Origin of the sequence: Tenacibaculum skagerrakense, assembly GCF_004345825.1 — a bacterium.
GTDB classification, from domain to species: Bacteria; Bacteroidota; Bacteroidia; order Flavobacteriales; family Flavobacteriaceae; genus Polaribacter; species Polaribacter skagerrakensis.
The window spans coordinates 1-57,671 of the sequence record NZ_SLXM01000004.1 but is presented as its reverse complement, the minus strand read 5'-3'; the positions used below and the strand labels follow the sequence as shown (position 1 = coordinate 57,671).

Annotated in this window: 47 protein-coding genes and 1 tRNA gene (1 of these 48 running past the window's edge); 27 read left to right on the top strand and 21 right to left on the bottom strand. The window is 32.0% G+C overall.

The window, feature by feature from the left end:
* From EV195_RS07900 to EV195_RS07885, 4 genes are all read right to left on the bottom strand, one after another.
* Window positions 1-1,407, bottom strand: partial view of a T9SS type A sorting domain-containing protein gene (locus EV195_RS07900; RefSeq protein WP_132794405.1) — the 5' portion only. The gene continues 387 nt to the left of window position 1, outside the view; only the first 1,407 of its 1,794 coding nucleotides appear in the window; the start codon lies at window positions 1,405-1,407; its stop codon lies off the left edge, out of view.
* A 100-nt stretch (window positions 1,408-1,507) separates the two neighbouring features.
* Window positions 1,508-1,984 carry an ABC transporter ATPase gene (locus tag EV195_RS07895; protein WP_132794404.1) on the bottom strand — a complete coding sequence of 159 codons (477 nt, stop codon included), beginning with the start codon at window positions 1,982-1,984 and terminating at the stop codon, window positions 1,508-1,510.
* Window positions 1,985-2,060: 76 nt separating this feature from the next.
* Complete coding sequence (locus EV195_RS07890; protein ID WP_132794403.1) at window positions 2,061-2,654, bottom strand: thioredoxin family protein; 594 nt, start codon at window positions 2,652-2,654, stop codon at window positions 2,061-2,063.
* Between the two features lie 59 nt (window positions 2,655-2,713).
* A complete protein-coding gene (locus EV195_RS07885) occupies window positions 2,714-3,670 on the bottom strand; it encodes an NAD-dependent epimerase/dehydratase family protein (protein WP_132794402.1) in 957 nt (318 codons plus the stop codon).
* A 225-nt stretch (window positions 3,671-3,895) separates the two neighbouring features.
* Here EV195_RS07885 and EV195_RS07880 point away from each other — a divergent pair, with 225 nt between their 5' ends.
* Both EV195_RS07880 and EV195_RS07875 read left to right on the top strand, forming a co-directional pair.
* Complete coding sequence (locus tag EV195_RS07880; RefSeq protein WP_132794401.1) at window positions 3,896-4,378, top strand: hypothetical protein; 483 nt, start codon at window positions 3,896-3,898, stop codon at window positions 4,376-4,378.
* 140 nt (window positions 4,379-4,518) lie between these two features.
* Entirely contained in the window at window positions 4,519-7,932 is a 3,414-nt protein-coding gene (locus EV195_RS07875; protein WP_132794400.1) for a T9SS type A sorting domain-containing protein, read from the top strand.
* Window positions 7,933-7,977: 45 nt separating this feature from the next.
* Here EV195_RS07875 and EV195_RS07870 read toward each other — a convergent pair whose 3' ends face one another.
* The 5 genes from EV195_RS07870 to EV195_RS07850 all read right to left on the bottom strand — a co-directional run bounded on the left by EV195_RS07870 (window position 7,978) and on the right by EV195_RS07850 (window position 15,173).
* Window positions 7,978-8,451: a regulatory protein RecX gene (locus EV195_RS07870; protein WP_132794399.1), complete on the bottom strand. Its 474-nt coding sequence runs from the start codon at window positions 8,449-8,451 to the stop codon at window positions 7,978-7,980.
* Window positions 8,452-8,520: 69 nt separating this feature from the next.
* Window positions 8,521-12,039: an efflux RND transporter permease subunit gene (locus EV195_RS07865; protein WP_132794398.1), complete on the bottom strand. Its 3,519-nt coding sequence runs from the start codon at window positions 12,037-12,039 to the stop codon at window positions 8,521-8,523.
* An 18-nt stretch (window positions 12,040-12,057) separates the two neighbouring features.
* The gene (locus EV195_RS07860) at window positions 12,058-13,227 is read right to left on the bottom strand and encodes an efflux RND transporter periplasmic adaptor subunit (protein ID WP_132794397.1); all 1,170 of its coding nucleotides are present in this window, start codon (window positions 13,225-13,227) and stop codon (window positions 12,058-12,060) included.
* Window positions 13,228-13,234: 7 nt separating this feature from the next.
* Window positions 13,235-14,560, bottom strand: coding sequence for a TolC family protein (locus EV195_RS07855; RefSeq protein ID WP_132794396.1), 1,326 nt, complete (start codon window positions 14,558-14,560; stop codon window positions 13,235-13,237).
* A gap of 4 nt (window positions 14,561-14,564) precedes the next feature.
* Window positions 14,565-15,173, bottom strand: a complete 609-nt coding sequence (locus EV195_RS07850; protein ID WP_132794395.1) for a TetR/AcrR family transcriptional regulator — start codon at window positions 15,171-15,173, stop codon at window positions 14,565-14,567.
* Window positions 15,174-15,299: 126 nt separating this feature from the next.
* Between EV195_RS07850 and EV195_RS07845 the strand changes: the two genes are divergently transcribed.
* The 12 genes from EV195_RS07845 to EV195_RS07790 all read left to right on the top strand — a co-directional run bounded on the left by EV195_RS07845 (window position 15,300) and on the right by EV195_RS07790 (window position 24,656).
* Entirely contained in the window at window positions 15,300-16,271 is a 972-nt protein-coding gene (locus EV195_RS07845; RefSeq protein ID WP_132794394.1) for a polyprenyl synthetase family protein, read from the top strand.
* 52 nt (window positions 16,272-16,323) lie between these two features.
* Window positions 16,324-16,397: transfer RNA gene (locus EV195_RS07840), tRNA-Ile, on the top strand.
* Window positions 16,398-16,582: 185 nt separating this feature from the next.
* Window positions 16,583-18,187 (top strand): vitamin K epoxide reductase family protein, encoded by a 1,605-nt coding sequence (locus EV195_RS07835; protein ID WP_132794393.1) that lies wholly within the window; start codon window positions 16,583-16,585, stop codon window positions 18,185-18,187.
* 323 nt (window positions 18,188-18,510) lie between these two features.
* Window positions 18,511-20,697 (top strand): peptidase domain-containing ABC transporter, encoded by a 2,187-nt coding sequence (locus EV195_RS07830; RefSeq protein WP_132794392.1) that lies wholly within the window; start codon window positions 18,511-18,513, stop codon window positions 20,695-20,697.
* A gap of 58 nt (window positions 20,698-20,755) precedes the next feature.
* Window positions 20,756-20,962 carry a hypothetical protein gene (locus EV195_RS07825; protein ID WP_132794391.1) on the top strand — a complete coding sequence of 69 codons (207 nt, stop codon included), beginning with the start codon at window positions 20,756-20,758 and terminating at the stop codon, window positions 20,960-20,962.
* A 124-nt stretch (window positions 20,963-21,086) separates the two neighbouring features.
* Window positions 21,087-21,299, top strand: coding sequence for a hypothetical protein (locus EV195_RS07820; protein WP_132794390.1), 213 nt, complete (start codon window positions 21,087-21,089; stop codon window positions 21,297-21,299).
* 11 nt (window positions 21,300-21,310) lie between these two features.
* Window positions 21,311-21,535: a hypothetical protein gene (locus EV195_RS07815; RefSeq protein WP_132794389.1), complete on the top strand. Its 225-nt coding sequence runs from the start codon at window positions 21,311-21,313 to the stop codon at window positions 21,533-21,535.
* 253 nt (window positions 21,536-21,788) lie between these two features.
* Complete coding sequence (locus EV195_RS07810) at window positions 21,789-22,022, top strand: hypothetical protein (RefSeq protein WP_132794388.1); 234 nt, start codon at window positions 21,789-21,791, stop codon at window positions 22,020-22,022.
* 67 nt (window positions 22,023-22,089) lie between these two features.
* A complete protein-coding gene (locus EV195_RS07805) occupies window positions 22,090-23,379 on the top strand; it encodes an HlyD family secretion protein (protein ID WP_132794387.1) in 1,290 nt (429 codons plus the stop codon).
* Window positions 23,380-23,456: 77 nt separating this feature from the next.
* Window positions 23,457-23,702: a hypothetical protein gene (locus tag EV195_RS07800; protein ID WP_132794386.1), complete on the top strand. Its 246-nt coding sequence runs from the start codon at window positions 23,457-23,459 to the stop codon at window positions 23,700-23,702.
* A gap of 483 nt (window positions 23,703-24,185) precedes the next feature.
* Complete coding sequence (locus EV195_RS07795; protein WP_132794385.1) at window positions 24,186-24,377, top strand: hypothetical protein; 192 nt, start codon at window positions 24,186-24,188, stop codon at window positions 24,375-24,377.
* Window positions 24,378-24,467: 90 nt separating this feature from the next.
* Window positions 24,468-24,656 carry a hypothetical protein gene (locus tag EV195_RS07790; protein WP_132794384.1) on the top strand — a complete coding sequence of 63 codons (189 nt, stop codon included), beginning with the start codon at window positions 24,468-24,470 and terminating at the stop codon, window positions 24,654-24,656.
* 65 nt (window positions 24,657-24,721) lie between these two features.
* Here EV195_RS07790 and EV195_RS07785 read toward each other — a convergent pair whose 3' ends face one another.
* Together EV195_RS07785 and EV195_RS07780 are read right to left on the bottom strand one after the other, a co-directional pair.
* A complete protein-coding gene (locus tag EV195_RS07785; RefSeq protein WP_132794383.1) occupies window positions 24,722-28,561 on the bottom strand; it encodes a M48 family metallopeptidase in 3,840 nt (1,279 codons plus the stop codon).
* 120 nt (window positions 28,562-28,681) lie between these two features.
* Window positions 28,682-29,269, bottom strand: coding sequence for a riboflavin synthase (locus tag EV195_RS07780; RefSeq protein ID WP_132794382.1), 588 nt, complete (start codon window positions 29,267-29,269; stop codon window positions 28,682-28,684).
* 55 nt (window positions 29,270-29,324) lie between these two features.
* On the opposite strand from EV195_RS07780, the gene pdxA reads away from it, so the two are divergent.
* From pdxA to EV195_RS07735, 9 genes are all read left to right on the top strand, one after another.
* The gene (gene pdxA, locus EV195_RS07775; RefSeq protein ID WP_132794381.1) at window positions 29,325-30,359 is read left to right on the top strand and encodes a 4-hydroxythreonine-4-phosphate dehydrogenase PdxA; all 1,035 of its coding nucleotides are present in this window, start codon (window positions 29,325-29,327) and stop codon (window positions 30,357-30,359) included.
* 63 nt (window positions 30,360-30,422) lie between these two features.
* Window positions 30,423-30,974, top strand: coding sequence for a YceD family protein (locus EV195_RS07770; protein WP_132794380.1), 552 nt, complete (start codon window positions 30,423-30,425; stop codon window positions 30,972-30,974).
* Window position 30,975: 1 nt separating this feature from the next.
* Entirely contained in the window at window positions 30,976-31,170 is a 195-nt protein-coding gene (gene rpmF, locus EV195_RS07765; RefSeq protein WP_132794379.1) for a 50S ribosomal protein L32, read from the top strand.
* Window positions 31,171-31,300: 130 nt separating this feature from the next.
* Complete coding sequence (locus EV195_RS07760) at window positions 31,301-32,296, top strand: beta-ketoacyl-ACP synthase III (protein ID WP_132794378.1); 996 nt, start codon at window positions 31,301-31,303, stop codon at window positions 32,294-32,296.
* A 23-nt stretch (window positions 32,297-32,319) separates the two neighbouring features.
* Window positions 32,320-32,811 carry an acetyl-CoA carboxylase biotin carboxyl carrier protein gene (accB, locus tag EV195_RS07755; protein WP_132794377.1) on the top strand — a complete coding sequence of 164 codons (492 nt, stop codon included), beginning with the start codon at window positions 32,320-32,322 and terminating at the stop codon, window positions 32,809-32,811.
* Window positions 32,812-32,858: 47 nt separating this feature from the next.
* Entirely contained in the window at window positions 32,859-34,196 is a 1,338-nt protein-coding gene (gene accC, locus EV195_RS07750) for an acetyl-CoA carboxylase biotin carboxylase subunit (protein ID WP_132794376.1), read from the top strand.
* A gap of 71 nt (window positions 34,197-34,267) precedes the next feature.
* Window positions 34,268-35,509 (top strand): 3-deoxy-D-manno-octulosonic acid transferase, encoded by a 1,242-nt coding sequence (locus EV195_RS07745; protein WP_132794375.1) that lies wholly within the window; start codon window positions 34,268-34,270, stop codon window positions 35,507-35,509.
* Window positions 35,509-36,069: a YeeE/YedE family protein gene (locus EV195_RS07740; RefSeq protein ID WP_132794374.1), complete on the top strand. Its 561-nt coding sequence runs from the start codon at window positions 35,509-35,511 to the stop codon at window positions 36,067-36,069. The genes EV195_RS07745 and EV195_RS07740 overlap by 1 nt, the downstream gene beginning before the upstream one ends.
* Before the next feature lies 1 nt (window position 36,070).
* Complete coding sequence (locus EV195_RS07735; protein ID WP_132794373.1) at window positions 36,071-36,484, top strand: DUF6691 family protein; 414 nt, start codon at window positions 36,071-36,073, stop codon at window positions 36,482-36,484.
* On the opposite strand, the gene EV195_RS07730 is transcribed toward EV195_RS07735, so the two are convergent.
* The 4 genes from EV195_RS07730 to EV195_RS07715 all read right to left on the bottom strand — a co-directional run bounded on the left by EV195_RS07730 (window position 36,481) and on the right by EV195_RS07715 (window position 39,565).
* Window positions 36,481-37,086 carry a DUF4230 domain-containing protein gene (locus EV195_RS07730; protein ID WP_132794372.1) on the bottom strand — a complete coding sequence of 202 codons (606 nt, stop codon included), beginning with the start codon at window positions 37,084-37,086 and terminating at the stop codon, window positions 36,481-36,483. The genes EV195_RS07735 and EV195_RS07730 overlap by 4 nt on opposite strands.
* Window positions 37,087-37,129: 43 nt before the next feature.
* Complete coding sequence (locus EV195_RS07725; RefSeq protein WP_132794371.1) at window positions 37,130-37,714, bottom strand: lipoprotein signal peptidase; 585 nt, start codon at window positions 37,712-37,714, stop codon at window positions 37,130-37,132.
* Between the two features lie 155 nt (window positions 37,715-37,869).
* Window positions 37,870-38,586, bottom strand: a complete 717-nt coding sequence (locus tag EV195_RS07720) for a LytR/AlgR family response regulator transcription factor (RefSeq protein ID WP_132794370.1) — start codon at window positions 38,584-38,586, stop codon at window positions 37,870-37,872.
* Between the two features lies 1 nt (window position 38,587).
* Window positions 38,588-39,565, bottom strand: a complete 978-nt coding sequence (locus EV195_RS07715) for a sensor histidine kinase (protein ID WP_132794369.1) — start codon at window positions 39,563-39,565, stop codon at window positions 38,588-38,590.
* A gap of 219 nt (window positions 39,566-39,784) precedes the next feature.
* On the opposite strand from EV195_RS07715, the gene EV195_RS07710 reads away from it, so the two are divergent.
* From EV195_RS07710 to EV195_RS07700, 4 genes are read left to right on the top strand one after another with little or no spacing between them, the layout of a single operon-like run.
* Entirely contained in the window at window positions 39,785-41,089 is a 1,305-nt protein-coding gene (locus EV195_RS07710; protein ID WP_132794368.1) for a serine hydrolase domain-containing protein, read from the top strand.
* A 6-nt stretch (window positions 41,090-41,095) separates the two neighbouring features.
* Complete coding sequence (locus EV195_RS07705; RefSeq protein WP_132794367.1) at window positions 41,096-41,959, top strand: ABC transporter ATP-binding protein; 864 nt, start codon at window positions 41,096-41,098, stop codon at window positions 41,957-41,959.
* Window positions 41,960-41,961: 2 nt separating this feature from the next.
* Window positions 41,962-42,084, top strand: a complete 123-nt coding sequence (locus tag EV195_RS16895) for a hypothetical protein (protein WP_262708529.1) — start codon at window positions 41,962-41,964, stop codon at window positions 42,082-42,084.
* An 11-nt stretch (window positions 42,085-42,095) separates the two neighbouring features.
* The gene (locus tag EV195_RS07700; protein ID WP_243693092.1) at window positions 42,096-43,643 is read left to right on the top strand and encodes an ABC transporter permease; all 1,548 of its coding nucleotides are present in this window, start codon (window positions 42,096-42,098) and stop codon (window positions 43,641-43,643) included.
* A 90-nt stretch (window positions 43,644-43,733) separates the two neighbouring features.
* Here EV195_RS07700 and EV195_RS07695 read toward each other — a convergent pair whose 3' ends face one another.
* The 6 genes from EV195_RS07695 to EV195_RS07670 all read right to left on the bottom strand — a co-directional run.
* Entirely contained in the window at window positions 43,734-45,629 is a 1,896-nt protein-coding gene (locus EV195_RS07695) for a M61 family metallopeptidase (RefSeq protein WP_132794365.1), read from the bottom strand.
* A gap of 181 nt (window positions 45,630-45,810) precedes the next feature.
* Entirely contained in the window at window positions 45,811-46,191 is a 381-nt protein-coding gene (locus EV195_RS07690; protein WP_132794364.1) for a TraR/DksA family transcriptional regulator, read from the bottom strand.
* A gap of 4 nt (window positions 46,192-46,195) precedes the next feature.
* Entirely contained in the window at window positions 46,196-49,603 is a 3,408-nt protein-coding gene (ileS, locus tag EV195_RS07685; protein WP_132794363.1) for an isoleucine--tRNA ligase, read from the bottom strand.
* A gap of 119 nt (window positions 49,604-49,722) precedes the next feature.
* Window positions 49,723-51,864: an OmpA family protein gene (locus EV195_RS07680; RefSeq protein WP_132794362.1), complete on the bottom strand. Its 2,142-nt coding sequence runs from the start codon at window positions 51,862-51,864 to the stop codon at window positions 49,723-49,725.
* 18 nt (window positions 51,865-51,882) lie between these two features.
* Window positions 51,883-52,821 (bottom strand): PorP/SprF family type IX secretion system membrane protein, encoded by a 939-nt coding sequence (locus EV195_RS07675; RefSeq protein WP_262708528.1) that lies wholly within the window; start codon window positions 52,819-52,821, stop codon window positions 51,883-51,885.
* Between the two features lie 26 nt (window positions 52,822-52,847).
* Window positions 52,848-57,671: Ig-like domain-containing protein (locus tag EV195_RS07670; RefSeq protein WP_132794360.1), on the bottom strand; the 4,824-nt coding region annotated here is incomplete at its 5' end.

Here is a 57,671-nt window from a genome sequence, read left to right as displayed (position 1 = left end):
TCTTTCATTAGTATCTACATCAATCCATTGATAGGCATCTGCATTTTTATAAGTTGCTTCTAAGCTACCTGAAACCTGATTTACAGAATTATCAATATCAATTTTTTCAACTGTAACCTCAACAGCATCAGTAATACATCCATTCGCGTCTTTTACCAAAATAGAATATATTCCTTGATCTAAATCTAAAAAGCTATTCGATTCTTTATAATCGCCTCCATTGAGACTATAAAAATATCCTGTAAAACCACCAGTAGCTTCAATCTCAATTTTTCCGCTAGCTAATGTTCCTGTAGCAATTACATTAATATTATTTATTGATAAAGGTGTTGCTGCTGACTTCTCAACGGAAATAGCACTTAAAAAAGGGAAATACACATCGCCTTCAGTTGTAAACCTAGCTTCAATAGTATTTTGATTATTAGCAATTAGTGCATTATTCTCGTTATTCACTTCAAATAAATCTGCATCAAAACCTAATGTGTTTGTACTTGCAGGAACTCTACTGGTAAAATGCGAATCATTTTGTGTTATTGAACTATTAAATAAATTATTTTCAACATTTATACCATTAGAAATATTGGTATAAGCGCCGTTAGTTCCTTTAATTTGAAAACGATCACCAGTAACAGACTGGTCTCCTTCAAGTGCAGCAACAAACGCTTTAACTTTAACATCTCCTGTTGAAATTGAATTTACATTTGAAAACAAAACATCTGTATTGCTTGTTCCATCAATTGTAGAAAACCCATCAAATAATGAAATGTGCTTTTCCGATTCATTAGAGTTTTCGTAGACAATTACCAATACCCATCCAGCAGCTGAGCCTAAACCAAACGAATCTAAACCAACAGTTCCTCGAATATTTGCCGCAGTATATTCTCCATTCGAATCAGACAATGTACTCATAATTGAAGTCATGTCTTTATAGCAAACATAAGGCCGCTGAGTTGCAATACCATTATCATAAAGTATTTCATCACTAGAAATATCCAAATACTCCTGTCCTGGTAATTTGAATTTTATACTTGAATAATTACCAGCTCTTGGTTCTTCTCCCTCCCAAGTTTCATAAGGATATAAAGCTGACCAATATAACCCAGCATAAACAATTTTTGAACAACTTGGTAAGCTTAATGTAGCACTAGATGAAGAAAAAGTAGTGGCATCGTTATCAACATCTATGTATTGCATATTTAATTGATTATTTCCTTCATTTCCAGAGTAAGGATCATTGGCAGTAAAACTAGCATCCTGTCGATTTACAATGTTATTGGATAGAAATGTAATATCTCCTCTAACAGTTGTTTTATCGGATGATAATCGTTGTTTAAATGCCACTTCTTGTGCATCTAAACTAAATAAAGTAGTTAATAAAGTAATTAATGAGAGTGTAGTTTTTTTCATAAGTAAATATTTTCCTTAAAATAGCATATTTACCTTGAAAACTTATTGATTTTTAACATTACGAATCTAAGAAAACGATAAGGTTTTTAATTTCAATATATTATAAAAATCGATTATACCAGCTTTCGATAATAGGGACTTCCCAGAAGTGCTCTAAATCGTATTTCGTTTGAACTAAATTATCAAAGACTATCGTTTTTTCATTAACTGATTTGTTTTTCAGCAACTTTTTAAACTCTTTCACATCTTTGTATTGAATAAACTCTCCTTGTTTAAAGCAGACATTCATTTTATCAAGTAGTTCTACCTCGTATTCTAATTGCAGTTTAAGTATAAAAGCAACTTGCTCATCAAGATGTTTGTTGGTAATTTTCACATCTTCTTCTACTCCAAAAACTATAAACCGTTCATGCAATAATTGAAAAGACACATCACCTTCTATAGACTCGCTCCATGAAGTCGTAAAAGAGGTTATTTTTTCTTTAATTGGTGCTAATTCTTGAGGATAAAACTTTCTGCTACAAGGATAAATCCAAACTTTAGCATCATCAGACAATTGTTGAAAATCTACTACCATTTGGCAAATATAGATAAACAAAAAACCACCCAGCATAATACCAAGTGGTTTTTATAAAATTACCTTTATTTTAAATTTAATTAGACAATAAAGAAATTAAATCTTCTTGAACATTAATCCCTTTATCTTTATTATACCATCGTTGTAAATCTTCTTTAATTTTAGCATCTACCATTCCATTCTGTTCTTTATAATCTGTAATCATTTTAGTAGCAACAGAAGGTCTTGGCCCCCAAGTAAACAAAACATTTTTGTTTTCATCTAGCGCAATCAACTTAGGAATAGATCTCCCTCCATTTGTTAAAAAAACATCCATCAGCTCAAGATTTTCATCTCTTAAAACCAATTTTAAGTCGACGTTTTCGTTTTCTTCTGCTATTTTATTTAGAACAGGTAAATTTTGTGCAGCATCACCACACCAACCCTCAGTTAATACTAACCAGGTTTGAGGTTGACTTATTTTTTTTACATTCTCAATAGTTTCTTCAGTTAATTTAGATGTTTTATCTAAACGCTTCATTCTCCTATCGTTTAATAAACTGTAATTGTATAAGGCTTCTGATTGATTTGGTCCAGTAGACTTTTGCTCTCTTAACAAATCACTTACTAAATCTCTATATTCTGTATAGGAAATTCCTTTTTTTAAACTGCTATCTATAACTTCTTTCATGTTTACTTTACATTTCACAACATATAAGACGAAAAAGAATGTAGTAACTTACAGCAGATTTACATGCTAATCATACTTGATTGTATATTCTTAAGCATCTCTTTTGTCATAGACTCTAAATCAAATTCATGCGACCAATTCCAATCTTCTCTAGCTTTAGAATCATCTATAATTTGAGGCCAACTATTAGCAATATCTTGTCTAAAATCAGGTTTGTAGCTAACTTCAAAATTTTCAATATGCTTTTTAATTTCAGCAGTAATTTGCTCTGGAGTAAAACTAATTGCAGCTAAATTATATGAAGTTCTTACTTTTATGTCTTCAGATTTAGCTTCCATAATATTAATGGTAGCATCAATAGCATCTTTCATATACATCATAGGAAGCATTGTGTTTTCTTCTAAAAAACATTCATACTTTCCTTCTTCAACTGCTTTAAAATAAATATCTACAGCATAGTCGGTAGTACCGCCGCCTGGCTTTGTTTTCCAACTTATTATTCCCGGATAACGTAAACTTCTTACATCTACTCCAAACTTATTGTGGTAATAATTACACCAATGCTCTCCTGCTAGTTTACTCATTCCATACACCGTAGTAGGATTCATTATTGTATCTTGAGGTGTATTAACTTTCGGAGAAGATGGACCAAAAACTGCTATTGAACTAGGCCAATAAATTGTATCTATAAGTTTTTCTTTAGCTAATTCAAGAATAATTAGCAAAGAATTCATGTTTAAATCCCATGCTTTCTGCGGATGTTTCTCTGCTGTAGCAGATAACATTGCTGCCATTAAATACACTTGAGATACATTATGCTTTTGAATTACTTTTACAATTGTATCTCTATCAGTTGCATCAATAATTTCAAAAGGACCTTCTTTTACAAATGTATCTTCACCATATCTTATATCAGAAGCTATTACCTTATCTCTTCCATGAATTTCTCTTAAACTTTGAGATAATTCTGTTCCTATTTGCCCACAAGCTCCTAATATTAAAATAGTTTCTGCCATTTTTAAAAGTATATTTTCAGACTGTCGCAAAGTTAATAATTTTAGGATTTCGCAAAATTGTTTTATTATTTTTTAACTATTGTCAAAAATCCCATCCAACTAACTGATTGTTAACCTTTAACTTTATGTTTAGGAACTTAGCAGATAAAAGATGTATTTTTGCTATGTATTACAAGGTTTATGATTCGACAAATTTTTATCTTTTTTGTTCTTAGTATTTTTCTTTTGAGTTGTAAAAAAACAATTCAAAATACAGATTCTGTTCCTAAAAAAACAGAAATGCAAGTTCCTGTAAAACGTAGAAGTATTGATTCCCTTTCTAACCTATCTAAAAGCAACGTAAAAGACTGGAAAGAATACGAAAACTTACATACATATCTTCAACAGTTTAACAATACTAGTCCTAATGAAGCGCTAAATATGGCTGTTGAATTGAATGATTACATTAAAGCACTCAAGGACAGTTTAAAAATAGATGATTTGAAAACAAACTCTCTTTATGCTCGCTATAATGTGCTAAATAATGAGTCGCTAAGACTGAAAGACATGACCTTGATACCTGCCATTCAACCTGAACAAGTAAATGCGCAAGTTGATAAAATTTTGCTTGTGTTTAATAGTTATACTCAAAAAGTAAATACCATCTACAGTAAGAAGAAGTTTGATGAGGAGATTGATTTAGATGCTATTTTTGACAAAAACCTTTAGTTTAAATTTAATTTATTTTTCTTAAATATGTTAAAATCTTAATTTTATTCTAAATTTTAACACTATAAAATTAGGGTATAACTACTTTAGATTGTTTTACTTTCCGAAATTTCATTATTTTTGACAAAATTTAACAGCGTATGAAACACGTATACATAATCCTATTATTATTTGTTTTCACTTATTCTCATGGACAATTCAAGAAAAATGCTCCATGGGATAACAGCAATGTTCAAAGAAGAGGTACAAAACCTACATTAAAAGAAATGGCTGATTATGCAGAAAACTATTTTAATTCTATAGACAAATTTAAAAAAGGAAGCGGTTTAAAACCGTTTAAAAGATGGGAATACAACTGGTCTCATTATTTAAATGATGATGGCACTTTTGCTTCTAAAGAAAAACTATGGGAAGCATGGCATCAAAAAAATGCTTTAAATCAAAAATCTGTAAATAATCTTACAGACGTTAGTGACTGGAAGCCATTAGGCCCTTATGACAGCTCTACAATTTTTAGCTCAACAAAAAGAAACGGTCAAGGTAGAGTTAATGCAGTTGCAGTAGATCCTAATAATTCTAATACTTATTATGTTGGTTCACCTGCTGGAGGAATATGGAAATCTAGAGATGCAGGTTTAAACTGGAATCCTCTAACTGATTATTTACCTCAAATTGGAGTTTCTGGAATAGCAATAGATCCTAATAATTCAAATATCATCTATATTGCTACTGGAGATGACGATGCTGGAGATTCGTATTCTGTTGGAGTATGGAAAAGTACAGATGGAGGTACAACCTGGAACAATACAGGAACAATACCAGGTAATCCTGATAGTATGAATGAGATTTACATTAATCCAAACAACACCAATACTGTTTTAGTAGCAACTAGTACTGGAGTTCAAAAAACTACAGACGGAGGTGTAACATGGGTAACTAAACTTTCTGGAGACATTATAGACTTAAAAATGAAACCAGGAGATCCAAATACGTGGTATGCAGTTTCATCAAACACATTTTATAAGTCTACAGATGGTGGAGAAAACTTTAACTCTATTTTTTTACCTGGCTTAAGCGGTTCTAGAAGATTAACTATGGATGTTACAATAGCCAATCCAAATTATGTATATGTTGTAAGTGCTGGAAGTGGTTATGCCTTTAATGGTATTTATAAATCAACTGATAGTGGAAGTTCTTTTACTAAAACATCAGAGACAGACGATATTTTTGGCAGCACTCAGGCTTGGTTTGATTTAGCTTTAACAGTATCTGATCAAAATGCCGATATTGTGTATGTTGGAGTTTTAGATATTTGGAAATCAACTAATGGAGGTGATAATTTCACCAAAATTAATGATTGGAGACAAGTAAATGGTCAATCTTACACTCACGCTGATATCCACTTTTTACGTTTTTTAGACGGTAAGTTTTTTGCAGGTACTGATGGTGGTGTATATGTATCTACTAATGAGGGTGGGATTTTTACAGATTTAACTAAAAATATAGCCATTAGTCAATTTTACAGAATCTCGATTTCTCAAAAAAACCTAAATGTAATAGCTGGAGGACTTCAAGACAATGGTGGTTTTGGATTTGACAGTGAAAAATGGAGACATTATCAAGATGGGGATGGAATGGAAGGAATTGTTAACCCTATCAACTCAAATACTTTTTACGGTTTTTCTCAATATGGAGGAGGTCTGAGTATTACCAATGATCAAGGAAGAACTAGAACTACTAGAGTTGCTGCACCAACTGCAGAAACAGGTCCAAATGATTCAGGAGGAAACTGGATTACTCCAATGGCAATCAATGAGGAAGGGGAACTTTACGCAGGATATAGTCAAATATATCGACTTGATGGAAACAGTAGTTGGACTAAAATTTCTAACCATTTATTTGGCGGTGATTTAAATAGGTTAGTAATAAATTCTAAGAATAGTGATATCATGTATGCTGCTCGTGGTAACGCACTTTATAGAAGTGCCGACAGAGCACAAACTTTTATTAAAGTAAACTTTTCACAAGGAACCATAGTTGGACTTGATACCGATCCTAATGACCTAGAAAGTCTTTGGGTTGCTACTTCTAATAATGTATATAAAATCACAAATATTACGCAATCATTCCCTACAATTACATCTATAGGAACTAATATTCCTTCTGAAAGTTTAACAGTATTACAGCATCATGAACGAAGTGGTAAAAACACTTTGTACATTGGAACTACATTGGGAGTCTATTTTATTAATGATGATTTAACTGAATGGCAAACCTTCGACACCAACTTACCTAATACTCAGATTAGAGATTTGGAAATCAATGAGGAAGACTCAAGGCTTTATGCTGCCACATATGGTCGAGGAGTTTTTTATACAGATATCCCAGCAGAATTGCCTCAAAATGAAGTGCGTTTACTAGCAATAGAAAATGCTAAAAACGGGTTATCATGTGGAACTGATTTTATAGCCCAGATAAAAGTTAAAAATCAAGGTGTACAAGCTATAAGTAATTTAACATTTAATTACAATTTAGATGGAGGAGCAAACCAAGTTTATAACTGGACTGGAAACATACCTTCTGAAACAGAAATGATTATAAACTTACCTTCTATTACTACTACTCTTGGAGGCCATACCTTAAGTACTGAAGTTGTGCTAACCGATGACACTTATAATACTAATAATGAAATTGAAGTTGAGTTTTCAATAAATGAAAGCAATAATACTCCTACTGATGTTAATAGTTTTGAAAATATTTCTGATGAATTATTACTTGAAACTTCAAGTGGAACTGAAATGTGGAAGATAATAAATAGAAGAAAAGGGTTGATAAATATACCATCTGGAGTTAAGGCTTATGCTACAGCATCAGAAGATTACCCTATAAACACTATAGGATATTTATACACTAATTGTTATGATCTCTCTCAAATAACTAACCCTACATTAAAATTTGATATGGGATTTGATATTGAACAAGATTGGGACTATTTAGTTGTTGAATATACTGTTAACTCAGGAAAAGACTGGGAAATATTAGGTTCTTCTTCTGATCCTAACTGGTATAATAGCGATTCAACTTTAAATGGGTTACCAGGTAAACAATGGACTGGTGAAGGTGAGGATGTTAATTTAGGAGATGGCTTAACAAATGCCACAACCAAAGAATATAGTCATGATTTATCAGCTATAGCTAGTGAAACAAACGTAATTTTTAGATTTAAGTTTGTTTCTGACGCTGGAGTAGTAGAGGAAGGCGCTGTTGTTGATAATTTGGTTATATCAGGTGTCTTATCAACCGAAGATGAGATATTCTTAAGTGGAATTTCTGTATATCCTAACCCTTCTCAAAGTATCTTTAATATTAATAGAAATACTTCTGATGAATTAACAGTAAAAGTTTTTGATATCACTGGAAAACAAGTATTCTCAAAAAAGAACACTACTGAAACTAGTTTTGAAATTGATATGAGTGGTCATTCTAGAGGAATCTATATTATGAATATGGTATCTAATGGTAAAACTGCTACTAAAAAACTTATCTTAAAATAGTTTAATATCTCTGCAAATTAAAAAGCTCGTACTTAGTACGAGCTTTTAATTTATATAAGACTCTATTGCTTCATAAATCAAATTAGGTTCATAACCTCGATAAGTTAAATATGCATAGAGTTTTTTCTTTCTTTCGTAAATATTTGTAGTTTTAATTAATTCATTTTTCTTTTCAGTTAAGCTATACAAGTTACTTGTATACACCTCTTCATCTATTTCTTTTAATGCAGTTTTAATATTATACTCTGAAATTTGTCGATACTTAAGCTCTCTTACTATTCGTAATCTTCCCCATTTTTTTATGCGATACTTACCTCTTGCAAAACTTTTAGAAAATCGTTCTTCATTTATGAAATTGTGCTCAAAAAGATGCAATAAAATAGCTTCTTTAGCTTGCGGAATTAGCTTGTATTCCCTTAGTTTATCTTCTACTTCTTTATGACAACGATCTTGGTACACACAATAACGTTCCAATTTTCGTTTTACTTCTTCAATAGTATAAACTTCTTTTTTATTCATATCCCAAAAAAACGAAAAGAGTTAGAAGTAAACAACTCCTAACTCTTTTCTATTAACAAATTATATAAATTAACTGGTTACACCTGTAATTTCATCTAAAGTATCTTCAGGAATTTCCGAAGTACTTTGGTTTCTTATCCACATTTTTAATTTAGTAATTAAATAGAATAAGATAGGTACTACTATAAGTGTTAAGAAGGTTGCTACTATTAATCCGTAAATTACTGTCCACGCTAATGGCCCCCAGAAAATAACATTATCTCCTCCTACATAAATGTGCGGATTCAATTCTGATACTAAGGTATAAAAGTTAATATTTAGACCCGTTGCTAACGGAATTAAACCTAAAATGGTAGTAATTGCTGTTAACAATACTGGACGTAAACGTGCTTTTCCTCCTTTAATAATACTCTCTTTTAAATCACTAATAGAAACATATTCATCCTCTTCTAAACCTAAGTCAACTTTTTTTCTATCTATAAGTAATTGTGTATAATCTAAGAGTACTACCCCATTATTTACCACAATTCCGGCTAGCGAAATAATTCCCATCATCGTCATCATAATAACAAAAGGAGCTCCTGTTAACATTATTCCGGAAAAAACACCAATTAAGCTTAAAAAGATTGCTAGCATGATAATTGTTGGTTTGGACAATGAATTAAACTGATAAATCAAAATTAAAAAAATCAACCCTAAACCAGACATAAAAGCTCCTCCAAGAAAATTTTGTTGCTTCTTTTGTTCTTCAATTTGACCTGTGTAATCAACATCAATTGTTTCTGGCATGTCATTATACAGTTTCATCTCTTCTTTTATCTTTTTTACTATTGCCTCTGCATCAGTAAAACCTGGAGCTAATGCCGAATAAACTGTTACAACTCTTTCTCCTCCTTTATGTTTAATAGCACTAAATCCAGATGTGTTTTTTTGATTAGCTACTGCGGAAACTGGAATAGATTTAACCTGACCACTAGCCATATCTCTAAATGTAATCGTCTGATTGAAAATAACGCTTGTATTATATCTATTCTCTTTATTAAAGCGAACATAAATATCATAGTCATCTCCATCTTCTTTATAAATTCCTGCTTTAGCTCCAAAAATTGAATTACGTAATTGTTGTCCAACTTGAGAGGCAGAAACTCCTAACTCTCCAGCTTTTTTTCTATCTACGTTTACCAACATGGTTGGCTTCGCCTTATTAACATCTATTTTTAATTCTGCAATTCCAGGAATCGATTTTGTATTGATAAAATCACGCATTTTCTCTGCAGCATCAATCATTTCCGCATAATCCTTTCCTTCTAATTCAATATTAATTGGATATCCAGCTGGTGGACCTACAGGATCTTTTTCAACAGAAATTGACAATCCAGGATACACTCCTTTTAAATCTTCTGTGATGGCTTTTTTTAGCATTTTACTATCTGCTCCCTTACGATATTTATACTCTCTCATGGAAGCAACTATTTTTCCTCTATGTGGCATTTCAGCTGTTGAACCTCCATCTGTTTGAGGATTTCCTGAACCAGCTCCTACTTGAGTAATAGAACTTTCTACTAAGAAGTTGTAATCGCCATCTAAATATTTCGGAGAATTAATAATTTTATTAACTCGCTCCTCCATATCTTTCATGATCGCATTAGTTTTCTCAATATCTGTACCTTGAGGGTATTCAACATAAACTACCACTTGGTTTGGAGTGTTGTCTGGAAAGAACTCCGTTTTTACTGAACCAGACTTCATTAAAGTACCAAAAATATTAAACACAATAAACAGTGTTATAACAGTACCTCCCGTAATTATATAAGGTCTCCATCCAATTAATGATGCACTTATCATCTTTTCATAAAAACGCTCCCATCTGGGTAATACCACTCTCTGAAATTTATTGGCAGCTGGACGCATAACGAATCTATAAATCCAGAAGTTAGCCGCTGCAAATAATAATAAAGTACCTAATGGTCTAAACGAGCCTCCAAATAACACAACTAACAATCCTAAAACTCCTAAGACTACTGTCAATCTAATAATCTTTTGTAGTGGCATGCTTTTATCTTCAGTACTCATAAATTGAGATACTAAAACAGAGTTAAAGAAAATTGCTACAAATAATGAAGACCCTAAAACTACTGACAAAGTAATTGGAAAATAAATCATGAACTGCCCCATTACACCAGGCCACATACCTAATGGAACGAACGCTGCCACTGTAGTTGCAGTAGAAATAATAATTGGTAATGCAATTTCTCCAATACCTTTTTTTGCAGCTTCTAATCTTGACATTCCTTCTTCATCCATCAAACGATAAACATTTTCAACAACTACGATTCCGTTATCTACTAGCATACCTAATCCCATAATTAATCCAAATAGAATCATGGTATTCATTGTATATCCCATCATGTTTAATATCATTAGCGACATAAACATTGACATTGGAATTGCAAATCCTACGAATAAGGCATTTTTTAATCCTAAGAAGAACATTAATACAGTAACAACTAAAATAACTCCAAAGATGATATTGTTTACTAAGTCATCTACTTGACCAACGGTTTTTGAAGATTGATCATTGGCTAATGTAATTTTTAAATTGCTTGGTAACGCTTTTGACTCTTGAGCTTCTTTAACAATTTCTCTAATCTTATCAGTAGCTTCAACCATATTTTCTCCAGAACGCTTTTTTACATCAAGCATTACTACCGATTCACCGTTTTCACGAGCGTAAGTAGTTTTATCTTTGTCTTTAAAGCTTACACTTGCTATATCTTTTAAATAGATAGCATTTCCTCTTTCAGACTTCACAACAAAGCTCTCCAATTCAGAAGGTTTTTCAATTTCTCCTAAAACTCGAATTGTTCTTCTTTGTCCACTTGAAATAATATTACCAGCTGAAACAGTAGCATTCCCATTTCCGATAGCTTGCATTACATCATTAAAACTTACTTGCGCAGCCATCATTTTGTAGATATCAACTGCTACTTCAACTTCCTTCTCCTCTGCTCCACGAATATCAGCTTTCTTAATCTCTTTTAAATCTTCAATATCATCTTGAAGATATTCAGCATATTCTTTTAACTGTTCAACTGTATAATCTCCCGAAATATTAATATTTAAAATCGGCGTTTCTTCGGCAATGTTTAGCTCAAATACATTCGGCTCTACTTTAGCACCATTAAAGGTTGGCCAGTCTTCACCCGAAACCTCTTCGTCAATCTCATCTTTTACTAATTGCTTTGCCTGTTCTACCGTTACTTTCTCAGTAAATTCAACAGTAATCATTGAAACATTCTCTTGAGATGTAGACGTAATTTTAGTGACACCACTAACGGTATTTAACTTTTCTTCTAATGGATCTGTGATTAATTTTTCAATATCTTCCGCAGTGTTTCCTGGGTAAATTGAATTCACATATATTTTAGTTTCTTTTATTTCTGGGAAATTTTCTCTTGGCATGCTTAAAAAAGCTGAGATTCCAGAGAACAATATGATTACCATTAATACGTAAATAGTAGTTTTATTGTTAATTGCCCAAGAAGATAAACCAAACTCTTTATCTACTTTTTTCTGTTGGTCTGTCATCAGATTATTTTTTGATTGTTAGTTGGCTACTTTTAAAATCTTAACTACTTGTTTATCCTTAACGCTTCTAGCTCCTTCATTAATAATCTCCATTCCGTTTTCTAAACCTTTAAGAACTTCAACAACATCTCCTTGTGTTTTTCCGGTTTCTATAATTACTTGTTTAGCAACAGATTTGTCATTATCATTCTCAACAATATATACATATTGCTCTCCTTTAGAATTTTCTGAGATAATACTTTGCGGAATTAAAATAGCCGTTGGATTTGTGTAATCGTTAATTCTTAATTTAGCTGTTAAATTTGGTTTGATTGCTCTGTCTTCATTCGGAACACCGATTTCTACTTTGAATGTTCTGTTTGCCGGATTGATAAAGTTACCTGCTTGACGAACCTTTGAGTGTACTTCTTTTGCTAAAATTGGAAACTCGATTTCTACTTCTTTTCCGCTTACCACAGAGCTGATATACGTTTCTGGAACATCAGTTTCAATGTACATATCTCCAAGATTTACTATTCTAAAAACTTCAGCTCCTGGCCCTGGAGCAACTACCGTTCCTTGCTCTTTAATTACATCATCTACTATTCCTGTGAATGGAGCTTTGATAGTATATTTTGCTATGTTTTTACGCAAATTGGTTACAGCATTCTTTTGAGCTTCATAATTGGTTTTAGCCTGTAAATATTGAATTTCAGACCCAATTCTTTGATCCCATAAACGTTTTTGACGTTCAAAAGTAGTTTTAGCCAATGCTTCATTAGCTTCTAATTGTGCTAATTGGTTTGACAACCCTCCGTCATCTATTCGAGCTAAAGGTTGTCCTTTTACTACTTTTTGTCCTTCTTTTACAAAAACATTTACCAATTGCCCTGGGACTTCTGGATACACTAATACATTCTTTTTAGTTTGAACACTTCCTTGTAATTCTAAGTAGTGAACAAATTCTTTAGCATTTGCTTTTATCGTTGTAATTAAAGGTACTTTCTTGTTAGTGTCTAGTTTAGCAATAGCAGCGTCTAATTGTTTTATTTGAGCTGCAATATCTTGTGATTGTGTACTTAACTCATCCTTTTTTGCTCTAATCTGAGTAAGGTCGTTTGAAGCTAATACAGTATCAACAGATTGTTCTTTACTTCCGCATGAAAATAAAAAAGCAGAAGTTACGGTTAATATGAATATCTTTCTCATTAGTTGATTATTTAACTGGTACATTTAATGCGTTATCTAAATTGGCTTTACTAGATATAATATTTAGCATAGCCTGTAAGTAATTATTTTGTTGTGTATATAATTGGTTTCGTGTTTCTAATAGTTCAAAACTTGTAGTTACCCCTTCGTCAAACTTTATGGTTTGTTTTTTCTCAATTCGTTCTGCTAGGGCTAAGTTCTTTTTAGCAGTACTATAGTTTTCAATACTTAATTGATATTGACTTCTAGCTTGTTTGATTTGAAGATTTAATTTTTGTTTTGTTTCTTCTAATCTAATGTCTGAAGATTCTAAAGCAATTTCTGCTTGTTTAGTCTTTGCAGTTCTACCCAAACTACTGAATATTGGCACATTTATCCCTAACCCAAAAACTGAAGTAGAAATCCATTGTTGAGATGAATCGAAAAAAGTAAAATCTTCTGCATTGGCTAATCGAGAGTAATTGATAAATGCATTAACGCTAGGCAATGCTTTACTTTTCTCTAATTTTAGAAGTAGACGATTACTTTCTCTGTTGTTTTCTGCAATTCTATAATCGATATGATTATCTAAATCAAAACTTTGAGTTAACAATTCTAAATCTGAGTTAACTAATACTAAATCTTCTAACGTTTCCGTCAAGGTAAGCTTTGTATCAACTGGATTTCCTAAAGCAACATTTAAATATTCATACGCTATCTCAACCATTCTTTTTGCATTACGAATATTACTAATAATATTTCCTTCAGAAATTTCAAAACGCTCAACATCTTCTTGCTCTGCCAATCCATTTTGATAGCCTAATCTTGCCCCTTTCAGTAATCGATCATTTACTTTTTTATTCCTTTCTAAAATTCGAACACTCTCTTCAGCTACTAGAACATTTCCATAAGCATTAATCACAGCCTCTCGTGTAGCTAGTTCTGTTTTTTCTTTCGCTTGTTCAGAAATTTTCAAATACGTCTTTGCAGATTGTAATCCTACTAAATAAGAACCATCAAATAACAATTGACTCAATGTTACTGTCCCAGTAATATTATGCTGAGCATTGAAATCAATATTTCCATCCTGATCAAAATCTACTCCAGGAAATTGTCGTTTTAAATTATTCTGATAGTTTAGACTTCCGTTAATTTGTGGTAAACCTGCAGCAGTAGTTTCCCACTTTTTTTTCTTAGCAGCCTCAATATCATTTAAAGCTGTTCTGTTATCGTAATTGTTTTTTATGGCAAAAAAAACAGCTTCTCTTAACGACAAGCTCATCTCATTTTTCTCTTGAGCGTTTATTCCACTCGTAAAAAACAAGACAAATACACCCAAAATGTATTTTTTCATTTGGTTAGTTTTCATTAATTATTTTTAATTGTTTTTCTAGTTCTTCTATTCCTTTTTCGGTAGCAATTGCTCTAATATGATATTCTAATACCTTATATTCTACTTTTACTAATTCTTGTACATCTTGGCTATACACATCCGATTCAAACAGACCAAAAATCAATGTAAAATAAAAGTTAGTAGTTAAATCAAGATCTATATCTTCTCTATACAAACCTTGAGATATACCTTTTTTTAGATTGTCACTATTACAATCTTTAAACATACATACTTCACGATGCATTAATTTGTTATAAATTTCTGGATAGTATTTTCTTAATTGATGCATTGGAGAATCTTTTGCGTTTTTAAACATTTCTTTAAAAATTGCTTTAATCGCAAATTCCTCCTCAATGGCATTGTATTTTTTCTCCTTAATAAAATCTATAGTTTGTTCTATAGACTCATGAATTGTAGCACAAGATGCATCTACTAACGAAACTTTATTAGAAAAGTACTTGTACAATGTTTTCTTAGACACACCTAACTCATTAGAAATATCATCCATTGTAACACTCTTAAAACCTAAGTTTAAGAATAATTCTCCAGCTTTGTTTATAATTTTATCTCTCATAATTCTGTGCAAATGTAGTTCAGGAAACTTTAGAAACCAAAAAAGTTTCCTAAGTTTTAATGATTTTTTAACATTAAGATTATTTAGTTTCTCTAATTGGCTTATTTTTGCATAAAAACTTAACATTTGGACTTAACTAAATATTATCAGTCATTTATTTCTTATCTAGAACAGCAAGACTTTAATAGAGAACCTAAAAATTTATATACTCCTGTAGACTATATTTTACAGCTTGGAGGAAAACGATTACGTCCTTTATTAACGCTTATTGCATGTGATGTTGTTTCGGGTTCTTTTGATAAAGCACTTCCTGCAGCTATGGCTGTGGAAACATTTCACAACTTTACTTTAGTACATGATGATATAATGGACGAAGCTCCTTTACGAAGAGGAAAAGCAACTGTTCATGAAAAATGGGATGTTAATACAGGAATTCTTTCAGGTGACGCTATGCTTATTTTAGCTTATCAGTATTTTGAAAATTATGAGCCTGTTGTTTTTCAGAAACTAGCAAAATTGTTCAGCAAAACTGCTCTTGAAGTATGTGACGGACAACAATTAGATGTTGATTTTGAAACTAGAAACGACGTTACGATTCCGGAGTATATTAAAATGATTACTTTGAAGACTTCGGTGTTAGTCGCTGCAGCATTAAAAATGGGTGCTATTGTAGCAGAAGCTAATGATGAAACAGCTATTGCATTATATAACTTTGGATTAAACTTAGGTATTGCTTTTCAACTTCAGGATGACTACCTAGATACTTTTGGAAATCCAGAAACATTTGGTAAACAAATTGGTGGAGACATCATTGAAAACAAGAAGACGTATTTATACTTGAAATGTTTAGAAATAGCTAACAAGGAAGATCAAGAGAAATTACAATTCTTTTATAATCAGAAGTTAGAAGATAATTCTATTAAAATTATTGAAGTTACTCGCATATTTGAACAAAATGATATTCCTACTTTAATTCAAAATTTAATTGAGGAATACACTCAAAAATCTTTTGAAGATTTAAAACAGCTAAACATATCTGAATCAGCAAAAGAAAGCCTAATTAGCTTTGGTAAAAATTTAATGACTAGAAAAGTATAAAAAAAGACTTTCGGATTTCAAAAAATAGTTTATTTTTGCAATCCATTTTACTGGTCCTATAGCTCAGTTGGTTAGAGCACCTGACTCATAATCAGGGGGTCCATGGTTCGAGCCCATGTGGGACCACCTTTAAAGCTTCACTTTTTGTGAAGCTTTTTTGTTTTTAGATTCTTTTACAATTTCTGTTAAAAAACAGAATAAATACTACTAATCATAGTTTTGATTTTGTAAATTATACACTTTTACTTTAAAAGTATAACCAAAAAAGTTATATTTGGAGTAATTAGAATCAACCAAAATATTGTCCTCCGATGAAGAATCCACTATTTATGATAGTGCAGAGGCTGCTATCAAAAAATAAAATTGCACATGATAAGAAAGAACTTGCCTTTCAAATAAAAAGTCACCCTTCTTATCCAAGTTTACACGCAATTACTGGTGTATTAGACCATTTTAATATTGAAAATGTTGCAGCTGAAGTACCTACAGACATTCAAACACTACATCAATTACCTGAAAGCTTTATAGCTCAAGTAAATACTGATGAAGGAACCGATTTAGTAACGGTTATAAAAGTTAAAAACAAGCCTCAATATTCTATTTATTCTAACTCTAGTAAAGACACTATAGTAACTGAATCAGAGTTTATACAAAAATTTACAGGGATTATTGTTGCTGTTGAGAAAACAGAAAATGAAACAGCTGGTAAAGAAGCTAATTCTGTAGTAGATTATATACTTCTTTTTGCTTTATTAGGCATAACTGGGTTTTTAACATTTGATAAAATTGGAGCTTTAAATCTAGCGCATCTTTTATTATCAGTTTTTGGAATTATTGCTAGTTATAGCATCTTGAATCAAGAATTAGGCGAAAGCACAGTTATTGGAGACGCTTTTTGTTCTGGAAACAGTGAAAAAAAAGATTGTGATGCTGTTTTAAATTCTAAAGGCGCTGAAATTTTTAAAGGACATAAGTTAAGTGACTTGAGTATCATTTATTTTATTGGATTAACAGTGGCTTCTTTAAGTTTAAGTAATTTCTATCCTGTTTATCTTATAAGTTTAGCAGCTTTACCGATTACCTTATATTCGATATATTATCAATATCAAGTTGTTAAATCTTGGTGTACCTTATGCCTATCAATAGTTGGTATTTTATGGCTTCAAGCAAGTTTAGTTTTCTTTGAAACAACAGAAATCAATTCTTTAATAAATTTAGCAACAAAAGATATTGTTATTACTGCTTTGAGTTTTATAGGAACTTACACTTCGTGGAGATACTTGAAACCATTAATTAGAAATGTAATTGATTTAAGAAAAGAGAAAATTGAAGCTGTAAAATTCAAACGAAACTTTAATTTATTCAATACTTTACTTCAGAAATCTCCTAAATTAAATACAACAATAGAAAAGTCTGGCGAAATAGTGTTAGGTAATAAAAAATCGCCTGTAGAAATTACAGTTATTACAAATCCTTTTTGTGGTCATTGTAAGCCAGTTCATAAATTAGTTGATCAAATTATTGAACGCTACCATGATAACGTTAAAGTTATTGTTCGTTTCAATGTTCCTGTTGACCATCCTGATAGCGACGGCGTAATTGTAGCTAATAGACTAATTGAACTTTATAATGAGCAAGGTGAGAAAGTATGTATGGAAGCAATGAGTGAGATTTATGGAAGCATTGAATATAATGACTGGCTTTCTAAGTGGAAAAAGAGTAATGATTTTTCTAAATATTTAGAAGTATTACAAAACGAAAAAAGTTGGTGTAATGAAAACGGTATTAATTTCACTCCTGAGATTTTAATCAATGGAAAATCTTTCCCTAAAGAATATAGTAGAACCGATTTAAGCTTTTTTATTGAAGACTTAGAAGAAAACTATAGTAACATTCCTCAACATAATGAACTATAAAAAACAAGCAAAGTCGAATAAACGACTTTGCTCTTTAGAACAATATTCTCTCGCGAAGAATAGACACACTCATCGAGTGTTCCAAAATGTTCGCCGCAAATGTAGTTTTAAAATTTTAAATATTATGAAAAATAAATTTTAACTTAATATAGCTTTCAATAAAAGCTACCAAATCATAAACAAGTTAAAGTTATTTTATACTATTTCTATATTGCGAATCATCTATTAATGAAAGGTAAAGCCTACATCATTAATAGTATTAAACCAAATAATATTAACCAAAGCTGGAAGACAATGTTTACCAGTAATTTTAACTGTATTTTTTGAGAAAATTTCCACATTATACACAAACAGAAGCTAAAGATTGCGGACCGACATGTATTAAAATTATTGCCAAACATTATGGTAAAACTATTAATACACAACAATTAAGAAGTCTTAGTGAAACTACTCGTGAAGGTAGTAGCTTACTAGGTTTAAGTGAAGCAGTAGAGTCTATTGGTTTTAAATCGTTAGGAATAAAGTTAGCTTTTGAAAAATTTATTGAAGCTCCTTTGCCTTGTATTGTTCACTGGAATAAAAACCACTATGTAGTGGTTTATAAAATTAAAAAAGACACAGTATATGTATCAGATCCAGCTCACGGCTTAATAACTTTTACCAAGGAAGAATTTATAAAACATTGGATTGGTAATAATGCAGACGAAACAACTGAAGAAGGTATAGCGCTATTAATTGAACCTACTCCAAAATTTTATTCTGAAGAATTTGAAAAGGATGAAAAATTTGGTTTCTCATTTATTTTCAAGTATGTCTTTAAATACAAGAAGTTTATAATTCAATTAGTTATTGGACTTCTAGCGGGTAGTGTTTTACAGCTTATCTTGCCTTTCTTAACACAAAGTGTGGTTGATGTAGGTATTGAAAATCAAGATATCAACTTTGTATATCTTATTTTATTTGCACAGCTTTTCCTCTTTTTAGGAAAAGCATCTTTAGAAATTATTAGAAGTTGGATATTACTACATTTGAGTACTCGTATTAATATTTCTTTAATTTCCGATTTCTTCATTAAGTTAATGAAGTTGCCAATTTCTTATTTTGATGTAAGGATGACAGGTGATTTATTACAACGAATTAATGATCATAAGCGAATTGAAAGAATTCTTACAACCTCTTCTCTTTCTGTCTTATTTTCTTTCGTAAACCTTATTATTTTTAGTTTGGTTCTTTGTTTTTATAGCCTTCAAATTTTTGGAGTTTTTGTACTTGGAAGCGTACTTTATTTTTCTTGGGTATTGTTCTTCTTTAAAAAACGTAAAGAACTAGATTACAAAAGATTCTCTGAAGTTAGCCAAGAACAAAGCAAGGTTATTGAGTTAATTAACGGTATGCAAGAAATTAAACTTCACAACGCCGAAAGAAGAATGCGTTGGAATTGGGAATATGTTCAAGCTCGTTTATTTAAAGTTGCCACAAAAAGCTTAGCATTAGAGCAAACTCAGAGTGTAGGGTCTAATTTAATTAATGAATTAAAAAATATGTTTATCACCATCCTTTCCGCAAAGTTGGTTATTGATGGTGAAATTACATTGGGGATGATGATGGCTATCAGTTATATAGTCGGTCAATTAAACGGACCTATCACCCAACTTATCAATTTCATGAGAGATTTACAAGATGCACAAATCTCGCTAGATAGATTAGGTGAAATTCATAATATGGAAGATGAAGAAAATCCAGACGATGAAAAAGTTACCAATATACCTACTAGTAATGCAATTCAATTAAATAATATTTCATATAGATATACTGGCGGATTAGAGCCCGTAATTAAAAATTTAACTCTAGAAATACCTGCTAATAAAACTACTGCAATTGTTGGAGTTAGTGGAAGTGGAAAAACTACGTTAATGAAACTATTACTTGGTTTCTATCAAGTAGATGAAGGTGAAATAAAAGTCGGAAACTTTAACTTTAAAAACATTTCTCAAAAAGAATGGAGAAGAAACTGTGGTGTTGTAATGCAAGAAGGATACATTTTTAACGATACCATTGCAAAAAACATTGCTGTTGGAGAGGATTTTGTTGACAAGAAAAAATTAGCTCATGCCATAGATGTAGCTAATATCTCTGATTATATAGATGGTTTACCTCTAGGTTTTAATACTAAAATTGGTAGTGAAGGAAGCGGATTAAGTACTGGTCAAAAACAGCGTATGTTAATTGCTAGATCCGTTTATAAAAATCCTAAATTTTTATTTTTTGACGAAGCTACTTCTGCTTTAGATGCAAACAACGAAAAAGTAATTATGGAAAAGCTTAATACCTTTTTTGCTGATAAAACAGCTGTTGTAATTGCGCACAGACTTAGTACTGTAAAAAACGCACACCAAATTGTAGTATTAGATAAAGGTAAAATTGTAGAAAAAGGAAGTCATCAGGAATTAATTAAGTTAAAAGGAAACTATTATAATCTAGTCAAAAACCAATTGGAACTAGGAAGTTAAACTTTTTGGCTCAGAATAAAATTAGAGAATATAACAATCATTTAAATCATAAAAAAATATGAAAAAATCAATTTTAAATTTAGGAACACCGCTAACTAAAGAAACACAAAAAAATGTTTTTGGAGGTATTAGAGAAATCGATCCTCTTAAACCTTTTCCATGTGAATTACCAGTATTAGCTCCACCACCTCCAGGTTGTGATTGGGTAAGAACTGGACCTTGTACTTACAAGTTAGTTTGTGACACTATCGATGCTTTAGTATAAAATACATCATTAAGTCTTGCAGTTTATAACTGTATTAAAAATATTCTTTCGCGAAGATCAGACACAAACCTTGAGTGTCTTTAAATGTTCAAGGGTTTAAACTCATTTTAAATCATTTATGATTATGAAAAAATCAATTTTAAACCTAGGAAAACAGCTAACCAAAGTTGACCAAAAAACAATCAGCGGCGGTTTACTGAAACCAATTAAATTTAAATGTATTGTAAATTATGGAGATCCAAGATGTTGCACTCCATCAGAATGTGGAGAAACTGGTGGTATTTGGCATCCAGGAGCAACAGGATATGGAACTTCAGAAAATTGTGCTTGTTTTTAATCTTTTGAATTATGAAAAAATCAATTTTAAATTTAGGTAACGCTCTGAATAAAGCTGAGCAAAAAAACATCAAAGGAGGACAAGTTTTTAGAGGGCCTTGTTTTGAATGGTGTGCTGATCCATACTTACAAGAATTATACTGGAAACCATTATACTGTAGTTGTAATTCTGGCGGATCTGGTGGTGGAAATAACAATCCTCCAGGAGGTGGAGGTGGACCAGTTGACCCAGTTTAACAGAATAAAAATTTAGAGGTAAAAGTCTCTCATAAAATATCAAATAAATGATGAAAAAATCAATTTTGAGATTAGGAAAAAACCTAAGTAAAGACCAGCAACAAACAATAAAAGGTGGTTATATACCTACCTTATATCAATTTTGTTGTACTAGAACGCAAGGATTTTGGATCAGTCAATATCCTTTTTTAGGAAACGATCCATATTATACTTGTACCAGTGATGTTTGTTCAAATAGAATAGAATTTTAATTATGAAAAAGTCAATTTTAAATATTGGTTCTATTTTAAACAAAAAAGAACAGAAATTAATTAAAGGAGGACGCGGTGTAGGTTTCTCTGATGGTGATTGTGATCAACAAACACAATCTCAAATAGCATGTTCAGCACAAAATAATAATTGTGATTTAGATGCTGTATGTAATGAAACAACAGGTCGTTGTGATTGTGACACAAGCGCTGGTTGGAATCCAGGATGGCCTTTTTAATTTTATAAAACAATAATTAATAGAGAGAGATTATTTTCAATCTCTCTCTTTATACTTTTTTAGTTCAATGCCACAAGACATTCAAGACATAGAGATTAGAAGTGAAGAGGTACAGGAAATTTTAACCAAAGTACCAAGTTGGATGATTCGATATGGAAACACCTTAGTTTTTATATTGATTTTAATGTTGTTATTTATTTCTTGGTTTATAAAATACCCTGATGTTATTTCCTCTCAGGTGATGGTAACTACTTCTACTCCACCCGAGAAATTATTCGCCAAATCCACAGGGCAATTTGAAGTATTTCTAGCTAGCGAAGGGTCGGAAGTTAAAAAAGATGAAGTTTTAGCAGTTATAGAAAACACAGCTTCATATAAAGATGTCTTGTTATTAAAAAGTATTGTAGATACCATTCATATTTATGATAATAATTTTTCCTTTCCAATGGATAACTTGCCACCATTAATGTTAGGAGACATTACTTCTAGTTTTTCACAATTTGAAAATGATTATTCAGAATATGTTTTAAATGAAAAATTAGCACCATTTAAATCTGAAACTTTTGCCAATAAAATGTCAGTTATTGAAGCAAAAAGAAGATTACAAACCTCGCTATCACAAAGAGAACTGAATAAAAAAGAATTGGATTTTAGAAAAAATGATTTAGACGTTAGCAGAAAGATGTTTGAACAAGGAGTAATTTCTGCAAAAGAAAAAAGACAAAAAGAAGTAGAATACCTGCAAGCGCAACGTGCATATGAAAGTAATGAAACTTCTATTTCTCAAATGAGAGAGTTAATAAATAACTCCAAAAGAAACTACGAAGGAACTTCTATTAAGAAAACTCAAAACGATATTCGTCTCAAAAAGAAGGCAATACAATCTTTTTTATACTTAAAAAAGGCTATTAAAGATTGGGAGAAGCAGTTTGCTTTAACTTCTTCTATAGATGGAAAAGTCTCTTTTTTATCTTTTTGGAATAAAAATCAAACCGTTAAAACAGGAGATTTAATATTTACTATAATCCCTGAAAATAGTGAGTACTTCATAGGGAAAATTAAAGCACCTGTTGCAAACTCAGGAAAAATTAAGAATGGTCAATCTGTTCATATTAAATTATTAAATTACCCACCAGATGAGTTCGGTAAATTAAATGGAACTGTTAAATCTATTTCTTTGATTGCAGACCAAGAAGGAAATTATTTAATAGATGTTGAGTTGCCAAAAAAACTCATAACTACCTATGGAAAAGAAATCGAATTCAAACAAGAAATGACAGGAACGGCTGATATCATTACTGAAGATTTAAGACTTATTGAAAGGTTCTTTTATCAGCTTAAAAACGTTCTAAAATAATATATCGCGAAGAATAGACAGAAACCTTGAATGTCTCAAAATGATCAAGGGTTTAATGAACATTAAATCTTTTTACCATGAAAAAATCAATTTTAAAATTAGGAACTGCTTTAAGTAAAGCTGAACTACAAAACATCAACGGTCAAATTGGTGGATGTGATATTGCTCCTCCAGGTTGTCCTTGTATTGTACCTCCAAATCACCCTTGTTTAAGTGGTGGTGGCAACGGTGGTGGAAACACAGGTGTTTGCTTCACTCCTTTCGGGTCTTATACCATCTCGTGTGATAGCACATGCAACGATGGAACGCAACCTATTTGTTAGGCTACAATTTAAAAATGACTTTCATATAAAGTCATAAAACAAGATATTGTAATTAAGCCTCAATCTTTACGAAGATTGATAGTTATCACATTGCATAAAAACAACACAACTAGTTACAATTACTAGTTGCAATGAATTCTTATTTCATAAACTTAACCTTTTCACGAAGAGTAGGCTAAACCCTTGAACATCTTGAAAATGACCGAAAATTTAATCAATTAAATCTTTTGAATTATGAAAAAATCAATTTTAAACTTAGGAAAGAAACTAAACAATTTTGAACAAAAGCAAATCAATGGTGGTTGGCATAGCTGCTACACATCTAGCCAGTGTTCAGGTCGTTATGACTGCTGTAGCGGAGGACGTTGCATAAATACATCCCACGCCATACTAGAACCATATTGCTCTTAGAACAAATTATCGCGAAGAATAGACATACTCCTTGAATGTCTCTAAATGTTCAAGGATTTAAATCTTTTTATTATGAAAAAAACAATTTTAAAATTAGGAAAACAATTAAACAAAGCTGATCAGAGAAAAGTAAATGGTGGTGTTACTGTAGCATACTGTAATGATGGAGGAAGAGCATTAATAGCATGCATTGGTGGACAGCTTTTAGGATATTGCAAAGGTCCGCAAGGAATTTACACTATTTTCTTAGGACCTTGTTTTTAACATGAACTTAAAAATTATCGCGAAGAATAGACATACTCCTTGAGTGTCTTAAAATGTTCAAGGATTTAATTATTTTTAAATCTTTTTATTATGAAAAAAACAATTTTAAAATTAGGAAAAACGTTAAACAAAATTGAACAAAAACAAATTAACGGAGGAGCAAATTGCCCGACTTATCCAGCAAGTAGATGTTTAGCATGTGGAGGACATCCTTTATCAAACGGTTGTTGCTTAGGTACAGAACAAACTCATCAATGCCTTAGAGGTGTAATTGAATAGTGAGTGAAATATTCAAAAAAACAGCCGTCTTTATGACGGCTGTTTAAATTTTCATTATTAATTTCTTATAAATCAAAAAAAGGTTTTTCAGTAACAAAAAGTCCTCCTTTTATAGTATTTTTCCATTGAGTTGGAATCTTTCCATCTAAAATAACACTTGCTAAAACATACACATGAGCTCTCCATTTTGTTGTTAGTTCTGCAATATGAACATCTACTTTAGAAAATTGTTTCTTTTTAATTAATGATAACAAACTAGTAAAAAAAGCTTTATCAATTTTTAATGGTTCAAGTATTGGTAAAATATCCTCATAATCTTTTCCTTCTTTTATATTTAAACCCAAAACAGGCCAAACTGAATTTAAATTTAGAGCTTCTACTTTGATAGCATTCATAACGTCTTGTCTAAATTTTTTATCAACACCAGAAGAGGCAGCTACCAACGCTCCTATATAACTCAAATCATTTTCGTGTCTTTTTGCTAATTTATATGCATCCTTTACCTTACCTTCCCCTAAAAGATAATAGATATAATCAGGACTATTACTTCCCCCTTCTACATTACCAATCTCTAGTGTTTCGTAATATTTTACATCTTCATCTTTAACAATTGATTTAAAATTATTACCACTTTCTAGATTTAAAATTCTTCTTATTCTTTCTGCATCTAATGCTATTAAATTCCTTACCACAGGATTACGGTTTGACGCTATTTCATAAGCATCATAAGCCTCCTTAAATTTATTATTTCTTGCATATATATAGCCTGCAGCATACGCTAACCAATTATGATTCTTCCACTTTTTATATCCTTCTAAAAACTTTTCATCCTGATCTTTTCCATCTTCCATACATCGTATCGCTAAATAATAAAAATCAGGATTTTCTGGATTTTCTTGAGACAACATAATATGATTATTACAAATTTCATTATGAGATTGTTCATCAACTAAATCTTGAAGTACTCGCATACTGATAAATTCATTCGGCTTTTCTTTTAATCTAGTTTCTAATAGTTGTAGTCCATTTTTTAAACCTTGCAAAGAATAAAGCCAATTAACAATTTGCTTACTATTTCCATCATCCCATTTAACATGACTTTTGATTAAATTACTAACTTGAGTTGTATCTGTTAAAATACTCAATAAGTTTTGTGGACTTTCATTACTATATGCTTTTACAACATCTCTTTTTTCAACTCTTGTTGATGAGGACATTGAAATTTCTGTAGGAGCTTCTGTAAAAAGATAATCTGCTTTTACAGGAAAAATCTTTTTACCTTCTAATATTTCAGTTTCAACACCTCTATTTCCAGAATAAGAAGACACACTGTAATAAACAGGGTATTTTACTATAACAGCTGCATTTGCAACATTATAAACATGAGCAGAATGCTCGTTCATTGTAAAATGTAAACTATCAATTAATGATCCTTCTTTATTCCTAGTTTTAATTAGATAATCCTCTCCATAGTTCAATTGCACCTTTTCGCTGTAATTAGGATCCAATTCATATTCAGTTTCGCCAACGACAACATTAACTACTGTTTGCAGACCGTTATATATATGAAATGGCAACTTTTGAGAACTATTTCCATAAAAAATAGCAGCGAAGACAATTCCTCCTGAAATTCCAAATTTTGCTATAGAAGGTATTATTCCATCTCCCGTTACAAAACGATCCCAAGCACCTAGTTTAGTTTGTAATTTTCGTTCTTTTCCAGGAGTTAAAATATCATATGAATCTGGAAATCCTTTAATAAAAGCATTAGTTTTTCCCTTAATACTGTTTGTGTAAGCCTCCTTAATATATTTCTCAGTTTCTAATAACAACTCTAACGACTCATTCCTTAATTTGATTAAGTTTTCTAATGCTAATGAAGCCCAACTACCAACAACATTTACCCAATCATTAATATTTTCTTTATAAGGTGGAGGTAATTTAAATTCCTCATAAAGAGAGCTATAACTTTCAATATTCATATTATTTAAAAGTGTGCTATCTAAAGAAAGTTCCTCTGAGTGTTTATATACTCTTCTTAATGTCATGTGATACGTATTTGCAATAACCAAAATATCAGCTAGTTCTTCAGAAGAAACATTTCCATCTGCTAAAGCAATTGCCATAACATTATTATACTTTCTAGACACATCTTTCAAGTTAGCTAAAGCGTGTTCACTGTAATGAACTAACTTCACCAATCTTTCATGATACGCTGCCCAACTATTATCAACTTTTAAAGCAGCTTTCTGGAACACAGATCTACATATTATATCATGTAATTTTAGTCGGTTTCGGACTTCAGAAATCTCCTCTTCTAAATCTTTAAGAATTGTAGGAATATTTTTTCTCTTAACCTGATTTCCTCTATGCCATATTCTTCTTTTTTCTAAGGTTAAAGACTCATCCTTACTAACCTCAAGAGCTACTTTTTCTTCCTGTAATTCCTGTAAAAGTTGAATATCATCACTTAAACTCTTTGGATAAATCTCATCAAAAACCTTTGGTATATCATTATCTTTAATCTCTTCTGAAAACAATTCTTCGTGAGATTCAAAATTTTGAAAGGCATATCTATTTAAGAAATTTGAATTATAAATAGGCTCTAGGAAAGTCCATTCGAAATATGATTTGTTTTGAAATTTTAAAGCTTCTTCTTCACTAATTTCCGTAGCTTCCAACTTAGCGGTATTTATCAATCGTTTGGTTAATTCTTCTCTATAACCTTTTGGATTAGAAAACAACTCCCATGAAGACCTATTGTCAATTACTTCAAGAATATAATTCTTTTTGGCATTATTCTCTCTATCAATATCAGCAGGGTGTGTAGACCACATTTTTGGTGGATTGTATTTTGTATTTGCAAATATTCGATTAGCCTCTGGACATTCTTCAGGAACTTGAGGTGATTTACCGTATGACGTATCATTTAAAATAACCGACATTTTCTCGATATAATTTGTCTGTAGTGTATACATATCTTTAACAGCTTTCTTTTCAACCAATAAAGCATTCATACAATCCAACGCATTATCATGCGCTTCATCTGCAACCTGTAATTTATACAAAGCATGAATTAAAGCATCACTTCCCGTTAAAGACACCGCTACTATATCTGCTTGAAATTCCATTTCTCTAGACAAGGCTCTTTCCGCAACGACAACAACAGTAAAACAAATCTCAATAAACGATCTTACCGACCAAACTAAAATTGATAAAATCCAACCAATCCATGCTATACGAATATCAAACCTAGATAATCCTGCTAAGAATGAATCGAAAGCATCTCTTTTACCAACAATTCGAGCAGCAATTTGTTGAACAACATAAACATATCTACCCAATAACATTGATCGTTGGGCAAAATGACCAAATTCATGAGCTAAAACGGCTTTTAGTTCACCTAAACTCAAAACATTTACAACTCCCAATCCTATTTCTAAGTTTTTTTTAGAAGGAAATATCAAATTGATTAATGATATATCATACGAAACACTAGCATTTACTCTATCAGTTAAAAAAACTTTATTTGGTCTTGGAGCTCCAGCTTCATCTGCTAATTGGTGTAAATAATCAAATAATACTGGTTCCTCCTTTTCCGTTAAATAGCGTTGAATCGGATCTTCTCTTCTTTTAGTTAAAAAGAATAAAGATTTTGCCATAAATAATGACAAAAACCCAAATCCAAAAGCTAGAAGGTAATTAAAAAAATGTCCATCAAAATTATGAGCATCAAGTGCTAAATCATAAGCTAACCTTCCAAACCAAATAGTTAGTAACAAATACAATCCTATGAAGGATAGCAATCCGAATATTGAAAGCCAAACATGTTTTTTAAAAGATTGTGTAGGTTTAGTGTAGTCTTTAGGCACCTCAGCAGAGATCCTTTTATATAAGCTTTTCATAGTTAATTATTTTGTGAGCGTAAATATAATAGAATTATCTAACTGATTATGAATCAAGAAAACAAAAAAACAGCTACCTCGAGAAAGAGATAGCTGTAAAAAACTCTAATATGTTTTTATTTATTTAAAGTTTGTAAGTCTGGCAACATACTTACCAATTACATCAAATTCTAAATTAACTTTTGTACCCACTTTAAAGTTTTTAAAAACAGTATGTTCTAATGTGTAGGGAATAATGGCAACGCTAAACTTATTCTCTTTAGAATTTACCACAGTTAAACTTACTCCATTTACCGTTATTGAACCTTTCTCAATAGTAACGTTATTATTGTTTGAATGATATTCAAAAGTAAAAAATGTACTTCCTTCCTCATCTTTAATACCAACACAAACTCCCGTTTCATCTACATGTCCCTGAACAATATGTCCATCTAATCTATCTCCTAATTTCATGGCCCTCTCAAGATTTATTTCATCACCTACTTGTAAGTCACCAATATTAGTTTTGTCTATTGTTTCCTTGATGGCAGTAACAACATATTCATCACCACTAATTTCAACTACTGTTAAACAAACTCCATTATGCGCTACACTCTGATCAATCTTTAATTCATTAGTAATAGCACTCTTTATGGTAAAATGTATGTTCTCTAAATCCTTTTCTATGTTAGAAACTATTCCGATAGTTTCAATGATACCTGTAAACATTGCTTAAATTTAGTTACTTTTGTTTGCATCAAAAATACGACATCAAAAGTCTAATATGGAAAAAACAAATAAAATTATTGTAGGTATTTCATTAGGTGACGCTAATGGAATTGGTATAGAAATCGTATTAAAAACATTTTTAGATAAAAGAATGTTTGATTTTTGCACACCTGTTTTATTTGGTTCCAACAAAGTAATTTCTTTTCATAAAAAAGCATTGAACTTAAATAGCAATGTTCACGGCATTCATTCTTTAGATAAGATTGTACATGGAAAGTTGAATTTAATTAACATCAGTAAAGAAGAATTCAAAATTGAGTTAGGTAAAGCTACAGCAGATGGCGGTAAGTTTGCATTAAAATCTTTATCAAGTGCATTAGAAGCGCTGAAAAAAAATGAAATTGATGTTTTGTTAACTGCTCCTATCAATAAAGACAATATTCAATCAAAAGAATTTGATTTTCCAGGTCATACTGAATATTTAGAAGAAAATCTTGAAGGAAAGAGCTTGATGATTTTAATGACGGATGAATTAAGAATTGGGTTGATAACAGGACATATCCCTGTGGCTAATATTGCTGAAGCTATAACTCCTGAATTGATTGCTAAAAAAGTAGCGATTATGGAGCATTCTTTACGACAAGATTTTAATATCAGTAAACCAAAAATTGCTGTTTTAGGGTTGAATCCTCATTGTGGTGATAAAGGCGTTATAGGAAAAGAAGATGATGAAATAATAAAACCTACCATAGAAAAAATTAAAGAAACAGGTAAGCTAGTTTTTGGTCCATATGCCGCTGATGGATTTTTTGGTTCTAAAACGTATAAGCAATTTGATGGAGTTTTAGCCATGTATCATGATCAAGGTTTGGCTCCTTTTAAAGCTTTATCTTTTGGGAACGGTGTTAATTTTACTGCCGGACTCAACAAAATTAGAACATCTCCAGATCATGGAACTGGGTTCGATATTGCTGGTAAAAACGTAGCAAACATCACTTCTTTTGAAGAAGCTTTGTTCTCTGCAATAAAGATTTTTAGAAACCGAAATGAATTTATTGAATTAGAGTCAAATAGATTACAATCAAAATAATATTTATTTATTCGGTATTAAAAAACATTTTATTATATTTGCGCCCTCAATTTGACATTGTAAATGAAAGGATTAAAAGAATATAGTATTTCTTTTGTTGGTTTAAAAGACGGAAGCCATGAATTTCAATATCAGATAGATAATAAGTTCTTTGAAGAATTTCAGTACACTGAATTTAATAAAGTTAACATTAGTGCGAAAATAGACTTTATTAAGAAAAGTACACTACTAGAGTTATTTTTCACAATTAGTGGAACTATAAATGTTCCTTGTGATGTTACCAATGAATATTTTGATCAAGAAATTTCAGGTGATTTTTCTTTAGTAGTTAAATTTGGACCAGAATTCAATGATGAAAATGATGAGATACTAATACTTCCTTACGAGGAATATCAAATTAATGTAGCTCAATACATTTATGAATTAGTGGTGCTTTCAGCTCCGAGTAAAAGAATACATCCAGATGTATTAAACGGAACCATGAAATCTGAAACTTTAGAGAAGTTAAAAGAATTAGAAATTAATAACAATAAAACAGTTGAGGAAGAACCATCAACTTCAACAGACCCTAGATGGGATAAATTAAAAGATTTACTAACAGGAAAAAACGAGTAAAATGGCACATCCTAAGAGAAAAATATCAAAAACTAGAAGAGATAAAAGAAGAACTCACTATAAAGCTACTATGCCTCAGATAGCTGTTGATCCTACTACTGGTGAAGCTCATTTATACCATAGAGCACACTGGCACGAAGGTAAATTATATTACCGTGGTCAAGTAGTTATTGATACTACTGAAGCAGAAGCTTAAGATATTACCCTATTAACAACTGGGTTAAAGCTATTTAACGCCAAAAACGAATGTTTTTGGCGTTTTTTTAGTTACAAAGTGAAAAAAAAATCACTACTTTTGGAAACTGAATTTACCATCCGTAAAAGATATGAACAAAACAACTGCAGCAATTACAGCAGTAGGAAAGTACGTCCCTGATTATATTCTAACCAATAAAGAGTTAGAAACTATGGTGGATACTAACGATGAATGGATCACTTCTCGAACTGGAATAAAAGAACGAAGAATTTTAAAGGAAGAAGGAGAAGGAACTTCATACATGGCTATCAAAGCTGCCGAAAATCTTATTGAAAAAAACAATATCAATCCTGAAGAAATAGACCTTGTAATTGTAGCTACTGCTACTCCAGATATGCCTGTTGCTTCTACTGCGGTATATACAGCAAGTAAAATTGGAGCGGTAAACGCATTTGCGTACGATTTACAAGCTGCTTGTTCTAGTTTCTTATACGGAATGTCTGTTGCTTCGAGTTATATTGAATCTGGAAGATATAAAAAAGTGTTATTAATTGGAGCCGATAAAATGTCTTCAATTATTGATTATACCGATAGAGCTACATGTATAATTTTTGGGGATGGTGCAGGCGCTGTTTTATTTGAACCAAACGAAGAAGGTCTTGGTCTTCAAGACGAATATTTAAGAAGTGATGGTATTGGTAGAGAGTTTCTTAAAATTGATGCAGGTGGATCTATTTTACCTCCAACAGAAGAAACAGTGAAAAACGGACAACACTTTGTACATCAAGAAGGTAGAACAGTATTTAAATTTGCTGTTTCCAATATGGCTGATGTATCTGAAAAAATATTAGAAAGAAATAATTTAACCAAAGACACTGTTAATTGGTTAGTACCACATCAAGCGAATAAAAGAATTATTGAAGCTACAGCCAACAGAATTGGTTTAGATGATGATAAGGTGATGATGAACATCAGTAGATATGGAAATACCACATCGGCAACATTACCACTTTTGTTAGCAGATTATGAAAAAGAACTGAAAAAAGGAGATAATTTAATTTTTGCAGCCTTTGGTGGAGGATTCACATGGGGATCTATCTATCTTAAATGGGCATATAGTAAATAGACAATCAACTAAAATTATAAACAATGGACATTAAAGAAATCCAAAATCTTATTAAGTTCGTAGCTAAGTCTGGTGCCAGTGAGGTAAAATTAGAAATGGATGATGTTAAGATAACTATCAAAACTGGATCTGAGTTTTCAGAGACAAAAATCATTCAAGCTGCAATGCCTACTGCACCACAAATGATGGCTGCACCAGTAGCTGCCGCTCCTCAACCAGTAGCAAGTGAAATTGCTGCTCCAGTTGCTCCATCAGCTACTGAAGACGATTCAAAATATGTTACTATTAAATCTCCAATTATCGGAACCTTATATCGTAAACCTTCTCCGGACAAACCTGTTTTTGTAGAAGTTGGTTCTGAAATTAAAGCTGGAGATACAGTATGTATTATTGAGGCTATGAAACTATTTAATGAAATCGAATCTGAGGTTTCTGGAAAAATAGTTAAAGTTTTAGTAGATGATTCTTCACCTGTTGAATTTGATCAACCTTTATTCTTAGTTGATCCATCTTAATTTAAGTCTTATAACTCAATCGATTGAGTTACAAAAACTGATCAATTATGTTTAAAAAAATATTAATTGCCAATAGAGGTGAAATTGCACTTCGTGTAATTCGTACCTGTAAAGAAATGGGCATCAAAACCGTTGCAGTATACTCTAAAGCAGATGCTGAAAGTTTACATGTTAGGTTTGCTGATGAAGCTGTATGTATTGGTCCTGCTCCAAGTAGTGAGTCTTACTTGAAAATGGATAGAATTATTGCAGCTGCTGAAATAACAAATGCTGATGCTATTCACCCAGGATATGGTTTCCTTTCTGAAAATGCTAAATTCTCAAAATTATGTGAGGAGCACGATATTAAATTTATCGGAGCAAGTGAAGAAATGATTTCTAAAATGGGAGATAAAGCAACAGCAAAAGCAACAATGATTGCTGCTGGTGTACCATGTATTCCAGGATCTGAAGGAATCTTAGATTCTTACGAACAAGCTGAAAAAATAGCTGTAGACATGGGATTCCCAGTAATGTTGAAAGCTACTGCCGGTGGTGGTGGTAAAGGAATGCGTGCTGTTTGGAAAAAGGAAGATTTAAAACCAGCATGGGATTCTGCACGAATGGAAGCAAAAGCTTCTTTTGGAAATGATGGAATGTACATGGAAAAACTAATTGAAGAACCAAGACATATTGAAATTCAAATTGTTGGTGATTCTTATGGTAAAGCATGTCACCTTTCGGAAAGAGATTGCTCTGTGCAACGTCGTCACCAAAAATTAACGGAAGAAACTCCTTCGCCTTTCATGACTGATGAGTTAAGAAATGCTATGGGAGAAGCTGCAGTAAAAGCTGCTGAATATATTAAGTACGAAGGTGCTGGAACGGTAGAGTTTTTAGTTGATAAACACCGTAACTTCTACTTTATGGAAATGAATACTCGTATCCAAGTAGAGCACCCAATTACTGAAGAAGTAGTTGATTACGATTTAATTCGTGAGCAAATTTTAGTTGCTGCGGGTGTGCCAATTTCTGGTAAAAACTATACACCTCAATTACACTCAATTGAATGTAGAATTAATGCTGAGGATCCTCACATGAACTTTAGACCTTCTCCTGGTAAGATTACTTCTTATCATGAGCCTGGTGGTCATGGAGTTCGTATCGATACACATGCATATGCTGGATATACAATTCCACCAAACTACGATTCTATGATTGCTAAATTAATTGTTACTGCACAAACACGTGAAGAAGCAATTAACAAAATGAAACGTGCTTTAGACGAGTATATTATCGAAGGAATTAAAACAACTATTCCTTTCCACAGACAATTAATGGATCATCCTGATTATGTAGCTGGGAATTACACTACTAAATTCATGGAAGATTTCGAGATAAAGTAATAATACTTATCTAATTATATAAATTAAATCAGTGGCTAGTCCACTGATTTTTTTATTTATAATTTTGCCCCATGATTTTCATCTATAATTTCATAATTCATATCGTTTATTTTGTCATTAAAATAATAGCAAAGTTCAATCCTAAATTGAAGTTGTTTATTGATGGACGAAAAGAAACATTTAATGCTTTAAAAGCCCTAAGAAAAGAATACAAGGTATTTTGGATTCATGCTGCTTCTTTAGGTGAATTTGAACAAGGGCGACCAATTATAGAAGAGTTTAAGAAGATGTACCCTAACTATAAAATACTTGTTACCTTCTTCTCTCCTTCTGGTTATGAAATAAGAAAGAATTACGATTTAGCAGATGTAGTTTGTTATTTACCTTTTGATACTTCTAAAAATGTGAAGCGTTTTATCAAGCTAGCTCATCCAGATATAGCCATTATTGTGAAATACGAATTTTGGCCAAACTTGTTAAATCAACTTCACAGAACAAAAACGAAAACAATATTAGTATCTGGTATTTTTAGAGAAAATCAAGTCTTTTTTAGATCGTATGGAAAATGGATGCGTAGTTTCTTATCTAGTTTTAATCATTTTTTTGTGCAAAATGAAACTTCAAAATCACTACTAAATCAATTTAATTTTAATAATGTAACCGTTTCAGGAGATACTAGATTTGATAGAGTTTATAAAATACTACATCAAGATAACACAGTTGATTTTATTGAAGATTTTAAAGATAATACTTATACAATTGTTGCAGGAAGTACCTGGAAAGAAGACGAAGAATTGTTAGTTAATTATATAAATCAATTAGCATCAGAGGAAGAAAAATTCATTATTGCTCCACACAAAATAACTGATGAAACGATTGATGCGTTACGAAAGTCTATTCTTAAAAAAACGATTTTATACTCAGAAAGAAACAATGTAAACCTAAAACAGTACCAAGTATTTATTGTTGATACTATAGGTTTACTCACTAAAATATATTCTTACGCAAACGTCGCTTATGTTGGTGGAGGATTAGCTACTGGTTTACATAATATTTTAGAACCTGCTACTTTTGGTGTCCCTGTTATATTTGGCGGAAATAAATATCAAAAATTTAATGAAGCAGTTGAACTTATTGAACATGGAGGAGCGAAAACTATTTTAGATCAACTTGATTTAAATACTCTTTTAGTAGACCTAAAAAATAATGAGCTACTAAGAGGTGAAATGGGAACAACAAGTAAAACATTTATTAGTAATAATGTTGGTGCAACACCGACTATAATGGCATATATAAAAGAACAACTTCAATAATGGATATACTTTTACAACCTTGGCCTTGGTATGTATCTGGACCTTTAATTTCGGTAATACTTTTCTTGTTTTTCTACTACGGAAAACATTTTGGTGTTTCTAGTAATTTAGAAACCTTATGTACCATAGCTGGTGCAGATAAGTTTTCAGATTACTTTAAAAAAAATTGGAGAAAACGTGATTGGGCTTTGTTTTTTTTAACTGGATTAATTATTGGAGGTTTTATTAGTAATACATTTTTAACTCCTTACGGTATTGACACTATAAACCCAAAAACTATAGAAGATTTACAAGCACTAGGATTTGAATATCAAAAAAACACCTATGTACCAGAAGAGTTATTTAGCCTAGATACTATCTTATCTGTAAAAGGTTTTTTATTACTTATTGTGGCTGGAATTTTAATTGGATTTGGTACTCGTTATGCAGATGGATGTACATCTGGTCATGCAATTACTGGTTTGAGTAATTTACAATTACCTTCTTTAGTTGCTGTAATCGGTTTTTTTATTGGTGGTTTAATAATGATTTGGTTGATATTCCCTTTACTATTTAGTTAATATGAAGTACGTACGATTTTTACTTATCGGAATTTTATTTGGTATCATACTGTCTAAGTCTGAAGCAATTTCTTGGTATCGCATTTATGAAATGTTTAAATTTCAATCATTTCATATGTATGGAATTATTGGTTCTGCGGTATTCTTCTCAATGATTTTTACGTTTCTCTTTAAACGCGGATTTATCAAAAATTACAAAGGAAAACCTATAAAACTTAAAACTCGCAAAAAAGAATATATCAGAACTTTAGTCGGAGGAACCATCTTTGGTTTAGGATGGGCTTTAGCAGGGTCGTGTCCTGCCCCAATTTTTATATTAATTGGAAATGGTGTATTCTCGATACTTATCTTATTGTTTGGCGCTTTAATTGGTGCTTTTCTTTATGGTCTGTTGAGTAAAAAACTACCACATTAATCCTTAAAAAAATTTATTTCAATTAAATGTTGTTCGGTATTATCTACCACCTTCCAATTATAAATTTTAGATAATTGGTATATTTTAGATAATTCTTCAAATAAGCGTGTTTTAGCCTCTTTTTTTTGGTTAGTTAACTCTATGGTTTCTTTTATTCTTTCAATGGCTTTAGCGTTAACTGTATTCAGTTCTTCTTTAGAAAAAGTATTAAATTGACTCTGCTTTAAATCGAAGTACTTAACATCAGGTGAAATTATAACTTCTTCCTCAGGTACTTTATTGATAATGATTTCTCTATTCAAACTATCTATTTGAATATCTAATTTAGATAAATCATACCCCACCTCTACTTTTGCATTAACAGATACAATTGCCTTTTTTTGAAATTGTAAATAATCAAAGAAATATTTTCGAGTATCTGAAAAACTATACATTTCAGAATAATTTCCTTGTGAAACTACCAACTTGCTTAAGTTTTTGATTTCATTTACCATTACCTTAACTTCTTCTGTTTGGTATTTAGGTTGTTGCCTATCGCACCAAAACTTAGCAATTAAAAAACCTAACAAAAAAACAGCAAGATATTTTATAAATCGTATCATCTTTTTGTTTGAAAGGTACTAAAAAAATAGTTTGAAGAATATGTTACGCTTCCTGTTTCTTAGGAAAAGCTTGTTTGTGAAAAATGAATAAAAGTGCAACTCCAATGCTTATCCAACTATCGGCGCCATTAAAAATAGCATTGAAAAAAGTAAAACTCTCTCCTTGATAAATTGGAAAATACAGCATGTCTACAACTTTTCCGAAGAAAAACTTCCCATAAGGCTCATCAGAAAACAAAGTAGCTACTTCTCTACCCCCAGGTGTATTAAAAATAACTCCATAAAAAACAGAATCTATAATATTTCCGATAGCACCCGCTAATATTAAAGAAATTGCAATAACTACTCCGTTATGAATTTTATTTTTTACTGTTTGTGCCAACCAATACACAATACCTGATACAGCAACTAACCTAAATAACGTTAAAAACAGCTTTCCTGCTTTACCTCCAAACTCAAATCCCCATGCCATTCCGTTGTTTTCAGTGAAGTGAATACGAAACCAATCCATGCCTAATACTTTAATCTCTTCTCCTAAATAAAAATGAGTCTTAATGTATATTTTACTAATTTGGTCTATTAAAATGGCTAGTATAACGGTAAGAATTGCAATATTTTTCTTTGACATTTATTTGATTTAAAAGCAACAAAAATAAGAATATTCTATCGAATTAGAAATGCTTTGAAATTACTAATGAAAAATTATCTTTTTAGACCGAATATTTTTTGACAAGATAGTTTATAAAATCCTAATTTAATCTTTTAATATCTTTATTCTATTTCCTATTCTTCTATTTGTTTTATCAATTCTTTACGATAAGATTTCCCTACTGGTAATGTTAACTCATTACTTAACTTTACTTGATTTCCATCTATAAGTTTTAGATGATTAAAATTAATGACAAATGATTTATGTATTCTTAAAAAGTTCTTTGGAAGTTTTGTGAGAAACTCGGTTAGTGTTTGAGGTGTTAAAATCATGGTGTCTGTATAAATTTTTATATAGTTTCCATAAGCCTCTACATAGCAGATTTCATCAAAATTCAACTTAATAATTTTCTTATCGCTCTTTATGAATAATGAATTAATTTCATTTTCTTTATTTACAATTATTGGTTGTGTATTGCTAACTGAAGTTCTCTTTAGTTTCTGTTGAACTTTAATTATTGCTTGTAAAAACCTCTCTAACGAAAATGGTTTCAATAAGTAATCTGTCACTGCAAGTTCAAAACCTTCTATAGCATATTCCGTATAAGCAGTTGTAATAATAACTTCTGGTTTTTTAGTCAGTGATTTTAACAAACTTATTCCAGAAAACTTTGGCATGTTAATATCCAAGAATAATAAATCTATTTGCTCATTCTGCAACACTTCCATAACTTCAAAAGCATTTTTGCAAGTAGTTACTACTTCTAAATACGAAATATGTTTAATATAATTCTCTATAATTTGACGTGCAATTGGCTCATCATCTGCTATTAAACATCTTATCTTTTCCATTTTATATCGAAAGTTTTAAATCAACTGAAAAAACATCATTTGTTTTTTTTATTTTTAAACTATGTGCCTCTGGATAAATTAAAGCTAATCTTTTTTTTACATTTACTAATCCTATTCCACTTTTTCCTTTTTCCATATTTTCCTCCTTATTATTGTAAGTGTCAAAAGAATTTTCACATTTAAATACTAACGTGTTTTCGGTAGTCTTAATATCTATATTCACTGTACTTTTTTCTCCTTTGGTAGGTCCCAAATGTTTGAATGCATTTTCAACAAAAACAATTAACAGCATTGGTGCTAATTCCTTATCATTTAATTCTCCAGAAATTGAAAATGAAATATCTGCTTGCTCTTCCAATCTCAATTTTTCTAAAGAAATATAATTTTCTAAATAACTTATTTCCTTTTTTAAAGAAACAAAGGATTCTCTAGTCTCATAAAGACTATAACGCAATAAATCAGATAATTTTAGCATCAGATTTGGTAATTTATCCGATTTAATTACTGATAAACCATACAAGTTATTCAAGGTATTAAATAAAAAATGAGGATTTAATTGTCCTTTCAATAATTTCAATTCGGCTTCTTTTACCTCTTGCCTGCGTTTAAAACTATCTCTTGCAATACGAATAGTCATTCCAAAAATCATTGCCAATAATATAAACCCAAAAAGGTTCAAAAACATTTTTAAATCTAACGGTTGATTTATTGCTTTACTAATAGCATAAACTGGTATTAAAGTAAATAGTGTTCCACTTAATAAAAAAAGTATGAAAAATAAAGTTTTACTTTTTTGAAAAAAAGGAAGAATAAAATAATTAGTAATATAAATAGACGGTAGTAAAAATAAAGTTACGTAAAGAGCTGTTTGAATTCTATTTTCTGATTGAATTCCACCAATTAAAATGATAAACAGAATTAACCATACAAATATGTTTTGTAACAACCTATTATCTATCAAGGCATCTAATTTAGACATTCTCATTTATTTAAAATAGTTACTACAAACTTACCTATTACACTTAAAAAATACATTTTTTAATGATGAAAGATATTCTTTTCTATCTGAATCTACTTATTACAATGATTATCGTACTAACTCCATAAAATCATTTTTACAAATACGTTCATCATTCTTCTTTTTTAAACCTGAGTTTTTGATTGACTTTTGAAGTGTTCATTTAAAAATCAAACAATTATGAAATATATTAAATCAATATTATTTTTTATTTTCTTAGGAATTAGCCTTATAGGTTATACACAAAATTTACAATCGCAACTAGAAAAATACAATCCTTATCTTGAAGAATTAAATCAAGGTATTGCTATTTTGGTTCAACAAAATGGTAAAGCAACTGTTGCTAATATTGGCAAATACAATTTTAATGAGCATACTGTTTTTAATATAGGAAGTGCTACCAAAAAAATGACTGCTATTTTAATACTTCAAGAAGTTGAAAATGGAACTTTAAAACTATCTGATTCTATTGGCACTTATCTACAGGATATAAAAAATGTTGATGCAAGTTTAACTATTAAATCATTACTAAGCCATAGAAGTGGTTTAGGAGAAATTGTTGGTGGAAATTTCGAAAAGGAGTTTTACAATAAAAATGATAGTTTCTACAATTCAGATTTTTTAAATAAGATTCCAGAGAACAATCCAAAAAAAAATGGGAAGTTTAGTTACTGTAATACAAACTATATTTTATTAGGGCATATCTTAGAAAAGGTGAACGATAAAAGTTTTTTCGATTTACTACAGGAGAGAATATTTACACCTTGTGATATGACCACTTCTTATCCGTATGTTTCAAAGAAACTTAAAAATCTTGCAACTCCTATACATAAACAACAAGATGTGTCGTCTTATTTAGATTATCGTTTTTTTGCTAAATACGCATATGCTGCAGGTAGTGTTGCTTCTACTTTAAACGATATTACAAAATTTTATAATCATTTATTTCAGCATAAAACATTGCTTTCAAAAGAATCTTTAGAACTATTCACTTCCTTTGATGATGCCGATTATGGTTTAGGAATCATGAAGTTTAATAACGGTTATATAGGTCATGGCGGAAATAATATTGGATATTCTTTTAGAGAATACTACAACCCAGAAAATCAGAATTTAATATTAGTGTTTAGTAACGCTCGTTTTATTCCTTTTAATAAAATGCTTAAAGAAGAACTTTTCAACTTTATAAATGGAGAAACAACCAATATAACCTTCAATAATAATATAACTTCTGATTTTAAAGCTGTAATAGGAAAATATCTATTTGATTCACATGGAATGAAAATAAATATGGAAATTTTAGAGAAAAACAATCATTTATATTTTTCTGCTCAAGGTGCTGAAGTCATTTTAATAAGTAAAGAAGTCGGCAAATTATACAATGGTGGTTTTGGTGTAGAGTTAGAAGTAAATCATGAAAAACCAAACGAGTTAATATTTAGACAAAATGGATTAGAAACTACTATTAAACGTATAAAATCTTAAAAAATCATGAAACTTGAAATACAAAATGTATCTAAAAGATACTCTGGAAATAAATATGGTTTAGAGGGTTTTTCAATAAACATTGAAAAAGGAATTTTAGGATTATTAGGGCCAAATGGAGCGGGAAAATCTACTTTATTAAAGATGATTGCAACTGTAAGTAAACCAAGTAATGGACAAATTATTTTAAATAAAAACAACGTAATAAAAGATCCTAATTACATGCGTAAACAGATTGGTTTTTTACCTCAGGATTTTGGAGTATATCCCAACTTAAATGCCTTTGAATTTTTAAAGTATATGGCGGCAATGAAAGGAGTTGGTGGTAAGCATTTAAATTCTAAAATAACAGAGCTTTTAGAAGGTTTAAATTTAATGGATACAGCTCATAAACCCATTGGTAGTTATTCTGGAGGTATGAAACAACGTATAGGAATTGCTCAAGCTTTATTGAATGATCCAAAAGTTTTAATTTTTGACGAACCTACCGTTGGTTTAGATCCAGAAGAACGTATGAGATTCCGAGATCTTATTCATCAATTAGCTAATGATGCTATTGTTATACTGTCTTCGCATATTGTTTCAGATATAGATACTGTGGCTGATAAAGTTGCCATTATGAAAAATGGAAATTTACTTGCTTATGGAGATCAAGAAGAATTAATTAATAACGTAAAAGGGAAAGTTTTTGAAACTACAATTGATAAAAACACTTTAAATGAATTTAAGCAAAATCATTTAGTAGTACACTCTTTAATAAAAGGCAATTCAGCTATTGTCAGATTTATTAGTCAACAACAACCAGATGGAGCTTTAGCACAACAACCAACTTTAGAAGACGCATATTTATACACCACTAAAACATCTTAATCATGAAAACATCGAACAAAAAAACCTTACAGATTATACTTTTTTTAATCATTGCGATTTCACTATTAACGGCTTTAATTATTTCTTCAGACACTATTCACTTTGGAGTATATGACGCGCACTAAATCTTATCACTATGTATATTTTTCCTTTAATAAAATATAGCTATTTACAACGTGTTCGTAATTATAATTTCTTAATTACACTTTGTGCAAGTTTAGCAGTAGCTTATACATTTGTTCCAGCACCAGATGCTAATTATTCAACAATAAGAATTGTAGATTATGTTGGCCATTATAATTCTGCTTGGTTTGGATACGTTTCAGCAATTATGAGCAGTTTATTTTTATCATTAGTTGGTTTTTATCTTATTAATGGTGGAATTAAAATCGACATACAAACTAAGGTTGGACAAATTATTGCCACTACAAAAGTGAACAATAGTACGTATCTATTTTCAAAAGTTATAAGTGGATTTTTGATATTATTAACTATTCTTGGTATAGTACTTATTATGAATATCGCTTTATTTCATTTGTACAATGAGAACTTTCCTTTTGAAATTTTTCAGTTTATAAAACCCTATTTAATAATTACCATTCCAACATTGTTTTGTATTGCTGTTTTAGCGGTTGCTTTTGAAGTTTTTTTTAGAAAGTATATCATACTTCAAAATATTGGGTTTTTCTTCTTATTCTCTTTTTTAATGTTGTCATCAAGAACTCGTGAAGATTATTTTTCATTTGATATGCTCGGTACTCAAATAGTAATGAATAAAATGGAAAATCAGGTTAGAGAATTGACTCAAGGAGATCGCATCAAAGAATTATCCATAGGATATGTAATTGGGAATAAAAATGCTACGAAAAAGTTTCATTTTAATGGAATGGAATTTCCATACTCATTTGTAATTAGTAGAATACTATGGGTAACTTTAGGAGCATTACTCATTTTTCTTATTACAGGTTTCTTTCACAGGTTTTCCCTTAACGAGAAATCTGTTCAAAAAACACCAAAAATTGCAATTAAAACAGGAATAACAAATAAGGAAATTTATATCTCAGGATTGTCCAAACTAACTACGAATTTCTCTATTCTACCATTACTTAAAACCGAATTATTATTACTGATAAGAAAAGGGGAAAAATGGTTTTGGTTTATAAACACAATAGGAATGTTACTTTTAGCAATATTACCTTTAGAAATTGCACATCAATTTGTGTTACCAATTCTTTGGTTTTCACAAGTAAGCAGAATATCAGAGTTAACTACAAAAGAATTTACTAACAAAGTACACTATTTTGCTTTTGCTTCTTTTAAACCTTTACATAGGTTGTTAATTTCTCAACTTTTGGCGAGTAGTATATTGCTTATTTTCTTAGCTATTCCTTTATTGGCAAGATTAATCTTAGTATCGAATTTTATAGCATTAAGTTCAATAATTCTTGGAGGAATTTTTCTAGTCTTTTTAGCAGCTGCTTTCGGAATAATAACAAAAGGGAAAAAGTTATTTGAAATTGTATTTTTTATGATCACGTATATTAATATTAATAAAATTCCTTTTATGGATTATTTCGGAGCTTTAAGTCAAAACAACTTTTTACCAATTAAATTAACAATCTGTATTCTTACACTTGGTTCAGTTGTTTTTTGCATTCGTAATTATCAACTAAAAACATCTTAATGTTTTAACCGTATTCGTTTTAATAAAAAATGAGACTAATAAATTAGTCTCATTTTTTATTGATTTTATATGTTTTAACTAAAAAACAGTTTATCCTTTTAACCAAGCCTTTAATAACTCTTTTTGTTGTTGAGTTGCATCAGCTTTTGGTTGTAACGCTTTTCCTATGGTATAAGCTTGTGTTAAGGTATTTTTAATGATGATTTCTTTACCATCTCGCTCTAACTTAACTTCAACATTTTCTCCTGGTTGCCATCTAAAAACTCCTTGAAAAACCGTATTCGCATTTTGAGGTGATAATTTTACTCCATTAATCTCTTTGATAATATCGTTAGGTAAAACTCCACTTTCTGTCCAATAACTATTCAATTTAACAACTTCGTTGAAGATAATGTTTCCAGTATTTACATCTGGACTTACAATAAACACTCCATTACCTTGAATATAATTCGTTTTTACTTTATCTTCAGAAATAGCCATTCCAACTTTTTCAAAGAAGGTATTATAATCTATTGGAGTACCTCCTACTACGTGAGTATTTAAAAATTCACCAACAGAAGGATACGTCATTTTAGTAATTTCAGCAATTAATGCATCATCTGAGAATGGCTTGTTTTTACCATACTTATTTGATAATTCTTTCATTAAAGTTAAAATACCTCTTTGACCATTACTTTCTTCACGCATTAAAATATCAATACACATTCCTATTAATGCTCCTTTTTGATAAACATTGATATATTGATCGTGGTATTCTTTTTCTAAAATGTTTTCACTCATTTTAGTAAAACTCATCGAATCATTCATTCTTGCAGCACTATTTATCTTTTCCATTATTTTAGTGAAAAACTCTTCTTGACTTACTAAGTCTTTGTTCACTTGAAATAAGGTTGCAAAATATTCAGTTACACCTTCGTACATCCATAAGTGCTTAGAGAATGTAGGTTGATTATAATCAAAATAATGTACATCTTCAGAATGCACACTTAAAGGTGTTACAATATGAAAAAACTCATGAGAAACTACATCAATCATAGATTCAGCTAATTGCTCGTCATTCATAAATTCTGGTAAAACAACTACTGTAGATGTATGGTGCTCTAAAGCTCCAAAACCTTTAGGTGCTGTTTCATTATTTCCAGCTAAGTATAAATAAATATCGTAACGAGGTGTACTATTGATACTTCCCAAATATGCTTTTTGAGCTTGCATCATTTTTTCCATTACTGCTTTAATCTTAGTAGCTGAGTGCTTTTTTGTTGGCGAATATACACTAAGAACAATCTTAATATCTCCTACTTTAAATTCCTCAACATCTAACTCTCCATAAAACATTGGATTATCTGTAATATCGAAATAACGTGGCGCAAAATAGCTTGACGTTATCGTTTGACCATCATCACTTGTTTTAGTAGAAAGTTCTTGTAAAGCTGAAGTTCTAAGAAATTTAGATGGCGCAACCACATCTAATTTGTATTGGTTATTTTTTAAAGAATCAAAATACCCTATAAAACCATGTAAGTTTAATACATAGTTGGTTTCTTCAATATTGGTCCCGGAAGGTGAAAAAGGTACTTCTTCAGTTCCGATTCCTCCTACTTCTTCTTGATCAAAAGTATCATTAACTAAATAAGTTACTTTATCTAAATTAACAGCATTTGAAATTTCCCAAGTATTGGTATCTACTTTAGTTACTTGCAACGGGTTTCCACTATAATCTAATGCTTGGAAATTGTCAACATATTTTCCAAAATCACTAACCGAATAAGTTCCTTGAACAACTCTTGGTAATCTATACGTTACTTTTTCTGTTCTGAAACGACCTGGATTAATAACTACTGGAACTTTATCATTTTCTACTTTCGTTAAGTCTAATTGTGTTTCAATAGGATTGGTAGTAGCAAAATCGTTGGTAACCGATTTTGTAGCATTACAGCCCACCAACAACAAACCAGCTGCAACGGCTGTTAATTTATGTATATTCATTTCTTATATAATTTAAAATATAGGTAATAAGTGAGCGAAAGTTACAAACTGTTACAATATTATAGGAATATTTAACTGTTTTTCACATTTTGAAAGGTTGTTTGATAGTATACTTCTAGAGAAAAATAGAAATACAATATCAATGAGGCATAAAAAAACTCCCAAAAGGGAGTTTTAAGATTTATTGTTTTCTTTTAGCTTCGATGCTAAGTGTAGCATGTGGAACTAATTTTAAACGTTCTTTTTGAATTAATTTACCAGTTACTCTACATACACCATAGGTTTTATTTTCGATACGAATTAATGCGTTCTTCAAATCTCTAATAAACTTCTCTTGACGAATTGCTAATTGCATATTCGCTTCTTTAGCCATGGTATCTGTTCCTTCTTCAAAAGATTTAAAAGTTGGAGAGGTATCATCTGTACCATTGTCAGATCCATTTTTATATGAAGACCTTAATAACTCGAGATCTTCTTCCGCTCTTTGCATCTTTTTAAGAATAATTTCTTTAAACTCTTGTAAATCAGAGTCTGAATACCTTACTTTAACATCTTCTGCCATACTACTAAGCTTTTTCGATTAACATTTTACTTTTTATGGTATCGAATTCAATTTCTGTACCATGATCTAACGTATCTACAAAAACCAACTCGTTGGTTAATGTTTCAGTTTTAATGTAGCTTTCGTTCGCAAGAACCGATTGTTGGAGCTCTGCAAAATTTAGGAAAGTAAGTTTGATTTTATCTGTTACTTCAAAACCTGAGTCTTTACGGGCGTTTTGAATTCTATTCACTAATTCTCTTGCGATTCCTTCTTTTCGTAAATCTTCTGTGATTGTAACATCTAAAGCCACAGTAATTCCCTCTGCATTTGCTACTAACCAACCCTCAATATCCTTCGACGAAATTTCTACATCTTCCGTTCCTAAAGTAATACTTTTTCCGCTAATTTCTATAGAAATTTCACCTTCTTTTTCTATCTGATTGATCTGCTCTTGGGTAAAAGACTGAATTTCAGAAGAAACTAATTTCATGTCTTTTCCAAATTTAGGTCCTAAGGCTTTAAAATTAGGTTTGATTTGTTTTACTAACATACCAGATGCATCGTCTAATAACTCAATTTCTTTAACGTTTACTTCTGATTTTATTAATGATGATACAGCTATAATCTCCTCTTTCTGAGTATCATCTAATACTGGTATCATAATTTTTTGTAATGGCTGACGCACCTTAATTTTTTCTTTAGCTCTTAATGATAATACTAAAGAAGAAATAGTTTGTGCATTTTCCATTTTACGCTCTAACGACTTATCTATAATAGCTGCATCATACGTTGGGAACTCTGCTAAATGAACACTTTCAAAAGCTTCTTTTTGGGTTGCTGCATTTAAATCTTTATACAAACGATCCATGAAGAATGGTGCAACTGGCGCACCTAATTTAGCAACAGTTACCATACATGTGTACAATGTTTGGTATGCAGAAATTTTATCTTGTGCATATTCACCTTTCCAGAAACGTCTTCTACATAAACGTACATACCAGTTACTTAAATGATCTTGAACAAAATCTGAGATTGCTCTTGTAGCTCTTGTTGGTTCGTAATCTGCATAAAACTTATCAACTTTATCAACCAATGTATTTAACTCAGATAAAATCCAACGATCTATTTCTGGTCGCTCATTTAATGGAATATCAGCTTCACTATAAGTAAACTCATCGATATTAGCATATAAACTAAAGAATGAATACGTGTTATATAAGGTTCCGAAGAACTTACGCTTTACTTCTTCAATCCCCTCGATATCAAACTTTAAGTTATCCCAAGGATTTGCATTAGAAATCATGTACCAACGAGTTGCATCCGGACCGTAATCTGCTAGCGTTGTAAATGGATCTACAGCATTTCCTAAACGCTTAGACATTTTTTGCCCGTTTTTATCTAATACTAAACCATTAGACACAACATTTTTATAAGCTACAGAGTCAAACACCATGGTACCAATTGCATGTAATGTATAGAACCAACCACGTGTTTGATCGACACCTTCAGCGATAAAGTTAGCTGGGTAACTTTTATGATTGTCTATTAATTCCTTATTTTCAAAAGGATAATGCCACTGAGCATACGGCATTGATCCAGAATCAAACCATACATCAATTAAATCGCTTTCACGACGCATTGGTTTTCCAGAAGAAGAAACTAATACAATTTTATCAACTACATTTTTATGAAGATCTACTTTTTCGTAGTTCTCTTCCGACATGTTTCCTACTTCAAAATCAGCAAAAATATCAGACTTAATAACTCCAGCCTCTACAGATTTTGCTATTTCAGATTTCAGCTCTTCCATAGAACCAATGCAAATTTGCTCAGTTCCATCTTCGGTTCTCCATATTGGCAATGGAATTCCCCAGAAACGTGAACGAGATAAGTTCCAATCGTTTGCATTCTTTAACCAGTTTCCAAAACGTCCTTCACCAGTTGATTTTGGCTTCCAGTTAATGGTTTCATTCAAATCGAACATTCTATCCTTGATATCAGTTACTTTAATGAACCAAGAATCTAATGGATAATATAAAATAGGCTTATCGGTACGCCAACAGTTTGGATAACTGTGCACATACTTCTCTACTTTAAAAGCCTTGTTTTCTGTTTTAAGTTTGATAGCTAATTCAACATCAACCGACTTCTCAGGAGCTTCACCATCTGTATAATATTCGTTCTTTACATACTTTCCTGCGAATTCTTTTAATTCTGGTCGGAACTTACCTTGTAAATCTACCAATGGAACAGGATTCCCGTTCTCATCTAAGACTAACATTGGTGGAACTTCTGGAGTTGCTTGTTTAGCAACCAAAGCATCGTCTGCACCAAAAGTTGGCGCGGTATGAACAATACCTGTACCATCTTCTGTGGTTACGAAATCACCAGAAATTACTCTAAATGCATTTTCTGCATTTTCATAAGGTAATACATAGTCGATTAGTTGTTCATATTTGATTCCAACTAAATCAGCTCCAATAAATTCTTTTACAATGAAATACGGAATTACTTTATCACCATCTTTATACGATAACAACTCGGATTTATCTTCTACTTGATTGAATTTTTTGCCTGCGAACTGTTTACTTACCAAGTTTTTAGCCAATACAACATTTATAGGTTGAAAAGTGTATTGATTATATGTTTCAACTAAAACATACTCGATTTTTGGACCAACAGTTAAGGCAGTATTACTTGGCAATGTCCAAGGCGTTGTTGTCCATGCTAAAAAGTGAATATCACCTTCATTTTGAAGGAAATCTGGTAAGGTTTCCTCTAAAGCTTTGAACTGAGCAACGACTGTTGTATCTGTTACATCTTGATAGGTTCCTGGTTGGTTTAACTCGTGCGAACTTAAACCTGTACCTGCTTTTGGTGAATACGGCTGGATAGTGTAACCTTTGTATAACAAATCTTTATCATAAATCTGCTTTAGTAACCACCAAACAGATTCCATGTATTTTGATTTGTATGTGATATACGGATCGTTCATATCAACCCAATATCCCATTTTGTGTGTTAAACTGTTCCAAATATCTGTGTAACGCATTACGGCTTTTTTACACGCTTCGTTATACTCTTCAACAGTAATTTTAGAACCGATATCTTCTTTTGTAATTCCTAATTCTTTTTCTACACCAAGCTCAACAGGTAAACCGTGTGTGTCCCAACCTGCTTTTCGCTTAACTTGATATCCTTTTTGCGTTTTATAACGACAAAAAATATCTTTAATAGAACGTGCCATTACGTGGTGAATTCCTGGCAATCCGTTTGCAGAAGGTGGTCCTTCAAAAAATACGAATGGCTCATTTCCTTCTCGTGTTGTTACACTTTTTTCAAAGATGTTATTTTCTTCCCAATAGTTTAAGATTTCTTCTGCTACTTTTGGTAAGTCTAATCCTTTGTATTCAGTAAAACTCTTACTCATTTTATCGTTCTATATAGTGAATTCGCGAAATTACATATTTTATTGGAATCCTTCGATTTGAGCCAACAAAAAAGTGCCTAAAGAGGCACTTTTTAGAAATTATATAATTAATTGGCTTTTTATTTTAATTTAATTTTTTGACCGACAATTATCACATCATTTTTTAAACCATTTAACTCTTTTAATTTTTCAACTGTAACACCAAATCTTTTAGCGATATTGAAAAGTGTATCTGATGAATCGGATACGATATAGTAATCGTTATTAGAAGTTGTATTATCTTCTAGTTTTTCTGCTTGATTTACAACTATATTTTTGTTTGCTGAATTAACTATGTAAAAATATGATCTTCTGTTTTTTTGATGTTCTTCTTCTGTACATTTTGTTGCACTAGTATTTCTACAATTATTCAATAACCTATCCTCTCCAAAACCTACGGCACTTTGTATTCTTTCGGAAGCAATTCCTCTTGAAATTATATAATCTCTAGTTGATTTTGCTCTTTTATCGGACAACCACCTATTGTATTCTCTAGTTCCTCTGCTATCTGTATGAGATTCGATACGAATTATCATTTCCGGATGATTTTTCATTACTGACACAATATGTTCTAACTCATACTCTGCATCTTCACGAATAGTGTATAAATCGAAGTCAAAATAAATAGGCCTAATTACAATTTGTGATTCAGAATCTTTCGCCTCTACAATTAATGATTCTAACTCTAAATCGGTTTTAATCTCTTTTTTGTCAACATCTTCGGTTACTGCATTTTTTTCATCGTTTCTGTAATCATCTTTTGAAGCTGAAACTGTAAAATTGTTTTCACATTCAATGTCCTTGAAAACATACTTACCATCTGATTGGGTAGTTTGCTCGCTAATTGGGTTTCCATTTTCATCAATTAATCGCACTACGGCACCAGAAATAGGATTCCCTGTTTTTGAATCGGTTACATAGCCTCCAATATCTTCTTTACATCTATAAATCACAAAACTATAAATATCATCATCTCCTTTTCCTCCTTTTCTATTTGATGAAAAAAAACCAAACGATTTATCTTCACTGATTACAAAACTAAAATCATCCATAGGGCCATTAATTGGACTCCCTAAATTAACAGGGTTTGTATATTCTTCATTGCTATATTTAGCCTCAAAAACATCTAAAGCGCCTAAGCCTAAATGACCATCAGAAGCAAAATATAGGGTATTGTCTATATCAATAGTAGGAAACATTTCTCTACCTTCAGTATTAATAGGTCTACCAAGATTGAAAACCTTTCCATAACTTCCATTGTCATTAATTGCTACTTTATATATATCTGTAGCACCAATACCACCAGACATGTCAGACACGAAATATAATGTTTTTTCATCTGCGCTTAACGCAGGGTGTCCACATGAATATTCGTTACTATTAAACGGTAATTCCTCTATATTATTCCAATTACCATCTGCTAAAGTTGCTTTATAAATTTTTAGATGAGTAACTCTATTCTTGTCTCCTTCTAATTTATCGCCATCGTAATTATCTCGTGTAAAATACATGGTTTTACCATCGCTTGTTAAAATAGCATTAGACTCATGATAACGTGTATTTAAAGAAGATACCCTCTCAGAATCATTGACTTGTAATCCTTTTTCTATGTCGTTACTAAAATTAGCAGGAGCTTTGTAAATGTTAAGGAAAGGTTGTTCATTCCATTTATACAATTTTTTATCAAATTTAGAGCCTTCTGGTTTAGTGGATGCAAAATAAAGTTCGTCTTTATAAATAAAACTTCCAAAATCTGAATACTTGGTATTAATGTTTAGATTTTGAATACTAACAAATGTTTTTTTCTTATTAGAATATTCAACAAAATAATTTAGATTTTTCTCTAATGCTAATGCTCTAGAATCTGCTTTATTGATATCTTTTAGTTTACGCAACCATTTATCGGATTCCTCAACTTTTCCATTACTTTTTAAAGCTTGAGCATACCTGAACATGTATTCAGAAGAAACTTCGTCTTTATATTTTTCAAACAACAAACGATACCATTTCTCTGCTTCTTTTGTATTAGCGTTGTAATAATTTGCATCTCCTAACCTACCTATTACTAACATAGATTCATCTCCTTTATCATAAATTACTTTGTAGAGTTCAGCAGACTTTTTGTAGGCAAATTCTTTAAAATAACGATCTGCCGCATATCTTCTTTGCGAAAACACTGAAAAACTAAGTATTAAAAAATAAAATAGTACTATTTTTCTCATGAAAAAAATAATTTAAATTTAGAAGAACCTTGGTGATTTTAGCACTCGTTCTCTGTATATATCCCAACGCAACATAATCTCATATGTTCCCGAATTATAATTGCTATAATTTGACGTTGTCAAATCGTAAGCAAAGCCTATGTTTAAACTTTTGGTTGCTTGAAAGCCTAATAAAGCACTAATAGAATCATCCCATCTCCAAGCCAACCCAGCCATAAATTTCTCATTAAATAAAAAATTAGCTGAAACATCAATTGATAATGGTGCTCCACTTACCACTTTAACCAATGCTGCAGGTTTAAATTTTGTGGTCTCATTTAAATCAAACACATATCCTGCAATACCAAAAAAGTGTAATCTTTCTTGAGCTAAATCTCCATCTCCAAAACTTGTAGTAGCCACAGTATCATCATAATGATCTGTTCTTAAAAAGTTTGGAATTGACGCGCCAATATACCAATTCCTCTTATAAAAATAGATACCTGCACCAATAGTTGGTAAAAATCTACTAATATTTCCTTCGAATATTCGCTCTTGTTGTCTTACGGTTCCTTTACTCCAATCAATTGCTAAATGTCTACCTCCTAACTTTAAACCGAATGCTAAATTACCTTCATTTCCAGTTCTAATAGTATAGGAAATATTAGCGTCTAAGTAAATTTCACTGGCTGGACCAATTTGATCATTAGTTAAATTAATTCCTAAACCTACTCCAGTATATCCAATAGGAGTATCATAACTTAAGGTTTGAGAATCAGGAGCTCCGTCTAGCCCAACCCATTGTGTTCTTCCTAATGCTGTTATAACAGTATGATCATTTGATCCAGCGTATGCCGGATTTACACTCATTGTATTGTACATGTACTGAGTATATTGTGGATCTTGTTGTGAGAACATTACTGTTATTGTAAAAAACAACAGTAATGTAAACAATTTACAAATCAATATTTTTTTCATAATAAACATAAACTCACCAATTTTTTTTACTTATTAATGTATAGCCATCCTGTTACAGGTTTTTCTCCATTACCAGGGTCTATGACGTAATAATACGTTCCTACAGGTAATTTTTGATCTACACTAATTGTTACTCTTCCGTTTGAAATTCCTTCAAATCTCTTCGAAGAATCTACATTACTATAGCCTTTTATTTTAAATACCGTATTACCCCATCTATTGAATATCTCCACTGTGTTATTTATATATTCAGGATTGTCTATACAAGGTATAAAAAAGAATTGGTTATCGTCATTACCGTCTCCCGGAGACATTAAATTATATGGTGACAAGCAAGTATCTGTAGATATTACATTAATAACTACTGTTGCTGTGCTACAGTTTTGCGGTACTAAGTTATCACAAATTGTATAAGTAAATGTATCTGTTCCTGTGAATCCATCATTTGGTGTATACGTAATAACATCATCACTTGGATCATTTGGTGTACCTCCATCATCAATTGTTACTGTACCATCATTTGGATCTGTAACTGTTAACGTACCATCCGTTGGAACATCATTATCATTTGCTGTTACATCTATATCAACATCTTCTCCTGAATTTGTTGTTGCTGTATCATCTACTGCATCTGGTGTAGCTATTACCGTAATAATTACTGTAGCTGTTGAACAGTTGGCAGGACTCGCGTTGTCACAAATTGTATACGTAAAGGTATCCGTTCCGTTGAAATCTGGATTTGGAACATACGTCACAATATCATCACTTGGATCATTTGGTGTACCGCCATCATCAACTGTTACCGTACCATTTGATGGGTCTGTAACTGTTAAAGTACCATCATTCGGAACATCATTATCATTAGCTGTTACATCAATATCAACCGTACCATCCTCTGCTACTGTTGCAGTGTCATCATTCGTTACTGGCACTTCATCAACTGGTGTAACTGTTACTGTTACCGTAGCCGTTGAACAGTTTGCAGGACTTGCATTGTCACAAATCGTATACGTAAAGGTATCCGTTCCATTGAAATCTGGATTAGGAACATACGTCACAATATCATCACTTGGATCATTTGGTGTACCTCCATCATCAATTGTTACCGTTCCGTTTGATGGATCCGTTACTGTTAACGTACCATCAGTTGGAACATCGTTATCATTAGCCGTAACATCAACATCAACACTTCCATCTTCATTTACCGTAGCTGTGTCGTCTACTGCATCTGGTGTCGCATCAACTGTTACCGTTACCGTAGCTGTTGAACAGTTCGCAGGGCTCGCATTGTCACAAATCGTATACGTAAAGGTATCCGTTCCATTGAAATCTGGATTCGGAACATACGTCACTACATCATCACTTGGATCATTTGGTGTACCACCATCATCAATCGTAACCGTACCATTTGATGGGTCTGTAACTGTTAAAGTACCATCATTCGGAACATCATTATCATTAGCTGTTACATCAATATCAACCGTACCATCCTCTGCTACTGTCGCGGTATCATCTACTGCATCTGGTGTAGCATCAACTGTTACCGTTACCGTAGCTGTTGAACAGTTTGCTGGAGTCTCATTATCACAAATCGTATACGTAAAGGTATCCGTTCCATTGAAATCTGGATTTGGAACATACGTCACAATATCATCACTTGGATCATTTGGTGTACCACCATCATCAATCGTAACCGTACCATTTGATGGGTCTGTAACTGTTAACGTACCATCAGTTGGAACATCATTATCATTAGCCGTAACATCAACATCAACACTTCCATCTTCATTTACCGTAGCTGTGTCGTCTACTGCATCTGGAGTTGCATCAACTGTTACCGTTACCGTAGCTGTTGAACAGTTTGCAGGAGTCGCATTGTCACAAATTGTATACGTAAAGGTATCCGTTCCATTGAAATCTGGATTTGGAACATACGTCACAATATCATCACTTGGATCATTTGGTGTACCTCCATCATCAATTGTTACCGTTCCGTTTGATGGATCCGTTACTGTTAACGTACCATCAGTTGGAACATCGTTATCATTAGCCGTAACATCAACATCAACACTTCCATCTTCATTTACCGTAGCTGTGTCGTCTACTGCATCTGGTGTCGCATCAACTGTTACCGTTACCGTAGCTGTTGAACAGTTCGCAGGGCTCGCATTGTCACAAATCGTATACGTAAAGGTATCCGTTCCATTGAAATCTGGATTCGGAACATACGTCACAATATCATCACTTGGATCATTTGGTGTACCACCATCATCAATTGTTACCGTTCCGTTTGTTGGAGTACCTACTGTTAAGGTACCATCGGTTGGAACATCATTATCATTAGCCGTAACATCAACATCAACACTTCCATCTTCATTTACCGTAGCTGTGTCATCTATTGCATCTGGAGTCGCATCAACTGTTACCGTTACCGTAGCTGTTGAACAGTTCGCAGGAGTCGCATTGTCACAAATCGTATACGTAAAGGTATCCGTTCCATTGAAATCTGGATTAGGAACATACGTCACAATATCATCACTTGGATCATTTGGTGTACCACCATCATCAATCGTAACCGTACCATTTGATGGGTCTGTAACTGTTAACGTACCATCAGTTGGAACATCATTATCATTAGCCGTAACATCAACATCAACCGTACCATCCTCTGCTACTGTCGCGGTATCATCTACTGCATCTGGTGTCGCATCAACTGTTACCGTTACCGTAGCTGTTGAACAGTTTGCAGGAGTCGCATTGTCACAAATTGTATACGTAAAGGTATCCGTTCCATTGAAATCTGGATTTGGAACATACGTCACAATATCATCACTTGGATCATTTGGTGTACCACCATCATCAATTGTTACCGTTCCGTTTGATGGATCCGTTACTGTTAACGTACCATCAGTTGGAACATCATTATCATTAGCTGTTACATCAACATCAACACTTCCATCTTCATTTACCGTAGCTGTGTCGTCTACTGCATCTGGAGTTGCATCAACTGTTACCGTTACCGTAGCTGTTGAACAGTTTGCAGGGCTCGCATTGTCACAAATTGTATACGTAAAGGTATCCGTTCCGTTGAAACCTGGATTTGGAACATACGTCACAATATCATCACTTGGATCATTTGGTGTACCACCATCATCAATCGTAACCGTACCATTTGTTGGAGTACCTACTGTTAAGGTACCATCGGTTGGAACATCATTGTCATTAGCTGTTACATCAACATCAACACTTCCATCTTCATTTACCGTAGCTGTGTCATCTACTGCATCTGGTGTCGCATCAACTGTTACCGTTACCGTAGCTGTTGAACAGTTCGCAGGAGTCCCATTATCACAAATCGTATATGTAAAGGTATCCGTTCCGTTGAAATCTGGATTTGGAACATACGTCACAATATCATCACTTGGATCATTTGGTGTACCACCATCATCAACTGTTACTGTTCCGTTTGTTGGAGTACCAACTGTTAAGGTACCATCAGTTGGAACATCATTATCATTAGCCGTAACATCAACATCAACACTTCCATCTTCATTTACCGTAGCTGTGTCGTCTACTGCATCTGGTGTCGCATCAACTGTTACCGTTACCGTAGCTGTTGAACAGTTTGCTGGACTTGCATTGTCACAAATCGTATACGTAAAGGTATCCGTTCCATTGAAACCTGGATTCGGAACATACGTCACAATATCATCACTTGGATCATTTGGTGTACCTCCATCATCAATTGTTACGGTTCCATTTGTTGGAGTACCTACTGTTAACGTACCATCAGTTGGAACATCATTGTCATTAGCCGTAACATCAACATCAACACTTCCATCTTCATTTACCGTAGCTGTGTCGTCTACTGCATCTACATTAGGTGTTACCGTGATCGTTACCGTAGCGGTATCCGTATCACCATCTGCATCAGTAATCGTATAGGTAAATGAATCCGTACCGTTAAAGTCCGCATTTGGTGTATAACTAAATACCCCGTCTGCCGTCTCTGTTACCGTACCGTTTGTTGGACCTGCTAATAAGCTGTAGTCCTCTCCATCACCACCATCACCACCAATATCATCATTAGTGCTTACCGTAATACTTACACTTCCATCCTCAGCAACTGTAGCCGTATCATCATTCGCCGTTGGCGTATCATCAACTGGAGTTACCGTGATCGTCACCGTAGCGGTATCCGTATCGCCATCTGCATCAGTAATCGTATAGGTAAATGAATCCGTTCCGTTAAAGTCCGCATTTGGTGTATAACTAAATACCCCGTCTGCCGTCTCAGTAACGCTTCCGTTTGTTGGACCTGCTAATAAGCTGTAGTCCTCTCCATCACCACCATCTCCACCAATGTCATCATTAGTGCTTACTGTAATACTTACACTACCATCCTCAGCAACTGTAGCCGTATCATCATTTGCCGTTGGCGTATCATCAACTGGAGTTACCGTGATCGTCACCGTAGCGGTATCCGTATCGCCATCTGCATCAGTGATTGTATAAGTAAATGAATCCGTACCGTTAAAGTCCGCATTTGGTGTATAACTAAATACCCCGTCTGCCGTCTCTGTAACCGTACCGTTTGTTGGACCTGCTAATAAGCTGTAGTCCTCTCCATCACCACCATCTCCACCAATATCATCATTAGTGCTTACCGTAATACTTACACTACCATCCTCAGCAACTGTAGCCGTATCATCATTCGCCGTTGGCGTATCATCAACTGGAGTTACCGTGATCGTCACCGTAGCGGTATCCGTATCACCATCTGCATCAGTAATTGTATAAGTAAATGAATCCGTACCGTTAAAGTCCGCATTTGGTGTATAACTAAATAC

Bases quoted from the DNA above. Each gene is read 5' to 3' on its own strand.
- EV195_RS07895 (WP_132794404.1), bottom strand. From the start codon at position 1,984: ATGGTAGTAGATTTTCAACAATTGTCTGATGATGCTAAAGTTTGGATT.
- EV195_RS07890 (WP_132794403.1), bottom strand. From the start codon at position 2,654: ATGAAAGAAGTTATAGATAGCAGTTTAAAAAAAGGAATTTCCTATACA.
- EV195_RS07885 (WP_132794402.1), bottom strand. From the start codon at position 3,670: ATGGCAGAAACTATTTTAATATTAGGAGCTTGTGGGCAAATAGGAACA.
- EV195_RS07875 (WP_132794400.1), top strand. From the start codon at position 4,519: ATGAAACACGTATACATAATCCTATTATTATTTGTTTTCACTTATTCT.
- EV195_RS07870 (WP_132794399.1), bottom strand. From the start codon at position 8,451: ATGAATAAAAAAGAAGTTTATACTATTGAAGAAGTAAAACGAAAATTG.
- EV195_RS07865 (WP_132794398.1), bottom strand. From the start codon at position 12,039: ATGACAGACCAACAGAAAAAAGTAGATAAAGAGTTTGGTTTATCTTCT.
- EV195_RS07860 (WP_132794397.1), bottom strand. From the start codon at position 13,227: ATGAGAAAGATATTCATATTAACCGTAACTTCTGCTTTTTTATTTTCA.
- EV195_RS07855 (WP_132794396.1), bottom strand. From the start codon at position 14,560: ATGAAAAAATACATTTTGGGTGTATTTGTCTTGTTTTTTACGAGTGGA.
- EV195_RS07850 (WP_132794395.1), bottom strand. From the start codon at position 15,173: ATGAGAGATAAAATTATAAACAAAGCTGGAGAATTATTCTTAAACTTA.
- EV195_RS07835 (WP_132794393.1), top strand. From the start codon at position 16,583: ATGAAGAATCCACTATTTATGATAGTGCAGAGGCTGCTATCAAAAAAT.
- EV195_RS07825 (WP_132794391.1), top strand. From the start codon at position 20,756: ATGAAAAAATCAATTTTAAATTTAGGAACACCGCTAACTAAAGAAACA.
- EV195_RS07820 (WP_132794390.1), top strand. From the start codon at position 21,087: ATGAAAAAATCAATTTTAAACCTAGGAAAACAGCTAACCAAAGTTGAC.
- EV195_RS07815 (WP_132794389.1), top strand. From the start codon at position 21,311: ATGAAAAAATCAATTTTAAATTTAGGTAACGCTCTGAATAAAGCTGAG.
- EV195_RS07810 (WP_132794388.1), top strand. From the start codon at position 21,789: ATGAAAAAGTCAATTTTAAATATTGGTTCTATTTTAAACAAAAAAGAA.
- EV195_RS07805 (WP_132794387.1), top strand. From the start codon at position 22,090: ATGCCACAAGACATTCAAGACATAGAGATTAGAAGTGAAGAGGTACAG.
- EV195_RS07800 (WP_132794386.1), top strand. From the start codon at position 23,457: ATGAAAAAATCAATTTTAAAATTAGGAACTGCTTTAAGTAAAGCTGAA.
- EV195_RS07795 (WP_132794385.1), top strand. From the start codon at position 24,186: ATGAAAAAAACAATTTTAAAATTAGGAAAACAATTAAACAAAGCTGAT.
- EV195_RS07790 (WP_132794384.1), top strand. From the start codon at position 24,468: ATGAAAAAAACAATTTTAAAATTAGGAAAAACGTTAAACAAAATTGAA.
- EV195_RS07785 (WP_132794383.1), bottom strand. From the start codon at position 28,561: ATGAAAAGCTTATATAAAAGGATCTCTGCTGAGGTGCCTAAAGACTAC.
- EV195_RS07780 (WP_132794382.1), bottom strand. From the start codon at position 29,269: ATGTTTACAGGTATCATTGAAACTATCGGAATAGTTTCTAACATAGAA.
- pdxA (WP_132794381.1), top strand. From the start codon at position 29,325: ATGGAAAAAACAAATAAAATTATTGTAGGTATTTCATTAGGTGACGCT.
- EV195_RS07770 (WP_132794380.1), top strand. From the start codon at position 30,423: ATGAAAGGATTAAAAGAATATAGTATTTCTTTTGTTGGTTTAAAAGAC.
- rpmF (WP_132794379.1), top strand. From the start codon at position 30,976: ATGGCACATCCTAAGAGAAAAATATCAAAAACTAGAAGAGATAAAAGA.
- EV195_RS07760 (WP_132794378.1), top strand. From the start codon at position 31,301: ATGAACAAAACAACTGCAGCAATTACAGCAGTAGGAAAGTACGTCCCT.
- accB (WP_132794377.1), top strand. From the start codon at position 32,320: ATGGACATTAAAGAAATCCAAAATCTTATTAAGTTCGTAGCTAAGTCT.
- accC (WP_132794376.1), top strand. From the start codon at position 32,859: ATGTTTAAAAAAATATTAATTGCCAATAGAGGTGAAATTGCACTTCGT.
- EV195_RS07745 (WP_132794375.1), top strand. From the start codon at position 34,268: ATGATTTTCATCTATAATTTCATAATTCATATCGTTTATTTTGTCATT.
- EV195_RS07740 (WP_132794374.1), top strand. From the start codon at position 35,509: ATGGATATACTTTTACAACCTTGGCCTTGGTATGTATCTGGACCTTTA.
- EV195_RS07735 (WP_132794373.1), top strand. From the start codon at position 36,071: ATGAAGTACGTACGATTTTTACTTATCGGAATTTTATTTGGTATCATA.
- EV195_RS07730 (WP_132794372.1), bottom strand. From the start codon at position 37,086: ATGATACGATTTATAAAATATCTTGCTGTTTTTTTGTTAGGTTTTTTA.
- EV195_RS07725 (WP_132794371.1), bottom strand. From the start codon at position 37,714: ATGTCAAAGAAAAATATTGCAATTCTTACCGTTATACTAGCCATTTTA.
- EV195_RS07720 (WP_132794370.1), bottom strand. From the start codon at position 38,586: ATGGAAAAGATAAGATGTTTAATAGCAGATGATGAGCCAATTGCACGT.
- EV195_RS07715 (WP_132794369.1), bottom strand. From the start codon at position 39,565: ATGTCTAAATTAGATGCCTTGATAGATAATAGGTTGTTACAAAACATA.
- EV195_RS07710 (WP_132794368.1), top strand. From the start codon at position 39,785: ATGAAATATATTAAATCAATATTATTTTTTATTTTCTTAGGAATTAGC.
- EV195_RS07705 (WP_132794367.1), top strand. From the start codon at position 41,096: ATGAAACTTGAAATACAAAATGTATCTAAAAGATACTCTGGAAATAAA.
- EV195_RS16895 (WP_262708529.1), top strand. From the start codon at position 41,962: ATGAAAACATCGAACAAAAAAACCTTACAGATTATACTTTTTTTAATC.
- EV195_RS07700 (WP_243693092.1), top strand. From the start codon at position 42,096: ATGTATATTTTTCCTTTAATAAAATATAGCTATTTACAACGTGTTCGT.
- EV195_RS07695 (WP_132794365.1), bottom strand. From the start codon at position 45,629: ATGAATATACATAAATTAACAGCCGTTGCAGCTGGTTTGTTGTTGGTG.
- EV195_RS07690 (WP_132794364.1), bottom strand. From the start codon at position 46,191: ATGGCAGAAGATGTTAAAGTAAGGTATTCAGACTCTGATTTACAAGAG.
- ileS (WP_132794363.1), bottom strand. From the start codon at position 49,603: ATGAGTAAGAGTTTTACTGAATACAAAGGATTAGACTTACCAAAAGTA.
- EV195_RS07680 (WP_132794362.1), bottom strand. From the start codon at position 51,864: ATGAGAAAAATAGTACTATTTTATTTTTTAATACTTAGTTTTTCAGTG.
- EV195_RS07675 (WP_262708528.1), bottom strand. From the start codon at position 52,821: ATGAAAAAAATATTGATTTGTAAATTGTTTACATTACTGTTGTTTTTT.